Origin of the sequence: Streptomyces sp. NPDC021115 (genome assembly GCF_044333065.1) — a bacterium.
Taxonomy (GTDB): domain Bacteria; phylum Actinomycetota; class Actinomycetes; order Streptomycetales; family Streptomycetaceae; genus Streptomyces.
Genome location: NZ_JBIRQF010000001.1, coordinates 1,147,649 through 1,204,056, shown reverse-complemented (window position 1 = coordinate 1,204,056; position 56,408 = coordinate 1,147,649). Strand labels below are relative to the sequence as shown.

Genomic DNA, 56,408 nt, shown 5'->3' with positions numbered 1-56,408 from the left:
GCCGGGGTGCTGGTGTGCGCCGCTGTCGCGGCGGCGGCCCACCGCGGCGCGGCCCTCGCCCGCGCCGAAGCCGAGATCCGCGAGCTGAGGGGCCTGGCCGCCGGCGCCGAGCGCCGGGCCGCCGACGCGGAGCAGCGGTCCACCGCGTCCGAGGAGCGGGCCGCCGCCGCTGAGCAGCGGGCCGCCGCCGTCGAACGGGACCTCGACCACGCCGTCGGCACCGCGTTACCCGCTCTCGTCGAGCAGCTGCGCGGCCGGGTCCCGGCGGATCAGGCCCTGGCCGGGATCGAGCGGCCCGCCGGCGGGCCGCTGCGCACCCTGCTGGAGACCGTGGGCGGTGAGCTGTCCCGGGAGCGGGGCAGGCGCACCGAGATGGTGGCCGCGTTCCGCAGCATCGCCGGTCGCCTCCAAGCCCTGGTCGCGGGGAACCTCGCCCGGCTGCGGGAGATGCAGGACCGCTACGAGGCCGACGCCCTCGACGACCTGTTCCAGCTGGACAGCACCACCTCGCAGACCGGCCGGATGGCCGACCGCATCGCCGTCCTCACCGGCGCGCTGTCCGGCAAGCACTGGCCGAGGCCCATCGTCATCTGGCGGGTGCTGCGCGCCGCGACCTCCCGTATCGAGGGGCTGGAGCGGGTGGAGATCCGCTGCTCCAGCGAACAGGCCGTGGTCGGCGCCGCCGCCGAGAAGGTGATCACGCTCCTCGCCGAGCTGATCGACAACGCCGTGAGCTTCTCCCCGCCCTCCACCGTCGTGAACGTCTACGTCCAGGAGGTCCCGCGCGGGCTCGCCGTCGAGATCGCGGACAGCGGCCTCGCCATGCAGCCCGACATGCTCGCCCGGGCGCAGCAGGCGGTCACCGACGATCCGTCGAGCATGCTGAAGCTGTCCGGCACCCGGCAGGGGCTGCTGGTGGTGGGCATGATCGCCCGTAAGTTCGGGCTGCGCGTCAGCTATCAGTCGTCCGCGACGGGCGGTACGGCGGTCACCGTACTGATCCCTCAGCAGCTGCTCACCGAGCCCCGCGCCGACCACCACGCCCCCGAGCACCACGCCCCCGAGCACGATGCACCGGCCGATCACGCACCGGCCGCTCACAGCCCGGTCCGCCGCGCCGCCGCGCCCCCGCTGCCCACCCGCCGACCGTCGTCGCGGCCGGAGGAAGAAGGGGACGGGGGCCGTTCGCTCACCCCCGAGGGGCTGCCGAGGCGTCGGCGCAAGCAGGTCGAGACCGGCACCGGGCGCGATGCCGAGCCGGTGACGCCGCCACCTTCTCCCGTACGGAAGAAGCCCGCAGAGGCGGGGAACCGGTTCGGTTCGTTCCACACCGCCGTCAAGCAGGACCGCACTCGCACGACATCACGCTCGGAAGGCACGACCTCATGAACCCGCATGATCTCGACTGGAAGCTCGACGCCCTGCTGGCGAAGACCCCGGGGGCGCGCCATGCCCTCGCGGTGTCCAACGACGGACTCGTCATCACCCACTCCTCCGATCTGACCCGCTCGGAGGCCGAGACGCTGGCCGCCATCGCCTCCGGGATCCAGAGCCTGGCCAGAACGGTGTCCAGCAAGTTCGGCGACGGCACCGGCAGCGTGGAGCACTCCCTGGTCGCGGTCGGCGGCGGGCTGCTGATGACCGTCGAGGCGGGCGAGGGCGCCCATCTCGCGGTGCTCGCCCGGGAGGACGCCGATCCCGGGATCGTCGGCAACAGCATGTCCGTCCTGGTCGACGGCCTCCTCGCGTACCTCACCTCGCCGCAGCGCGTGCCCGGGGAGGAGGGCGGCGCGTCGGCATGATGCGCTGGGACGTCCATGAACAGCCGGACCGGCTGTTCGCCGCGACGGGGGGACGTAGCCGCGCGTATACGGAGTTCGATCTGGTGTCACTGATCGTCAGCGAGTCCGAACCGGCCCCGGGCATGGCCCCGGAGGCGGTGCAGATCCTGCGGCTGTGCCGCCATCCGATGGCGCTGGTGGAGGTCTCCGCGCGGTTGCGCATGCCCGTGGGCGTCGTCGCGATCCTGCTGTCCGATCTGCTCGCCCAGGGCCGGATCTCGGTCCGCCATCCCAGCAGCGGGGCCGGTGGCGGCGGGCGGTCGGCCCCGCGGGGCGTGGCGGCCGCCCCGGCGCGGCCCCGTCTGCCCGACACCGGCCTGGTCCGAGAGGTTCTCGTTGCACTCAAAAATCTCTGAGACGGTCGAGGCGACTGTTGACGCCGAGGTTCCCTCGGTCGATGTCGACGTCCCTTTGAGCGATGCGGCCCGGGAAGCGGTGAAGATCGTGATCTCCGGCGGCTTCGGCGTCGGCAAGACGACCTTCGTCCGGGCCGTCAGCGAGATCGACCCGCTGACGACCGAGGCCGTGATGACCGAGAAGGGCCTGGGGATCGACGACGTGGCCGGGGTGGAGGGCAAGTCGGCCACCACGGTCGCCTTCGACTTCGGCCGGATCAGCGTCACCGAGCGGATCGTGACGTATCTGTTCGGCGCCCCCGGGCAGAACCGCTTCCGGTTCCTGTGGGACAACCTGTTCCTCGGCGCCTGGGGCGCGGTGGTGCTCGTGGACACCCGGCGGCTGGCGGACTCGTTCCCCGTCATCGACCACCTGGAGCGCAAGGGGATGCCGTTCGTCGTCGCCCACAACCGCTTCGACGACAGTCCGGACCACACCTTGGACGCCATCCGCGCCGCACTCGACCTCGCGGACGGGATACCGCTGGTCGCCTGCGACGCCCGCTCCCACACCTCGGGCAGGGACGTCCTGGTGGCGCTGCTCGACCATCTCCACACCCTGTCCGCCGCCCAGGAGGCCGCTACGTGACCCAGCCGACCTCACCGTCCGAACCGTCCGAACCGTCCGACGAACCCGGCACGCCCGTCGACCCGGGCTTAAGCGGCGCACCCGGCCCTGCCGAGGAGCTGTCCGTCGTCGAACCGCCCGCCTCCCACCGGGGCGCCGTCGAGCTGTTCGGCCCGCGCTTCCAGGAGACGCCCGACGAGGTGTACCGGGAGCTGCGGAACACCTGCGGGCCGGTCGCCCCCGTGCTGCTGCCCGGCGGCGTCCCCGCCTGGCTGGTCATCGGCTACCGCGAGCTGCTGCGCGTCACCGAGAACACCAAGGTGTTCGGGCGCGCTTCGGACCGCTGGAAGCTGTGGCCGCAGATCCCGCCGGACTGGCCGCTGCGCCCCATGGTCGAGGACAACGGATCGCTGCTGTACCGGGAGGGCGACGATCACCGCAGGCGCGCCGGAGCGGTCGGGTCCGCCCTCGAAGCGGTCGATCTCAATCAGATGCAGGACGCCACCCAGTCGTTCGCGCAGGTCCTGATCGAGAAGCTGAGCGAGGGCAGCGAGGCCGATCTGATCGCCGACTACGCCCATCCGCTGCCGGTGCTCGCCCTCAGCCGCGTCCTCGGACTGTCCGACGACGAGGGCGTCGCCCTGGTGCGGTCGATCAACGACATGGTCGACGGCGGTCCCGACGCCCTGCGCGGGCAGATCGAGGTGCGCGACACCATGGAGCGGCTGGTGGCCCGCAAGCGCGTGCACCCCGGTCCGGACGCGACCTCCCGGATGCTCGCCGACCGCGCCGGTCTCACCGACCAGGAGGTGGTGGAGGACCTGATGGTCCTCACACTCGCCGGGCACCAGCCCTGTACGGACTGGATCGGCATGACCCTGTGGCTGCTGCTCACCGACCACGACTACGCGGCCGACATGGGCGGCGGCCGCCGCTCGGTCCGCCAGGCCATGCACCAGGTGCTGCGCGACCACACCCCGGTGCAGATCTTCGCGGGCCGCTTCACCACCCAGGACACCGTCCTCGGCGCGACCCGCATCCCGGCCGGGGACCTGGTGCTGCTCGGGCTCGCGGGGGCCAACACCGACCCCTATATCCGTCCGCAGGCGGGGACGGCCGGGGCGGCGGCCGGGCCGGAGGGGCACAACGCCTACATGTCGTACAGCCACGGCGAGCACCGGTGCCCCTACGCGGGCCAGTGGATCGCCGAGGTCGTCGCCCACACCGCCGTCGAGACGCTGCTGGAGCACCTGCCGGACGTGGAGCTGGCCGTGCCCGCGGACGCGCTGCGCTGGCGCCCCTCGCCGTGGCTGCGCGGTCTGACCTCGCTGCCCGTCACCTATACGCCCGCCCACTCATACACCGGAGGCTTCGGTTGGGACTGACAGAGGATCTGGGACCGACGGAGGACCGGCTCGTGCTGCTCGATCCGACGGTCCGTACGTCCGCGGAGGAGAGCGAACTCTTATACGCCGCGGGGCCCGTGGCCCGGGTGGAGCTGCCGGGCGGCGTGCGCGCCTGGGCAGTCACCCATGACGCGCCCGCCCGCGAGGTGATGCGCGACGGCCGCTTCGTGAAGGACATCAACCAGTGGGGCGCCTGGAAGCGCGGTGAGATCCCCGCGGACTGGCCGCTGATCGGCCTGGTCGACCTGGGGCCCTCCCTGGTCAGCACGGACGGCGCCGAGCACCGGCGGCTGCGCCGCCCGGTCGCCCGGGAGTTCACCCCGCAGCGGGTGGAGGCGCTGCGCGGCCGGGTCGAGGAGATCACCCGAGCCCTGCTCGACCGCACGGCGGAGGCCGCCGCGGCCGAGGGCTCAGGCGGGGTGGTGGACCTGAAGGACACGTTCGCGTTCCCGCTGCCCATCACCGTGGTCGGCGAGCTGTTCGGCATGCCGACGGAATGGCACGGGCCGCTGCGGAAGCTGTACGACAGCTTCTTCGACGACAAGGCCGCGCCCGAGACCGTCCTCGAGACCATTCAGGGGCTGTATGGCTACATCGCCGAGCTCGTCCGCCTCAAGCGCGACGAGCCCGGCGCGGACCTCACCAGCGCGCTGCTGTCGGAGCTGGGTGAGGAGCCGTCGGAGGCGGCTGTCGAGGAGCTGATCGCCACCATCCAGGTCATGATCACGGCCGGGCACGAGACCAGCGTCCACGCGATCGTGAACGCCGTGCGATCGCTGCTGGGCGACCCCGCGCAGCGCGAACTCGTCGACACCGGCCGCTACAGCTGGGACGACGTGGTCGAGGAGAGCCTGAGGCTGGATGCCCCGGCGCTGAACTTCCTGTTCCGCTTCGCCACCGAGGACATCGAGGTCGCCGGGACCCTCGTCCGCGCGGGGGAGGGCGTGGTGATCTCGTACGGCGGGATGGGCCGCGACCGTACCCAGCACGGCGCGGACGCCGACCGGTTCGACGTCACCCGCCGCCCCCGGCACACCTCGTTCGGCCACGGCCCGCACAGCTGCCCGGGCTCCGCGCTCGCCCGTCTGGAGACCACCGTCGCGCTGCGGGAACTCTTCGCCCGCTTCCCGGATCTGCGGCTCGCCGACCCGGACGCGTCGCCGGAGCGCTCCCCGTCGGTCATCGTCAACGGCCAACGGTCGCTGCCGGTGCGGCTGGTTCCGTAACGCCACGCGGCCTTACGGCCAGAGCAACTCGCGCCGCCAGCCGCCGCGTTCCTCCGGGGCGCGGCGGTAGCGGAGGCGTACGTGCCGGCGCCGCGGCTCCTCCTGGTAGAACTCCACCTCGTCCGGCTCCACGACGTACAGGGTCCAGCTGGGGCTGGTGGCGTCCGGTTCGCGTCCGGCCCGTTCGTACGCGTCCTCGAAGGCCCGCTCCAGCTCCTCCGGGGAACCGAGCACCGCGCTCTGCCGTCCCGCCCCGGCCAGCGCCGCGGCCAGCGCGGCGGGGGAGCGGCCGCGCAGATCCGCCGCGCTCTCCTCGGGCCCGGCCTCCGTGACGAGCCCGCTGATCCGGACCTGGCGTCCGGTGCGCATCCAGTGGAAGCCCAGCGACGCGTACGGGCGCATCGCCAGCTCGCGGCCCTTGCGGCTGGTGCGATGGGTGCCGAAGTGCCAGCCGTGGGCGTCGGCGTCGTGCAGCATCACCGTGCGCACGGACGGGCGGCCGTCCGCTCCGGCGGTGGCGAGCATCATCGTGTGCGGGCCCGGTTCGCCGCCCTCGGCGGCCTCGCGCAGCCACCGCCGGAACAGCGGAAGCGGCGCGTCCGGGGCGTGCGCCGGATCGAATACGGGCAGCGGGTCCGCGTGCGGCACGCGCAGGCCGCGCAGCAGCTCCCGGAAACCCTGGTCGTCGGACGCGTCATCGGCCGTGTCGTCGGCCGTGTGGCCGTGTACGTCGCTCATCGGGTCCCCATCCGATCACCCGGCGCCGGTCCGGGCAAGCGGTCGCGGGGCCGCCGGGTCAGCCGCGGCCGAGCACGACCGTGCCGGAGGAGCAGAACCAGCCGCCCGTGCCCGACGCCACGGCCAGTTCCGGCAGCCGCCCACCCGCCTTGCGCACCTGCCGTTCCCCCGCCTCGCCGCGCAGCTGCCGTACCGCCTCGACCAGCAGGAACAGCCCGCGCATCCCGGGGTGGCAGGCGGACAGGCCGCCGCCGTCGGTGTTGACCGGCAGCGCGCCGCCGAGCGTCAGCCGCCCGCCGGAGGCGAACGCGCCGCCCTCGCCCTTGGCGCAGAAGCCCAGGTCCTCCAAGGTCACCAGCGTCATATAGGTGAACGCGTCGTACAGCTCCGCCACATCGATGTCCGACGGCCGCACCCCCGCCCGCGCGAAGGCGTCGCGACCGGAGGCCGCGGCGGGGGAGACGGTGAAGTCGTCCCACTCCGACATGGCGGAGTGGGAGAGGGCGGTGCCCGAGCCCAGCACCCACACCGGGGCCTTGGCCGTGTCCGCCACCAGGTCCTCGGCCGCCAGCAGCACCGCGCAGCCGCCGTCCGAGCGGATGCAGCAGTGCAGCTTGGTGAAGGGGTCGGCGATCATCGGCCCGCTCAGCACGTCGTCGACGGTGATCGGTTCGCGGAACATCGCGTCCGGGTTGTGCGCGGCATTGGCGCGCGCCTGTACGGCGATGTCCGCGAGCTGTTCGAGTGTGGTGCCGTACTCGTGCATATGGCGGCGCGCGGCCATCGCGTACTTGGCGACGAGGGTGTGGCCGTACGCCACCTCGAACTGAAGCGGTCCGCGCGCCCCGAAGGAGAGGTTCGCGGTGCGGCGGCCCGCCCGGATGTCGGCGCGGGCGGTCGAGCCGTAGACGAGGAGGACGGCGCGGGCGTGCCCGGCGGCGATGGCGTCCGCCGCGTGCGCCGCCATGACCTCCCAGGTGGCGCCGCCGACGGCGGTCGAGTCGGTCCAGCGGGGCCGCAGCCCCAGGTACTCGGCCACCTCCACGGGCGCCAGGGTGCCGAGCCCCGCCGAGGCGAAGCCGTCCACCACCGAGCGGTCGAGACCGGAGTCGGCGAGCGCGCGGCGGGCGGCCTGGGCGTGCAGGGCGTAGGGGGTGGGGCCGTCGACGCGGCCGCAGTCGGCGAGGGCGACGCCGACGACGGCGACCTTACGAGGGGCAGGCGTCATGGATCTGACGGTACATCAGATCTGGGGTTAGTATGACTGGTCGTCAGGAACGGGAGGTGCTGGTCCGATGGATGCCGCGCTGAGCGAGGAGCAGGAGGAGATCCGGCGCACCCTGCGCGAGCTGCTGCGGGGGCGGTGCGGCGGCGACGAGGTCAAGGCCGCGGTGCGCACCGAGGCCGGATACGACGAGGCGCTGTGGGGCTCGCTCGCGCGGCGGCTGGGCCTCCCCGGTCTCGCCCTGCCCGCGGCGTACGGCGGCGTCGGCTGCGGGACGGTCGAGCTGGCGCTGGCCTGCGAGGAGGCCGGGCGCGCCCTGCTGCCCTCGCCGCTGCTGGCCACCGCCGTGCTCGCCGCGCCGCTGATCGCCGCCCTGGGGACCGACGCGCAGCGCGCCGAGCTGCTGCCGCCGATCGCGGGCGGCGAGCTGACGGCGGCGCTCGCGGTGCCGGGCCGGGCGCTGTCCCGGGCGCTGGGCCTCGACCGGGACACCGACGGGGAGGCTGACGGCCGCGACGAAGCGGACTGGGCGGGCGGCGGCCGCGCGGGCGGCGTGCAGGCCCGGGCGGGGGGAGGCGGCTGGCGGCTGTACGGGCAGGTGGAGCAGGTGCTCGACGGGCACAGCGCGCGGCTGCTGCTGGTGGCCGCCCGCACCGGGGGCTATGCGCGCGGCCGCACCCTGGTGTTCGCCGTGCGGGCGGGGGCGGCCGGGCTGGTCCGCACCCGGCTGACCGCGCTGGACGAGACCCGGTCGCAGGCCCGTATCGAGCTGCGCGACGCCCCCGCCGAGCTGCTGGGCGAGGACGGCGCGGATGTGGCGGGCGCGCTGGCCGGGCTCGGCGGCCCGGCGGCGGCCGCCCTCGCGGCCGAGGCGGTGGGCGCGGCCGACGCGGCCCTGGCCCGTACGCTCGGCCACGTACGCACGCGGGAGCAGTTCGGCCGCCCGATCGGCTCCTTCCAGGCGGTCAAGCACCGGCTGGCCGATGTGTACGTGGCGGTGCAGGCGGCCCGCTCGGCGGCGTACTACGCGGCGTGGGCGGCGGACGGGCCGCAAGGCCCGGTCGCGGGCCCGCTGGCGCTGGCGTCCGCGCTGGAGGCCCAGCGGGCGGCCGCGGGGGAGGCCGTGCAGCTGCACGGCGGTATCGGCATCACCTGGGAGCACGACGCGCATCTGTACCTCAAGCGGGCCGCCTCCGACGAGCTGCTGTTCGGCCCCGCCCACCGGCTGCGGGCGCGGGCGGCCGACCGGGACGGGCTGTTCGCCCCGGCCGCCGCCGCGGCGGTGACGGTCTGATGCCGCCGGGGGCGCGGATGACGCGGCTCGTGCAGAGGATGTCCTCGGGGCGCGCCTTCGCGCGGCTCGCCCCGCGCGTCGTCCCGGCCTTCGACCGGGCCGTCCACCGGCTGACCCGGGGCCGGGTGCTGCCGAGCGCGCGGATGCTGCCCGCGGTGGTCCTCACGGCGCGCGGCGCGAAGTCCGGGCTGCCCCGCCGTACGCCGCTGGCCTGCATGCCGGAGGAGGACGGCGGCTGGCTCCTGGTCGGCAGCAACTTCGGCCGCCCCGGCCACCCGGCCTGGACCGCCAATCTGCTGCGGCACCCGGACGCGGAGATCAGCTGGCGGGGCCGCGACATCCCGGTACGGGCCCGGCTGCTGGAGGGGGCGGAGCGGGAGCGGGCGTGGGCGGCGGTGGTGGCCTTCTGGCCGCCGTACGAGCGCTACCAGTCGCGCGTGGAACGCCGCATCCGGCTCTTCCGCCTGGAGGAGGCCCCGGGGCCGGTCGCCGATCCGGGCCGGTAAAGGGCCGCGGCCCTTAGGTCCTGTCCGGCGGATCTTCGTGGATCAGCCCGCGGTGTCTGGTGCGGTGCATCGCAAGGCGGAGGGTCGTCCTCGTACCGGGTCGTACTCGGACGATCCCGACAACGCGGCGAGGTGCCGTACCAGGCGTCGCGGGCCCGCGAAGATCCGCCGGACAGGGCCTAACGGCCGGGGCCGAGCCGCATACGCCGGGACCCCGTGCGAAAACGGCCGCGGCGGACCACTCGGGTCGAGTGGTCCGCCGTGACATGACAGGACGTGCTGGCCCGCCCACCCGGGCCCGGCCGGGGCGTCGGCGCGCTGATGTGCGCGGGGGCGCGTACGGGCGCGCGGGCGCCGGGGGTGAGCGCCGCGCGCTACTTCGGCGGCTTGCGGCCGGTGATCCCCAGGTGGACGAGCAGCGCCAGGCTCGGCTTCAGGTCGGCCTGCTTGACGCCCCAGCTCTGGAACCCCTTCTGATGGGCGGAGACCGCCGCCAGCATCGCGACGAGCGAGCCCGCCACGGCCGCCGGCTGGACGTCCTTGTCGTACCGGCCCTTGGACTGGAGTTCCTTGATGGCGTCCGTCAGCGAATTGGTGACGGAATTGAGGATCTTCATGCGGATCTTGTAGAACCGCTTGTCTCCCTCGGCCGCGCCGAGGTCGACCACGCGCAGGATGGCGTCGTGTTTGCGCCAGAAGGAGAGAAAGCCGTCGACCAGCTCGTCGGCCGCCGCGGCGCCGGACTTGCCCGCCCAGGTGCGTTCGGCGACCAGGTCGGTCAGGCCCGCGCCCTCCTTCGCCATCTCCTCGGCGATCTCGAGGACGGCGCCCTCCACATCGGGGAAGTACTGGTAGAACGTCGCCGGTGAGGTGCCTGCCTTACGGGCGACATCGATGACTTTGACGTCTCGGTACGGGGATGTGCTGAGCATCTCGCCGAGGCAGTCGAGCAGCTTCTGCCGCGTCGCCTGCCCGCGACGACCGGCCACCCGACCGTCGACGGTGCGTACTTGTCCTGTCATGCCGTCAGCTTACCGAGGGGTGATCGATGCGCGATTCGACTGCGTGCAAATGGGGTTCGTGCGGGATGAGAGGGTTTGTGCGCCCTCATCGGCGGCCTGGAATGGCTGATTCCGGCCCCATCCGATGACCTCGCGCACGTCGTCAAGGCGTCAATTACCGCTCAGCCAAGCGGGTGAATCGTGTTATCAACAGCCTGTGGATAAGAAGCGTGGATGACCCGGTCCGGACCTGGTCTTGTCGGCCAAGGATTGGCCAAATATTTCGACTTCCGGAGCGGGCACCCGGGACGATCCCCCGTTAGCGTGGCAAATGCGGTAAAGGCCGCGATCGGGAGTACGCGGGAGGACTCGGGTCATGGTCGAGTGCGCGGAAGGCGTGCCGTGCTGGGTGGACGCGATGCTGCCCGACCTCGCGGCGGGCCGCCGCTTCTACGGGGAGCTGTTCGGCTGGACCTTCACCGAGGGCACCGCGGGCTACCGCCCGTACACCTGGGCCCGGCTCGGCGGGGAGGATGTCGCGGCGCTGGTCCCCAAGTCCGACGGCCGGATGCCCACCGTCTGGAACGTCTACCTCGCCACCGCGGACGCCGCCGCGGCCACCGCCCGGATCCGCGAAGCGGGCGGCCGGGTGATCGTCGCGCCCCGGTGGATCGACGACCTGGGCGTCATGGCGACGGCCGCCGACCCGGGCGGCGCGGTCTTCGGGCTCTGGCAGACCGGCAGCCACCCCGGCTTCGCCCGCCGGGGCGAGCCCGGGAGCTACGGCTGGACCGAGGTGCACACCAGGGAGCCGCGGGTGGTGGACGCCTTCTACCGGACGGTCTTCGGGTACGGGGCGGCCCCGGCCGCGCCCGGGGAAGCCGGGGCCGCGCCCGGGCCGAAGCGCCCCGCCGAGACGCTGCTGTGGTCGCCGCGCGGCGAGCCCGCGGGCCCCGGTCACGCCGTCGCCGGGCGGGTCGTGATCGGCGAGGGGCCCCCGGCCGAACTGCCCGCGCACTTCCTGACGTACTTTGTGGTGGCGGACTGCGATCATGCGTCCCGTACGGCCCACAGGCTGGGCGGGCGGGTTCTCAAGGGGCCCGAAGATACGCCGTGCGGGCGTTTCGCGGTCCTTGCGGACAATCAGGGCGCGGTTTTCGCGGTGATCGACACCTCATCGGCGGAGTCGGGAGCAAGGGAGAACAGGGCGGGGCAGGGCTGAGAGCGGTCCGGCGGCCGGACGGTCGAACCGGATGGGCTCCGGCTCCGTATCGCCCGATGACACGACGAATTGCCCCCGGGTTCGCAACCGCCGCCTTCGCCAGAGAGAATGCAGGATGCGTGCCGCCGGTTGGTTTGTCGGTGAGACGCTGCACGGGGCTGTATTTTTTGGGGCCCCCACGGGGAGGTGGCAGGCAAGTGGTGGAGCAGCTGACGCAGCACGATCCGAGGCGGATCGGTCCCTTCGAGGTGCTGGGCCGGCTTGGCGCGGGCGGCATGGGGCTCGTCTATCTGGCACGTTCGGCGTCCGGCCGACGGGTCGCGATCAAGACGGTCCGGACCGAGCTGGCCGAGGACCAGCTGTTCCGCGTCCGTTTCACCCGCGAGGTGGAGGCGGCCCGCGCGGTCAGCGGCTTCTACACGGCCGCGGTCGTGGACGCCGATCCGCGCGCCGCGGTGCCCTGGCTCGCCACGGCCTACGTCCCCGCGCCCTCCCTTGAGGAGATCATCAACGAGTGCGGGCCGATGCCCGCCCAGGCGGTGCGCTGGCTGGCGGCCGGGGTCGCCGAGGCGCTCCAGTCGATCCACGGCGCTGGCCTGGTCCACCGGGATCTGAAGCCGTCGAACGTGCTGGTCGTCGAGGACGGCCCGCGAGTGATCGACTTCGGTATCGCCTCGGGCGTCTCCAACACCCGGCTGACGATGACCAACGTCGCTGTGGGCACGCCCGCCTACATGTCGCCCGAGCAGGCGCGCGACTCGCGCAGCGTGACCGGCGCCAGCGACATCTTCTCGCTCGGCTCCACCCTGACCTTCGCGGCCACCGGGCACGCCCCCTTCCACGGCGCGAACCCGGTCGAGACCGTGTTCATGCTGCTGCGCGAGGGCCCTGACCTGACCGGGCTGCCGGACGAGCTGCGGCCACTCATCGAGTCGTGCATGCAGATGGAAGCCGACCGGCGGCCGTCCCCGGCCGACCTCCAGTCGCAGCTCGCCCCGCATCTGTTCGCCTCCAACGCCGACGACAGCGGTACGGCCTCGGCGTGGCTGCCGGGCGGCGCGGTCGCGCTCATCGAGCGCAAGCGCAGCGGCCGCAACCACGTGGCCCGCTCCGCGCGGCCCGCGTCCGGCTCCTCCCGCCCCTCCGGGGGCGGCGGGGCCGGGGACCGGCCGTCCGTGCCGCTGCCGCCCGAGCGGCCGCCCACACCGCCCTCGTACGCCCCCGCCGGGGCCGACGGGCGCGGCGGCGGGCGGCACGGCGCGCCCGCCGGAGCGGGCGCCTGGGAGCCGGTGGGCGCTGATCCGCGCGGGGGCCTGCGGGCGCCCGACGCGGGCGGCCCGTCGAACGCGCTGAGCGCCATCGGCCCCGGGCGGCACGCCGCGCCGCCCGCGCAGCCGTCCTCGCCCGGCCCGTCCGCATCCGCCGCCCCCTCCGCGCCGCCCGCGCTGTCAGGGGGCGCCCCGGCGCCCGCGCCCGCCCCGGTGACCGGCGGGACCGACGGGCCGGTCCGGCTGCACAACTCCCAGGTGGCCATCGGCCCCGGGCTGCGCGCCGCCGACGCGCGCGACCCGCAGCAGCGGCACGACACCGGCCCGGCCACGGGCTGGGTGCGGCCGCCGACCGGGATGACCACCGGCGGGATCGGCGGGGGCGAGGCCGGTGCCGCGGGCGCCGTCGCGTCGCCCACCCACTCGCCGTCCGCCGAGGGCACCGAGCCGCCAGGAGCGGCGGGCCACGGCCGCTGGCGCCCCTGGCGGTTCCGCATGTCGAACGACGTGTGGGGTACCCCGGCCGTCGCCGGGGACCTGCTCTACGTGACGTCGTTCGAGGTGCACGCGCTGGATGTGGGCACCGGGCGGCGGCAGTTCAAGACCCGCGACGTGGCCTGGGCGATGGCCGTGGAGGCCGGCCGCATCCACGCCTCCGACGGCCCCACCCTGTACGCGCTGGACGCGTCGGACGGCTCCGAGCGGTGGCGGCTGTCCACGGACGGCTGGGTCTACTCGCTCAAGGTCGACCGCGGCACGGTCGTCACCGGCACCCGCGGCGGCGGCGTACAGGCGTGGGAGGCGGCCAACGGCGAGCTGTTGTGGGAGACGCAGGGCGTCCAGACGGACTTCGAGACGCCCGAGTCCGGTCCGGTCGTGCACGACGGCACGGTCTTCGTGTGGCAGGACGCGCGGCTGCGCGCCCTGGAGGCGCGTACGGGCGCGGAGCGCTGGTCGTACCCGGTCGGCGACACGGCCTCCTGCGGCGGTGTGCCGCTGCGGCTGCTCCCCGCGCCCGACGGCGTCGCGTACGTCTCGGCCGGTACCCGGGTGCTGGCGATCGACATCGCCCGCGGGGATGTGCGGTGGCGTTTCGAGGCGCCCGCCGTCTTCCTGAGCGCCCCGGCGTACGCGCCGGGGCCCGCGGTGACCGGCGGCGGTGTCTACATCGCCGACTACCTGGGCACGGTCTACGCCCTCGACGCCGCCAACGGCCGCGACCGCTGGCGCATCGCCACCGAGGCGCGCGGCTCGGTCGAACCGGTCCTGGTGGCCGACGGCTCCGTCCACCTGGGCAGCGGCAGCGCGCTCTACACGCTCGACGCGGTCACCGGCACCCCCAAGTGGCGCTTCGCGGCGGGCGGCGAGGTCATCGGCTCCCCGGTCGTCGCCGACGGCCGCGTCCACTTCGGCTCGGCCGACCACTGCCTCTACACGGTCGACGCGGCGGGCGGCCAGCTCCGCTGGAAGCTGGCCACGGGCGGCGAGATCACCGGCTCGCCGGTGGCGGCGGGCGGCGTGGTGTACGCGTGCAGCAAGGACCGCTGTGTGTACGCGCTGGACGCGGTGAAGGGCACCGGCCAGTCCCGCCCCGCGCCCCGCTCGTGAGCGGCCGCCTCGTCCCGCGTCCGTAACGGCTGTGTACCCAAAGGGCGCGTGGCCTGCCATGTGACTTTGGGGTAGCGGGCGGCGTTGCTAGGGTGGCGTGCACTTGTCAACCGATCGCAGGTTGGCTTGATTGCAGCTTTTCCACGGGGGTAATTCCATGCAACGCCGTTCCTTGCGCCTGCCTGCCGTCGCCCTGGTCGGACTTCTCGTGCTCACCGGATCGCTCACCGCGTGCGGAAAGAAGAAGAGCCACGGCCTGGGAGGCGGCGACAACGGATTCGTCTCCGGCGGTACCGGCGGCGGCGACGAGCCCGCGTCCGGCCCCAGCGGACTGTCCAGCGACATCCCCACCGATCTGCCGAGCGGCCCCTCGGACCTGCCGTCCTACGGCGCCCCGACGCCGTCGGACACCTACTCCTACTCCGCGCCGCCCACCTACAACCCGGACGCGACCAGCGAGACGAGCGGCACCAACTGCCGCTACGACCAGTCGACCAGCCAGTTCAAGTACGACATCACGGTCACCAACACCGACACCACCCGCAGCTTCCGCTACTCGGTCAGCACCAAGTGGAACGACTACGCGGACGAGGGGCTGCTCGGCTACGACAGCCAGGACGTGACCGTACTGCCCGGCCAGAGCGAGACGTTCACCGCCGCCGCGAGCTACACCATCACCAAGCGCACCCAGTACACCTGCCAGATCAGCCTGGCCAGCAAGTCGCCCACCAGCAGCTGACGCACGACGGCCTCAGCGGGTACGGAAGCCGGGCGTGCGGGCCGCGAACAGCGCGGCCTGGGCGTCCGGCGGCAGGTTCCCCAGGGCGATCAGCTGTGGGGCCCGGGCGAGCGCCTGCGTCAGCGCCGCCTCCTTCGCCGCCCACAGCGCCCGTACGGTGCCCTGCACCGCCTCCGTCGGGTGCGAGGCGATGACGGCGGCGGCCCGTACCGCGGCCGCCACCGCCTCGCCCCGCGGCACCACCTCGCTGACCAGCCCCGTCTCGTACGCCCGGCGCGCCGAGACCCGTTCGGCCGTCCCCATCAGCGCCATCCGCGCGACCTCTCCGGCAGGCATGCGCTGCGCCATGTAGACGGCCTCGTACGCGCTGACCATCCCGTAGGAGGTGTGCGGGTCGAAGAAGGTCGCGGTCTCGTCGGCGACGATGAACTCGGCCTCGCCCAGCAGATAGAACGCCCCGCCGCAGGCCATTCCGCCCACGGCCGCCACGACCGGCTTCCACAGGTCGTTCGCCTTGGGGCCGATGTCCCGCAGCGGATCGTCCATCGCGTACGGGGACGACGGCTGCGGGACCGTGACCGAGCGGTCGACCCCGGTGCAGAACGCCCGCTCGCCCGCCCCGGTCAGCACCACGGCCCGCACCGCGTCGTCCCCGCGCAGCCGCCGCCACACGGCGGCCAGTTCGGCGGCGGTCGCCAGATCGATGGCGTTGTGGCGCTCGGGCCGGTCCAGGGTGACGACCGCGACCCCGTCGCCCCCTGTCTCGGTGACGACCGTCCCCGCCGTCATGGCCGCTCCAGCAGCCAGCGCACCACGGTGGGCCCGTCCGGCATCCGGTGGAAGACGGCCCGCACGGGCGCCCCGATCCGTATCCGCGCCGGGTCGACGGAGTCCAGCGCGGCGTCAGCGGACTCGACCAGGTTGCCCACCAGCCGGATGCGGGGGGCCTCGGCCAGTTCCACGAGGGTCACGTTGTACGGGGCCTGCGCCGCGTAGGCGGGCAGCAGCGGCGGATGCGGTAGGACGTACGACCAGATCCGGCCACGCCCGCTGGTCTTCGCCCACAGGCTGTCGAAGGACTGGCAGTGCGGGCAGCAGGGGCGGGGCGGGAAGCGCGGCTCCTGGCAGCCGGTGCAGGTCTGGACGCGCAGCTCGCCGCGGGCGGCCCAGTCGAAGAAGGGCGCGCCGTCCTCGTCGGGCACGGGATGCAGCAGTTCCGGTTCTGGCCGCGTGGTCATCGGTCGTCAACTCCTCAGCAGCAGGGCCGATGTGGGGACCCCCTCGCCCGCCGTGACCAGGCAGGTCGCGGCGTCGGGGACCTGGGCGGTGCTGGTGCCGCGCAGCTGTCTGACGCCCTCGGTGATGAGGTTGAAGCCGTGGACGTACGCCTCGCTCAGCCCGCCGCCGCCGGTGTTGAGCGGCAGCCGCCCGCCCAGCTCCAGCGCGCCGCCCTCCGTGAACGCGGCGCCCTCGCCGCGCCCGCAGAAGCCATAGCCCTCCAGGGACAGCGGGATCAGCGGGGTGAACGCGTCGTAGATCTGCGCCACGTCCACGTCCTGCGGGCCGAAGTCGGCGGTTTTCCACAGGTGGCGGGCGGCGGTCCAGGCGGGTCCTGTGAGCGGGTCCTCGTTCCAGTAGTTGACCATCCCGTGGTGCTGTGCGGGCAGCCCCTGGGCGGCGGAGTGGACGTACACCGGCCGGCGGGCGCAGTCGCGCGCCCGCTCGGCGGAGACGATGACGCAGGCCAGCGCGCCGTCCGTCTCCAGGCAGTTGTCGAACAGGCACAGCGGTTCGCTGATCCAGCGGGCGGTCATGTACATCTCGCGGGTCAGGGGCCGTTCGTACATCATCGCGGCGGGGTTCTGGTTGGCGCGGTTGCGGCAGGCCAGCGCGACGTTGAAGAAGTGGTCGCGGGTGGCGCCGTATTCGTGCATGTAGCGCCGCGCGAGCAGCCCGATCTCGTCGGCAGGCCGCAGCAGTCCGTACGGCCGGGTCCACTGGGCGGGGGTGGGCAGCTGGACGCGGGTGTTGGTCCAGGGCCGGGGCCCGCTGCCGCGCTTGCGGGAGCGCCAGGCCACGCCGACGCCCGCCTGTCCGGTGGCGATCGCGGCGGCCAGATGCGCGACGGTCGCGCAGGAACCGCCGCCCCCGTAGCCGACCTTGCTGAAGAAGGTGACGTCGCCCGCGCCGATCGCCTTGGCGACCTCGACCTCGTCGGTCTCCTCCATGGTGTACGAGGCGAACGCGTCCACCTCGGAGGGGGCGATTCCGGCGTCGTCGAGCGCGGCCAGGATCGCCCGGCAGGCGAGGGCCTTTTCGGATTCGGGGAGGCGTTTGGCGAACGCGGTCTGGCCGATGCCGACGATCGCCGTCGCGTCCTTCAGGCCCATGGCCACCTCCGTACGTCGCGGTCACCGGTGCTGACAGCGGGGAAGGCTACCGCTAATCTGACGGTCAGTCAGCTAGTGGGATCCGCTGTGCTGGAGGCGTCTCATGGAGTGGCAGACCATCCCGGCGCTGATACGGGCCGCGGCGCGGGACTACGGTGACGCGACGGAGGCCGTCGTCGAAGGCCGCGCCCGGATCTCCTACGCCGAACTCGGCGCCCGTATCGAACGCGCCGCCGCCGCGTGCGTCGCCTCCGGCGTCGAGCGGGGCGACCGCGTCGCCATCTGGGCGCCCAACACCACCGACTGGATCGTGGCCGCCCTCGGCGCGGTCACCGCGGGCGGCGTGCTCGTCCCGGTCAACACCCGCTTCAAGGGCGCCGAAGCGGCGTACGTCCTCCGGCGCACCCGGGCCACCCACCTCTTCATCACCGGCACCTTCCTCGGCGCCTCCTACGTGGCGTCGCTGCGCCGGGCGGCGGAGCGGGGGCCGGGGCAGGGCGTGCCGCTGCCGGGGCTGCCCTATCTGCGCCAGGTGATCGTCCTCGCCGGGGACGCACCCGAGGACTTCCGCACCTGGAAGGACTTCCTGGCGGCGGGCGAGCCGGTGGCGCCGGACGCCGTACGGGCCCGGGCCGACTCCGTACGCCCGGCCGACCCCTCCGACATCACCTTCACCTCCGGCACCACGGGCGACCCCAAGGGCGCGGTCATCACCCATGCGCAGACCTTGCGGGTCTACGACACCTGGAGCGAGGTGACGGGGCTGGCGCACGGCGACCGCTATCTCATCGTCAACCCGTTCTTCCACACCTTCGGCTACAAGGCGGGCATCATCGCGTGCCTGATGCGCGGCGCGACGATGGTGCCGCAGCCGGTCTTCGACGTGGACACCGCGCTCACCCGCATCGCCGCCGAACGCATCAGCGTGCTGCCCGGCCCGCCCACCCTCCACCAGGCGATCCTGGACCACCCGGCGCGCGATGCCCACGACCTGTCCACGCTGCGCCTGGTCGTCACCGGCGCCGCCGTCGTCCCGCTGGAGCTGGTGGAGCGGCTGCGCTCCGAACTGCGCGTCGCCACCGTGCTGACGGCGTACGGCCTGACCGAGGCGTCCGGCACCGTCACCATGTGCCGCCGGGGCGATCCGCCGGAGACCATCGCCGCGACCTCGGGCCGCGCCATCCCGGACACCGAGGTCAGGGTCGTGAGTCCCCAGGGCACCCCGCGCCCACCTGGCACCCCCGGCGAGGTCTGGGTCCGCGGCCACCACGTGATGCGCGGCTACTTCGAGGACCCGGTCGCCACCGCCCGTGCCATCACCCCGGACGGCTGGCTGCGGACGGGCGACATCGGCGTCCTCGACGCGGACGGCAATCTGCGGATCACCGACCGGATCAAGGACATGTTCATCGTCGGTGGCTTCAACGCCTATCCCGCCGAGATCGAGCAACTCCTCGCCCGCCACCCCGATGTCGCCGACGTCGCCGTCGTCGGCGTCCCGGACGCCCGCCTCGGCGAGGTGGCCAAGGTCTTCGTGGTCCGCCGCCCGTCCGCCACCCTGACCGCCGACGGCCTGATCGCCTGGTCCCGCCGCGAGATGGCCAACTACAAGGTCCCGCGCCACGTGGAGTTCGTCCCCGAACTGCCGCGCAACGCGAGCGGCAAGGTGCTCAAGCGAGCCTTACGGGGGCGTACGGCCTGAAACGACGGCGTGGGGCCGAGCCGCGATGGCTCGGCCCCACGCCCGAGTGTCTCCGCGGTGGCGCTTCAGCGCCCGGCGTCGCTCGTCAGGCCGGAGGGCGCTGCGGGGGCAGGGCTGTCAGGGTAGGAGTCCTGCGTGGTGAAACCCGTGGCCACGGAATCCGTAGCTACATCCGGGTAGGAATCCGCCAGCGCCGGAGAGGCAGCTCCGGCCGCGAGGGCGGCAGCGAACGCGCAGGTGATGAGAGCCTTCTTAGAGCGGGTCATCTTAACTCCTCCATGGGGGCATGAATTCAGTACTTATACCCAGGACAGATGGCATAGGGCATATGTTCGATCCACTGGCTTGAAGCTGCCGGTGAATGGCGCGACTGCGACCGTTTCGGTCGCATCCACTGCGGGGACCGGCCGCGGCGGCTTCCCCTCCGAGCCGCCGTGGCCGGCCCCCGTCATTTCTCAGGGCCCCGATGGGACTGTGGTGACGTGTCTCTACTGCTTTGCTTCCACGGACCCGGCGTCCGCGGAAGCGGGTGACGGCGAGTCCGGGTAGTTGTCGTCCGCCGTGACCGGGGACGGGGAGTCGGGGTAGTTGTCCTGCTTCAGGACGCGCGTCGAGTCCGGGTAGTTGTCCTGTGCCGCGGCGGACGACGGAGAATCCGGGTAGTTGTCCTGCGTCAGGGTGCGCGTCGAGTCCGGGTAGTTGTCCATCGGGCGGTAGGCGTCGGAACTGGGCTTCTTGTCCTGACTCATCAGGATCGACTCCTTCAGGGCAGTTATGGCAGGGCAATGACAACCGCCCGGCGACTCCCCCGTGGGTCGCCGGACGGATGCCTCCAGAGCTCCTCACCGTATGGGCGGGGTCTGACATCGATCCGCCTGCCCCCCGCGGGGACGGATCGACTGCAATAAGAGTGCCGCCCGGCGATAAACGATTGATGAACGGTCAGCTGTAAGCCCGCTACGCTGCGGCTGCGGGCTTCAACAGGTTCCGCACCTCGTCCGCTTCCGGCAGGCCCAGCCGCTCGTGGACGGCCAGCGCCTCGCGCCAGCACGCGCGCGCCCGGTCGGTCTGGCCGAGCTGGTCCAGCGCCTTGCCCAGGGCGGTCAGTACCGTGGCGCGCCGCCATTCGCCGCCCACGAAGCGCAGCGCGAGGGCCTGCTCCGCGTGCGTGGCGGCCTCGGCCGGGCGGTGCGCCGAGAGGTGCACCTCGGCGAGCCGGGCGTGGGTGGATCCCTCCCACAGGCGCTGCCGGTTGTTGCGGAACAGCTCCAGCGCCTGGGTCAACTGGTCGATCGCTTCGGCGTACCGCTCGGCCTGGTGCAATGCCAGGCCCAGGGCGAACTTGCCATTGGCGACCCGCAGGGCGAGCCCCAGGCTGCTCAGGATCTCGGTGCCTTCCGCGGCCAGATCGACAGCGCTCTCGGAGAGACCCATGGCCGCGTGGGCCCGGGAGATGTTGCACAGGGCGCCCGCGACACCGGGCAGGTTGTCGTCGGCCCGGAAGGCTTCGAGGGCCAGGCGGAACTGCTTCTCGGCGTCCTCGTAGCGCTTCTCGTAGAGCGCGATGATCCCGCGGTCGTTCGGTGCCTCGCACCCGGGTACCGGGTCCTCGGCGGCGACGGCCAGGCGGGCGGCACGCTGCGCCTCCGCGTCGGCCTGACCGAACCTGCTGCTCATCTGGTAGCTGTGGGTCAGCGTCATGCGTGCGCGGCCCTCCGCGCGCGGGTCGTTCGCGGCCATGGCGGCGTCCCGGACGGCTTCCGCCGCCAGCTCGTACTGCCGGGAGTTGGCGCCGGACTCGCCCAGGTCCTTGGTGGCCAGCAGTAGATCGGCCGAGCGCCGCAGGGTCGTGCCCGCCGCGAGCTGCTGGATGCAGGCCAGCAGGCTGTTCGCCTCGGAGTACAGCCAGTCGAGCGCGGTCGAACGGTCGGTGAAGTCCAGCCCCGGGTACCGCGTCGGCTCCAGGTGGTCCACCAGCCGGTCCCCTGGCCGCGCCAGGGCGAAGACCCGGGCGGCGGACGCCAGGTAGAAGTCCAGCAGCCGCGACAGCGCGGCGTCGCGCTCGGCGGGCGGCATCTCGTCCCGCTCCGCGCATGCACGCGCGTAGAGGCGCACCAGGTCGTGGAAGCGGTAGCGGCCGGGGGAGGCGGACTCCAGGAGCGAGGTGTCGACCAGGCTCTCCAGCAGGTCCTCCGCGTCGTCGACATCCATGTCGAGCACGGCGGCCGCCGCGGCGAGCGAGATGTCGGGGCCGTCGGCCAGGCCCAGCAGACGGAAGGCGCGGGCCTGTTGCGGTTCGAGCTGGCCGTAGCCGAGCTCGAAGGTCGCCTTGACCGCGAGGTCACCCGCTCGCAGCTCGTCCAGCCGCCGCCGCTCGTCGCCGAGCTTGCGCGCCAGCGCGGAGACGGTCCAGGTGCGGCGGGAGGCGAGGCGGGAGGCGGCGATGCGGATGGCCAGCGGCAGGAACCCACAGGCCGCGACGACGTCCATCGCGGCGTCGCGCTCGGAGCCGACCCGCTCCTCGCCGACGATGCGAGTGAAGAGGACCAGCGCCTCGTCGGGGCTCATCACGTCGAGGTCGACCAGGTGGGCGCTCTCCAGGTCGACCATCCGGTGGCGGCTGGTGATCAGCGCCGCGCAGCCCGGGGTGCCGGGCAGCAGGGGCCGCACCTGGGCGGCGTCGCGGGCGTTGTCCAGCAGGGTCAGCACGCGGCGGCCGTCCAGCAGGGAGCGGAAGAGCGCGGCGCGCTCCTCGACGCCGTCGGGGATGGCGTTGTCGGCGGTGCCCAGGGCGCGCAGGAAGGAGCCCAGTACGGCGCCGGGGTCGGCGACCAGGGGGCCCGAGCCCTGGAGGTCGACGTAGAGCTGGCCGTCCGGGAACTGGTGGCGCGCGGCGTGCGCGACGTGCACGGCCAGGGTGGTCTTGCCGACGCCGCCGATGCCCGCGACCGCTGACACGGCCATGACACGCCCTTCGGCGGTGGCGAGTTGGTCGCTCAGCTCCTTGATGAACGGGGCCCGCCCGGTGAAGTCCGAGACCGTCGCGGGCAGCTGCGCGGGCCGTACGAAGGTCGCGGCGGCGCCGCTCGGCTCCTCGGCGGCGTGCGCGGAGACCGCCAGCTCCGCGTCGGCCTCCAGGATCTTCTGGTGCAGCGTGGACAGCTCGGGGCGCGGGTCGACGCCCAGTTCGTCGGCGAGCAGCCGCCGGGTGTCGGCGTAGACGGCCAGCGCCTCGGCCTGCCGCCCGCTGCGGTACAGCGCCAGCATCAGCAGCTCGCGCAGCCGCTCGCGCAGCGGGTACGAGGCGGTCAGCGCGGTGAGTTCGGAGACCGCCTCGGAGTGGTGGCCCAGCTCCAGGTCGAGGTCGAGCCGGGTCTCGATCAGCGAGCGGTACCACTCGTCCAGCCGGGTGCGCTGGGTCTCCGCGTACGGTCCTGGCACTCCGGCCAGCGGTTCGCCGTCCCACAGGTCGAGCACCTTGTTGAACAGGTCGCGCGCCCGGGTGCGGTCCCCGGAGTGCTGCGCCTTCTCCGCCTCGGCCGTCAACTGCTCGGCCACGTCCGTGTCCAGGGCGGCCAGGCCGATCCGGATCGCGTAGCCGCCCGATTCGCTCACCAGTATCTCGGAGTCCGGTCCGAACGCCTTGCGCAGTCGCGAGGCGTACGTGCGCAGGGCGGCGATCGCCGCCTCCGGCGGTTCGGTGCCCCACAGGCCGTCGACCAGCTCGGGGGCGGTCGCGGTGCGCCCGCCGCGCAGCAGCAGCGCGGCGAGCAGGGCCCGCTGCTGCGGCGAACCGGTGCTGATCTGCTCCTCGCCCCGCCAGGCCCGGACGGGGCCCAGCACGGTGAAGTACAAGTGCTGTCCGGGCACCCGCTCCCTTTCGCCGTCCATGGTCTCCCCCTCGCCTGTCCTCCCAGTCGCACGGGCCAGTTTGCCTTGTCAACGCCTTCCGCGTCAGTAGGGCCCCCGCGTCCTCCACAACCCCGCCATAGTTGGCCGAAGTGCTCATGGTGCGTGGCGCGACCAGTGCGGCGGAAGGGGTCATTCCACGGGCGCGGGGGAGGCCGCGGCCAACGCGCGGTGAACCCGTGGAGAAGCCGTCGTCATAACTGACACTCCGTCAGATCGGCGCTACCGTGAACGGCATGGAGAGCTTCCCGAAGATCATCTCGGTGGACGACCACACGGTTGAGCCCCCTCACGTCTGGCGGGACCGCCTCCCGTCGAAGTACCGCGACATCGGTCCGCGCATCGTCCGGGCGCCGCTGAAGGAGATGACCTTCGTCGGCGGCAAGTTCGCCCCGAAGATGGGCGCGCCGGGCGACGACGGGCCGATCGCCGACTGGTGGGTGTACGAGGATCTGCACCGGCCGCTGACCCGGCTCGACACCGCCGTCGGCTGCGCCCGCGACGAGGTCCGGCTGGAGGCCATCACGTACGAGCAGATGCGGCCCGGGTCGTACGCGGTGCCGGACCGGCTCGCCGACATGGACGTCAACCACGTCCAGTCCGCGCTGTGCTTCCCGACCTTCCCCCGCTTCTGCGGGCAGACCTTCACCGAGGCGGGCGACCGCGAGCTGGGGCTGCTCGGGGTGCGCGCGTACAACGACTGGATGGTGGAGGAGTGGTGCGGTCCCGAGGCGCGGGGGCGCCTCATTCCGCTGATCATCATCCCGCTGTGGGACGCGGAGCTGGCCGCCGCCGAGGTACGGCGCAACGCCGCGCGCGGGGTGCGCGCCGTCTGCTTCTCGGAGATCCCGCCGAACCTCGGGCTGCCGTCGGTCCACACCGACGCCTGGGACCCCTTCTTCGCGGCGTGCGACGAGACCGGCACGGTCATCGCCATGCACATCGGCTCGTCCTCCCGCATGCCGTCCACCTCCGCCGACGCGCCCCCGGCGGTCGGTTCCACCATCACCTTCGCCAACTGCTGCTTCTCGATGGTCGACTGGCTGATGAGCGGCATATTCGAACGCTTCCCGAACCTCAAGATCATGTACGCGGAGGGCCAGATCGGCTGGATCCCGTACATCCTGGAGCGCGCCGACGTGGTCTGGGAGGAGAACCGCGGCTGGGGCGGCGTCGCCGACAAGGTGCTGCGGCCGCCGTCCGAGCTGTTCGCCGGGCATGTCTATGGCTGCTTCTTCGACGACGCCTTCGGGCTGCGGAACCTCGACGCGATCGGAGTGGGCAACGTGCTGTACGAGACGGACTACCCGCACTCCGACTCGACCTGGCCGAAGTCCCGGGAGGTCGGCGAGGCGCAGATGGGCCACCTGGCGCCGGACGTGGTGGAACGGATCGTCCGCGGCAACGCGATCGAGCTGCTGGGGCTGACACCCGAGGGGCTGTGGGCTGGGCCGGGGGCCTGAGCCCCGGGCCGCGGACGGATGTGCCGTTCGGTCGGGGGCGAGTTCACTCAGGGGCAAGGAAGAGGGCACTGCTCGTCAATGACACCCGCAGGGCGATCCAGCAGAGTTGTGGGTGTGGCGCCCCGCCCGTCCGGCGAAGTGCGGGCCGGGTTCCGCGTGTGCCGGACGCTACGGGGGTGCGTCCGGTGCACGGGACCTGAGTGCCAGCTGCCGGTAGTCGCTCGGCGGCATGCCGTACGCGGCGCGGAATGCGCGGCTGAAGACGGCGGGATGGGCGAAGCCCCGGCGCGAGGCGAGTTCGTGGACCGGGGCGGCGGACATCCCGGGGTCGGCGAGGTCCCGCCGGGCGCGGTCCAGTCGCTGCTGCCGGATCCACCGGGAGACGGTGGTGTCCTGCGCCCGGAAGAGCCGGTGCAGATAGCCGACGGAGATGTGGTGCGCTGCGGCGATGGCGGCCGGGGTCAGCTCCGGGTCGTGCAGGTTCCGCCGGATGAAGTTCTGCACGCGCAGGGTCAGGGTGTGCCGGTGGGTCTCGGGCGGCAGGGCGTCCTCGGCCTCGATGGCGTGGGCGAGCAGAGTGGACGCGAGGTCGATCAGCACGGTCCCCAGGCGCGGACCGTCGGCGGGGCGGTACGCGCCGTCGTCCGAGGCCAGCCGGGTGAGGAACCCGCCCAGCAGGGCGCCGATCCCCTCGTGTCCGGGGATGGGGCGGGCGAGCAGCGGGTCGACCCGGTCGTAGGGGAGGGGGATCAGCGCCTTCGGTATCTCCAGGCCCACACCGATCGGGGGGTCGCCGTACGCCACGCAGTCGTATGGCCGTGAGGTGTCGACGACGTACAGTCCGTCGCGGCCGTACGCGGTTTCCTGGCGGGCCTGGGAGACCTGCAGGTTCCCCTGCAGGAGGAAGGAGAAGTGGTACAGCTCGGGATCCGACTGCCGGATGAGCTTCGGCGTCCGCCGGAAGCGCATCGGCCGGAACTTCGTGGGCCACACATGGGCGGGGCCGAGTTCCAGGACGCGTGCCTCGCCCTGGAAGTCACGGGTGTGGTCGCTGCTCATCTCCATGGGCGCGATGAGGTGCGTCATCTGCTCGCGCCAGTAGTCGAACCGGTCCGCCTGGGGGATCTCGTCGCACCGGAACACCGTCTCGATCATCAAGTGTCCTCATGTCTGCCCTCAGAAGGGGGAGGGGCGGGCGTGGCCTGGGGCCGACGTCGACCGTACGCTAACACCGGCCCTTGTCTGATGGGCCGTCAGGTATCACCATGGCGGTCCACCGCCTAAGGAGGCCCGGCATGCGCGTCCTGCCCCGGGGCCGGTTGAGCTACGGCATGCAGCTGCCGATCCAGTCACAGAGCACCCTCTACGCCGAGCCGTGGGAGGCGGCCGCGGGTCCCGCCGACCTCGTGGCCGTCGCCCGCGCCGCCGACCGCTCCGGCTTCGCCTACGTCGCCGTCTGCGACCACGTCGCGATCCCGCGGCGGCTGGCCGACGCGATGGGCACCGTCTGGTACGACCCGGTCGCCACCCTCGGCTACCTGGCCGCCGCCACCGAGCGGGTGCGGCTGCTCAGCCATGTCGCCGTCGCCGCGCTACGGCACCCCCTGCTCACCGCCAAGCAGTACGCGACGCTCGACCACCTCTGCGGCGGGCGGCTGATCCTCGGGGTCGGCGCCGGGCACGTACGCGAGGAGTTCGACGCGCTCGGCGTGGACTTCGACGCGCGCGGGCCGCTGCTCGACGAGACGGTCGACGCGCTGAAGGCGGCGCTGGGTCCCGAGGAGTTCGCCGACTTCCACGGTGAGCGCTTCGCGTATCGCGACCTCGGCCAGGCCCCGCGCCCCGCCCAGACGCCGCGCCCCCCGCTGTGGGTGGGCGGCTCCTCGCCCGCCGCGCTGCGCCGGGCCGCCGTACGCGGCGACGGCTGGCTGCCGCAGGGCGACCCGCGGGACCGGCTCCCCGCCCAGATCGCCCGGCTGCGCGCGCTGCGCGAGGCGGCGGGCGCCGAGGAGCCCGCCGAGATCGGCGCCATCGCCGAGCCGCTGTACGTGGGCGAGCCGTCCTGGCGCGTGGGGCGGCGCACGCTCACCGGGAAGCCGGAGCGGCTGGCCGAGTCCCTGCGCGCGTACGCGGAGATGGGCGTGGACCAGATTCAGGTGCGGTTCCGCAGCCGGAGCCGCGCCGAGCTCACCGACCAGATGGCGGCCTTCGCGGCCGATGTCGCCCCGCACTTGAACCCTTGATCCGACCCTTGAGGAGATCGCCATGGGCAAGCTGGACGGACGCGTCGTGATCGTCACGGGCGCGGCGCGCGGGCAGGGCGAGCAGGAGGCGCGGCTGTTCGCCGCCGAGGGCGCGAAGGTCGTGCTCGCTGACGTGCTGGACGACCAGGGCGGGGCCGTCGCCAAGGAGCTGGGGGAGTCCGCCGCGTACGTCCATCTCGATGTGCGCAGCGAGGACGACTGGGCGGCGGCCGTGGCGTTCGCCAAGGACGCCTTCGGCAAGGTCGACGGGCTGGTCAACAACGCGGGCATCCTCCGCTTCAACGAGCTGACCAGCACCCCGCTGGAGGAGTACCTGTCCGTCGTCCAGGTCAACCAGGTCGGCGCGTTCCTCGGCATGCGCACGGTCGCCCCGGAGCTGGCGGCGGCGGGCGGCGGCACGATCGTCAACACCGCCTCGTACGTCGCCCTCTCCGGCATGGCCCTGCTGACCTCGTACGCGGCCACCAAGGCGGCCATCGTCGGGATGACCCGGGTCGCCGCGATGGAACTGGCGGGCAAGGGCATCCGGGTCAACGCGGTGTGCCCCGGCGCGGTCGACACCCCCATGAGCAATCCCGCCCGGCTCGACCCGGCGGCGGACCCGGCGGATGTGACCGAGGCGTCGGAGGCGGTCGACGGCCTCTACCGCAAGCTGGTCCCGATGGGCCGCATCGGCCGCCCCGAGGAGGTCGCCCGCCTGGCGCTCTTCCTCACCTCGGATGACTCCTCGTACATCACCGGCCAGCCGCTCGTCGTGGACGGGGGCTGGCTGAGCGGTGTCTCGGTCTTCTGAAGCCTGGGCCTCTTCTGAAGCCTGGGCCTTGACGGTCCACCCTCCCGATGCCATGGTCGGATTCGAATCTGACGGTACGTCAGATTATTTGAACCGGAGGCGGTGACCCCCTTGGAATTCGGACTGTTCGTACAGGGATACGTGCCGGAGCGCCGACGCCGTGCCGACCCCGAGGCCGAGCACCACGCCCTCATCGAGGAGACCGAGTACGTCATCCAGGCCGACCGGTCCGGCTTCAAATACGCGTGGGCCTCCGAGCACCACTTCCTGGAGGAGTACTCCCACCTCTCGGCGAACGACGTCTTCCTCGGCTATCTCGCCCACGCCACCGAGCGCATCCACCTCGGCTCCGGCATCTTCAACCCGCTGCCGCAGGTCAACCACCCGGTGAAGGTGGCCGAGAAGGTGGCCATGCTCGACCACCTCTCCGGCGGCCGCTTCGAGTTCGGCTCGGGGCGCGGGGCTGGCAGCCACGAGATCCTGGGGTTCATCCCGGGCGTCACCGACATGAACCACACCAAGGAGATCTGGGAAGAGACCATCGGCGAGTTCGCCAAGATGTGGCTCACCGACGAGTACCCGGGCTTCCAGGGCGCGCACTGGTCGCTCCCCCCGCGCAAGGTGCTGCCCAAGCCGTACGGGCCCGGCCACCCGGCCATGTGGTACGCGGCGGGCTCCCCGTCCTCGTACGCGATGGCGGGCCGCAAGGGCCTCGGTGTCCTCGGCTTCTCCATCCAGAAGGTCTCCGACATGGAGTGGGTCCTCGACTCCTACAAGAACGCGGTCAAGGACGCCGATCCGGTCGGCGGCTTCGTCAACGACAACGTCATGGTGACCTCGACGGCGATCTGCGCCGAGACCCACGCCAAGGCGGTCGAGATCGCGCTCGGCGGCGGTCTCAACTACCTCCAGTCCCTCCTCTTCCGCTACCACGACACCTTCCCCCGCCCGGACGGCATCCCGGAGTGGCCCGAACTCCTCCCCGACTACACCGAGGAGATCATCGAACTGCTCATCGCGGAGGAGCTGATGATCTGCGGCGACCCGGACGAGGTCTTCCGGCAGTGCAAGCGGTGGGAACAGGCCGGGGCCGACCAGCTCTCCTTCGGGCTGCCGATCGGGATCGGCTACGAGGACACGATGAACACCATCAAGCTCATCGGCGAGCACGTCATCCCGAAGATCGACACCGACCCGGTGCACCGCACGACCCGCTTCCGCCGGACAGCGAACGGATGACGGCGAACGGATGACGGCGAACGGATGACGGCGAACGGATGACGGCGAACGGATGACGGCGAACGGATGACAGCTGACAGATATCAGCTGATGTCATACAGATAACGGCTGACGCCAGAAGGGACCCCACCCGTGCTCGACCACCTCATCAAGGGCGCGACCGTCGTGGACGGCACGGGCGCCCCCTCGTACGTCGCCGATGTCGGCCTGCGCGACGGCCGGATCGTCACCTTCGGCGAGCCGGACACCGTCGGCGAATCGGCCCGCACCACCGAGGACGCCACCGGGCTCGTCCTCACCCCCGGCTTCGTCGACCCCCACACCCACTACGACGCCCAGCTCTTCTGGGACCCGTACGCCACCCCCTCCATGAACCACGGCGTCACCACCATCGCGGGCGGCAACTGCGGCTTCACCCTCGCCCCGCTCAACCCAGAACGCCCCGGCGACGCCGACTACACGCGGCGGATGATGAGCCGGGTCGAGGGCATGTCGCTCGTCGCCCTGGAGGAGGGCGCGCCCTGGAACTGGCACAGCTTCGGCGACTACCTCGACGCCCTGGAGGGGCGCATCGCCGTCAACGCGGGCTTCATGGTGGGGCACTGCGCGCTGCGCCGCCATGTCATGGGTGCCGACGCGATCGGCGGCCGGCCCACGCCCGCGCAGCTGGAGCAGATGCTGCGGCTCCTCCACGAGGCGATGGACGCGGGCGCCTGGGGGCTGTCCACCACCCAGTCCTCCACCCACGCCGACGGCGACGGACAGCCCGTCGCCTCCCGGCACGCAGGGCCCGAGGAGCTGCTGGCCCTGTCCCGGGCCGTCGGCGAGCACGAGGGCACCCAGATCGAGGCCATCGTGGCGGGCTGTCTCGACCGGTTCGCGGACGAGGAGATCGACCTGCTGGTGGAGATGAGCGCCGCCGCCGGACGCCCCCTCAACTGGAACGTCCTCACCATCGACGCCGCCGTGCCCCAGCGCGTGCCGCGCCAGCTCGAAGCCAGCGAACGGGCCCGTAAGGCGGGCGGCCGCATCGTCGCCCTCACCATGCCCATCCTCACCCCCATGAACATGTCCCTGGGCACGTTCTGCGCGCTCAACCTCATCCCCGGGTGGGGAGACATCCTCGGCCTGCCCATCCCCGAGCGCATCGCGCGGCTCCGCGACCCGGCCGTACGGACGGAGATGCTGCGTCGCGCGACCAGCCCCGAGGCCGGGGTCTTCCGGCGGCTCGCCGACTTCGAGCGGTACGTCATCGGCGATACGTACAGCGACACCAACGCCGGACTCACCGGCCGCGTCGTCCGCGACATCGCCGCCGAGCGCGGCCAGGACGCCTTCCACACCCTGGTGGAGATCTGCGCCGCCGACGAGATGCGCACGGTCCTGTGGCCGATGCCGACCGACAACGACCCGGCCAGCTGGGAACTGCGGCGGCAGACCTGGGACCACGAGGACGTCATGCTGGGCGGCTCCGACGCCGGAGCCCATCTGGACCGCATGTGCGGCGCCCCGTACACCACCCGCTTCATCGGCGACTGCCTGCGCGGCCGGAAGCTGGTGGGGCTGGAGCGGGCCGTCCGGATGCTCACCGACGACCCGGCCCGGCTGTTCGGCCTGCGCGAGCGCGGCCGTATCGCCGAGGGCTACCACGCCGACCTCGTCCTCTTCGACCCCGACCGGATCGACGCGGGTCAGGCGAAGCTGGTGCACGACCTCCCCGGCGACAGCCCCCGCCTGGACTCCCGCGCGGAGGGCGTCGTGAGCGTCCGGGTCGGCGGCGTCGAGACGATCCGCGACGACGAGATCACCGGCGCGATCCCGGGCAAGGTGCTGCGCTCGGGCCGCGACACCCACAGCGTGCCGACGCGGGGCTGAGCTGGTGCGGCGCGCCGCCCTGGTCACGGGCGCCTCGCGCGGTATCGGTCTGGCGGTGGCGAAGGCGCTGGCGGCGGACGGGGCGGCGGTGTGCGTGACGGCACGGGGCGCCGCCGAACTTGCGGCCGCTGTACGTGAGCTGGGCCCTGACGCCCTCGCCTGCACCGGCGACGTAGCGGACCCGGACCACCTCGACGAGGCCGTCGCCCGCACCCTGTCGGCCTTCGGCCGCCTCGACATCCTCGTCAACAACGCCGCGACCAACGCGCCCCTCGGCCCGCTCATCGACGCCGATCCGCTCGCCTGGCGCCGGGCCTTCACCGTCAACGTGGAGGCCCCGCTGCGCCTGACCCAGGCGGCCTGGCGAGCCTGGATGCGCGACCACGGCGGCGCGGTCGTCAACATCTGCACCGAGGGCACCCACAACGTGGGCCCCGGCGTCGGCGCCTACGGGGCCAGCAAGACCGCCCTGCTCCGCCTCACCCGCCAGCTCGCCGCCGAACTGGCCCCCGGCGTCCGCGTCAACGCGGTCTCCCCGGGGCTGATCCGCACCGAGATGGCCCGCTTCATGTGGCAGCCCGACGAACCCTCCCTCGCCGCCACCTTCCCCCTGGCCCGCATCGGCGAGCCGGACGACGTGGCGAGCGCCGTCCGCTGGCTGGTCTCCGACGAGGCGTCCTGGATCACCGGCACGGACCTGGTCGTGGACGGCGGCCGCCGCGTCCGCGCGGCCTACCGCCCCCCTCCGCCCGGTGCTACCAGATGATGGCGTCGTCCAGCTCCTGCTGCCAGTACGAGACCTTGATGGAGTCGTCGATGTAGACGCCCTTGGCGGGCAGCGACGGGTGGGCGGCCGAGGAGAGGCTCCCACCGGCGCGGTCCTGGAAGTAGACCGTGAGGCTCTTCTCCGTCGTGCCGTTCGAACCGCTGCCGTCGGCGGTCGACAGGTTCACGGAGGCGTAGCCGGACTCCTTCGGGGCGAGCGTGACGACGGCCTGCGGCTTGGACGCCTCGATGACCGGCGGCTCCGACTGGGCCTCGCCGAACTGGACGGACGGGTAGCCGTAGAGGTAGCAGGGCGAGCTGCCGGTGTTGGTGACCGTGAGCAGCATGTGATTGAGGGGGCGGGCCAGGGGAGCCGCGGTCGTCTTGGTGTTGGAACCCTGGCACGTGACGGCCGCCTTGGCCGTCTTGCCCTGTGACGCCACCGCGCCCTCGGCGCGGGCGCTCGATCCATGGGCGCTGAACGCGGTCAGGGAGAAGGCGGCGACCGCGACGGTCGCGGCCGCGGTCACGACGCGGGCGCGGGACTTACCGATGCTCGACATGTGGGGGTGTCCTTTCGGTGGTGCGTTCGATGTGGTGCTTGGATGACCGGAGCTTGTGGGGTGATCCGTCCCAACCGCCAGGAAAGCCGGGCAGTTTGGGACACTGGAACGCGAAAACGGGCTGTGACCAGGGGGAAGGCAAGGGGCTTGGGACGCGGGCATGGGACGCGCCAGGCCGTACGGGTAAGGGGAGGAACGAGTGTCAGGGGCGACCGGGACCGACGCGGAGGCGTTCGCGCAGCTGCTGCGGGGGTTCAAGGAACGCGCGGGGCTGAGCTACGGCGCGCTCGCCAAGCGATTACACATGAGCACGTCCACCCTGCATCGTTACTGCAAGGGCAGCGCGGTGCCGCCCGACTACGCACCGGCCGAGCGGCTCGCCCGGGTGTGCCGGGCGACCCCCGAGGAACTGGTCGAGCTGCACCGGCGGTGGATCCTGGCGGACGCGGCGCGAGGCCGTAAGGGGCCGGTGCCCGATGAACCGCCGCGCGATGAATCGACGTCCGATGAACCGGCGCCCGGCGAACCGCCGCGCGATGAATCGACGTCCGATGAACCGGCGCCCGGCGAACCGCCGCGCGATGAACCGACGCCCGACGAACCCGCGCCCGGCCCCGCCCCGGGCCACACCCCGCCCGAGCCGTCGTCAGCCGTCGGCGAACTCCCCGAACCCCCGGCCAGCCCCGACGAACCGGCCGCCGATGGCGCCCTCCCGCCCGCGCCCGTCAAAGCCGCACGCGCGCGGCACGGTCGGCGCCGCACCGCGCTCATCGCCTCCGCCGTCACGGGCGCCGTTCTGGCAGCCCTCGCGCTCGCCACGACCCTGCCGTCCTCCGGACACCACGGCGGATACCGGAGGGCGGGCGATACCACCGCCCCGACCACCGCACCCGGAACCACCGCCCGGGGCAACGGCAAGCGCCCCTCCCCATCGACCTCCTCGCCCTCCTCCCCGGCCCCGTCCCGGAGCGCGAAGACCGGCGAACCCTCCGCCCCGGCGCGGGAGTCCGCCGCCCACGGCAGCGAGGGCCCCCGAGGAGGCGAGGGCGCCGCCGAGCGCACGGGCGGCGGCATACCGTTCAACGTCGCCACCCGCCCCTACGTCTACGACAGCCCGTGCAGCCAGCACTTCCTCGTCGACCGCGAGCCCGAAAAGGTCGGCCCGCCCGCCGCCGAACAGGACGCGCCCCGCTGGGCGGTCGCGTACGGCGCGGTCTCCTCGGGGGAGCAGCGCGTCGCCCTCACCGTGCAGGGCACCGGGAAGGACACCGTCGTCCTGGAGGCGCTGCACGTACGCGTCGTCTCGAAGGGTGCCCCGCTCGCCTGGAACGACTACTCGATGGGCGTCGGCTGCGGGGGCGGCGTGGGCACCAAGTCGTTCGACGTCGACCTCGACAACGGCAGCCCCACCGTCACCGGCAAGAACGGCCAGCGCGACTTCCCGTACAAGGTCAGTGAGTCCGACCCGGAGGTCTTCTACGTCACCGCCCGCACCACGGCGCACGACGTCCGGTGGGACCTCGCCCTGACCTGGTCCAGCGGCGACCGCCACGGCACCGTGCACATCGACAACAACGGCACCCCGTTCCGCACCAGCGCCGACACCGGCCGCCCCGGCTACGACTACCCACTGGGCAACAGCGAGTGGATCAAGCGGCCGGAGTAACCACGTGGTGGACGGCGGCCGCCTCACGGCCGACCGGTCCAGCCGCGCACGTCGGGGGACGGGTCGGCCGGTGCGCCCTTGAGTTCGTGGAAGCCGGGGGCGCCCGCCACCACCAGGGTCGCGTCCCAGAGCCGTCCGGCGTCCTCGCCCCGGGGGACCCGGGACAGCACCGGCCCGAAGAAGGCGATCCGGGCGCCGTCGTCACCGCGCGGGTCCTGGACGGCGACGACCGGGGTGCCGACATGGGGGCCGAGGGCGGCGATGCCCTCGGCGTGGGAAGCGCGCACCGCGTCGTCGTGGACGCCGCACGACCCGGCCTCGACAAGCTCCGGGGGCAGCCCGGCGTCGGCCAGCGCCACTTCGGGATCGTTGATCCACTGCCGGGCGCCGCCGTCGCCGCGATCGGCCCAGAGGGCGGCGTAGAACGCGCCCAGCGCTTTCTGACCGTACTGCCGCAGGACGGCGGCGCAGATGCGTACGGGCACCCACAGGTAGCCCTCGGGGTCCCCTTCGGGATCGTCGTCACGGCCCTCGTTGAGCACCGCCAGGCTCATGACGCGCCAACGCACGTCCAGGGGCCGGACCGTGGCCGCCTCCACCACCCACCGCGAGGTGAGCCAGGTGTAGGGGCAGGCCGGATCGAACCAGAAGTCCACGGTCACTGTCGCCGTCATGGTGTGCTCCTCACACTCGCGGATAACGATCCGATCACCCATGGGGCCGCTGTCCCTTAGGCTTCGCCAGGAAACGTCGTCCGTCGCATCGCCTTCGGCCGCCAGTACGCCGACGCGTTCGGCGCCCGGCTGTGGATCCACGAGGGCGACCTCCGCTCCCGACCCGACGCCGACTCCGTCATCCGAGGCCAAGACGGCTCCGCCTTCGAGGCGGTCTGGGAGCGAGCGGTGCCGCATGCGGAGTACGCACCCGCGTGTCGGTCCTGACGGGGGAACAGCGGTGCCGATACCCACCCTGGAGCCGGTGCCGGTGCGGGGCTGCACGATCCGCGTGGCGCTGGGCAGGCAGAGGGCCGAGTCCCGCCGAGCGGGCAATCTGCCCAAGGGCACGGACATGAAGGTCAGGCGGCGGCACCGTGCCGAAACGGGAGCCCTTCCCAATTCCTAGCGCAGGATTGCCTCCAGGAACTCGCTGCTCAGCCGGGCCACCACCCTGACGTCGAGCTGGTGGTACACATACCGGCTTCGACGCCGGGTGGTGATCAGGCCCGCCTTCTTCAGGGTGCTCACGTGGCGGGATATCTCCGGAGCGGTCATGCCGTGTGCCTGGGCCAGCTCGCTGGTGGTGAACGCGCTGCGGGCAAGGCTGCGGCACAGCTGCATGCGCACCGGGTGGGACAGCGCGGCCATCCGCAGGGCCAGCTGCTCCACCGAGGCCGGGGCGACGAGTTCCGGGGAGTTCGCCGGGTAGTGCAGCACCGGCTGCCACCCGTGGCGTCGCAGGACCATCAGGTGCGGCCAGCCCAGGCTCGTCGGTACGAGCAGCAAACCGCTGTCCGCCGAGGTCCCGGGGCCCGCGAAGAACTTGTCGACGGTGATCCGCCCGGCGGCCAATCGGGAGCCCGGGGAGTCACCTGCGCGCCACCCCTTGACAGGCCGCCGCCAGGGGGCGCAGTCTTACCGCCCAATACGCAGAGCGCAATATATTGGAGCGCCGATGAACGCACCGCCTACGCGAACCACCAGCACAAACACGGATTCCGGACCCCCACCGGGGCTTCTGCGGCGATGTCTGCGGATGCCGATCGGCGTGCAGTCGATCATCGCCGTCGGGCTGGGAGCCCTCATCGGGGCCCTGGCGCCGACCGTCGGCGAGCAGATGAAGATCCTCGGCGACATCTTCCTGAACCTGGTGCAGGTCGTCGTCCTGCCCCTGGTCTTCCCGCTCATCGTGCTGGGCATCGCCCGCATGGAGTCGGTCAAGAAGGTCGGCCGGATCGCGGGGAAGGCCATCCTCTACTTCGAGCTGGTCACCACCGTCGTCCTGCTGATCGCCGTGGGCCTCGCGAAGTTCACCGGCATCGGCAAGGGCGCCCCCGTCGGGACCGCCGACCCCAAGGACCTGGAAAGCCTGGACCAGGGGATCGACTTCCACGAGCTGATCCTGCACGCGGTTCCGAAGAACATCTTCGCCGCCTTCAGCGAGGGCAACCTGCTCGGCGCGATCGTCTTCGCCCTGCTGGTGGGCGTGGCCATGGCCGCCATCGGCGAGAAGGCGGCTCCCTTCGCCACGGTGCTGGACTCCGTCGCGACGGTGATGTTCAAGGTCGTCGGGTACGTCATCCGCGTCGCCCCCGTGGGCGTGCTCGGCTTCCTCTCGTACGACGTCGCCCACTACGGCTTCGGCAACCTGCGCAGCCTCATGGGATTCATCGCCGTCGTCTACGCGGGCCTGGTCATCGTGATCGGCGTGCTGTTCCCCCTCATCGCCGCGATCTACCGCATCCGCTACATCGCGCTGCTGAAATCGATCGCCAACCTGGCAGGCATAGCCTTCGTCACCCGCAGCTCCGAATCCGTGCTGGCTCCGCTCATGGGCAAGCTGGAGGACTTCGGCCTCAACCGGTCGACGACCTCGTTCGTCGTCCCCCTGGGCTACTCGTTCAACACCGACGGCTCCGTCCTGTACCAGGCCGCGGGCCTGGTCTTCATCGCCAACGCCTACGGCGCCGACACTTCCCTGCCCGCCCTGCTCGTCATGGTCGGTGTGCTGGTGCTCCTCTCCAAGGGGATGGCGGGCGTGGCCTCCGCCTCCGTCGTCGTCCTCATCGCGGCCGGCAACAGCATCGGACTGCCCGCCGAGGGCATCGCCCTGCTGCTCGGCGTGGACTTCATCGTCGACATGGCCCGCACCGGCGTGAACGTCATCGGCAACGCACTCGCCGCCGCCGTCGTGGACAGTTCCGAGAAGCGACGGGAGGCCAAACACGGACGGCGCGAGGCCGCCGCCGACGCCACCGGGACCGACGACACCGGCCTCGCACCGCAGTTCGCCCAGGCCCTCCGGAAGGACGGCGCACGGTGACCAACCCGGTCGGCACAACGGAGATCATCGGCATCCTCGGCGGCATGGGTCCGGCGGCCACCGCCGACTTCTACGCCAAGCTGGTGTCGATGACGCCGGGCCGCAGCGACCAGGACCACCTCAGGGCGGTCATCTGGTCCGACCCCACCATCCCGGACCGCACCGAGGCGCTCCTCGGCAACGGCCCCGACCCCACCCCCTGGCTCCTCAACGGCAGCCGCGTCCTGCGCGAGGCCGGTGCCACCGTCATCGCCATCCCCTGCAACACCGCCCACGCCTTCGTCCCCCGCATCGCCGACCACGTCGGCCTGCCGATCATCCACATGATCGGTGAGGTGGCCGACCACCTCACCACCCTGCGACCGGCCGTCCGTACGGCGGGGCTGTTGGCCACCACCGGCACCGTCCGTGCGGGCCTGTACCAGGAATGGCTCGACCGCTACGGCATCCGCCTCGTGCTGCCCGACGACGCCGACCAGGACGGCGAGGTCATGGCCGCCATCCGCGCCGTGAAAGCGGGCACCCTCGCCACCGCCACCGCGTCCCTGACCCGGGCAGCATGGCGGCTGACCGCACGGGGCGCGCAGGCGATCATCGCAGGATGCACCGAGATCCCCCTCGGCCTTCCCTCCGACGCCGTCGACGTCCCCCTCATCGACCCCGCCGCCATCCTGGCCAGAGCCCTCGTCCGCCGGACCCGCGCGGCATGAGGCAGCCGACCCGGACAGGAAGCGATGTATTGTACGCAATATGTCACTGGACAGCCCTGTCTCCCGCCGCCTCCTCAGCGACGAGGTCTTCCACCGTCTGCGCGACTCCATCGTGCGCGGCGAACTGGTCCCGGGGGAGAAGGTCAAGGACAGCGAACTCGCCGAGCGCCTCGGGCTCAGCCGCACCCCGGTGCGCGAGGCACTCGCCCGGCTCGCCGACATCGGACTGGTCGAGGCCAAACCGGGCGTCTACACCCGCATCACCACCCTCAACCGCCGCGACGTCGAAAAGACCCTCGCGGTCCTGCGCGCCCTCGACCATCTCGCCATAGAGACCGCCGTGCCGGTCATGACCGAGCAGGACCTGAAGCACATGCGCGAGGCCAACCGGGCCTTCGAACGCGCCGTCGCCGACAACGACACCGACGCCGCGCTCGCCGCCGACGACTGCTTCCACGCCGTCCCCATCACGGCCGCGGACAACCCCGTGCTCAGCCGGATCGTCGAACAGGTCCACCCCCAGATCCATCGCATCCTCTACCGCAAGTTCTCCACGCTGCTGGGCGGTCGCAACACCATCGAGCACCACGACCAGCTCATCGAGGTCTGCGCCACCGGCGACGCCCGCGCCGCCGCCGAACTCTCCGGACAGCACTGGTCCGCACTCGGCGGCCACATCAACCAGCTCTTCGACACCAATCAGTTCGCCTGAGCCCGCCAGAAACCGATTCGCCCGCGTGATCGTCTCCGGGAGTGGGCCCGGACGGATGGGAAGCGGTGGACGGTGAAGGCGGAAATGCTGCGGCGGGTGCGGCGGTGGGGGACGGGCGAGGGGCGGTCCGTCTGGACGCGGGGGCGGGTGCTCGCCGGGCTGGCCGTGCTGACGGCCGGGTTGTTGGCGTTCCACCGGGCGGTGCCCAACTCCGTGGGGCGGCTGGGCAGTCTGCTGGAGGCGTTCCTGCCGTGGCTCGGCCTGGTGGTCGTCGTGCTGCTGGGCCTGGCGCTGCTGCGTCGTTCGGCCACCGCGCTGGTGGCCCCGCTGCTGCCGGTGGCGGCGTGGACGTACCTCTTCGGCGGGCTGCTCCTGCCCGGGGAGACGGAAAGCGACCTGCTCGTGGTGCAGCACAACGTCAGCGACGAGAACGACGACCCGGCGGGTACGGCCCGCTCCCTGGCCGACGCCGGGCCCGATCTCATCGCGCTGGAGGAGCTGGTGCCCAAGGCGCTACCGGCGTACGAGAAGACCCTCGCGCCGGAGTACCCGTACCACGCCGTGCGGGGCACGGTCGGGCTGTGGTCGAAGCACCGGCTCACCGATGTGCGGCCGTTGGACATCAAGCCCCGGGAGATCACGGAGGACTGGCGACGCGGGCTGCGGGCCGGGGTCCGTACGCCGCGCGGTGAGGTCGCGGCGTACGTCGCGCACCTGCCCTCGGTGCGCGTCGGGGCGAGCGGCCTCGCGTCCTCCCGGCGCGACGAGAGCGCCGGGCTGCTGGGCGAGGCCATCGCCGCCGAGCAGCGGAAGACGGTGATCCTTATGGGCGACCTCAACGGCACGGTCGAGGACCGTGGGCTGTCCCCGCTGACCTCCCGGATGAACGTGGCGGAGCGGGGCTTCGCGTTCAGCTTCCCCGCCGGTTTCCCGCTGGCCCGGATCGACCAGGTGATGGCGCGCTCGGCGACGGTCGGCCACCTCCGCACCCTGCCCGCCACCGGCAGCGACCACCTTCCGGTCGCCGCCCGGATCATCTTGGGCGCTTAGGGACGGGGCTGTGACCTTCTCTGAACCGCTGAGGTTTCGACGTCGGCGCCCGGGTTGAGCAGTTGAAGTACACGGCGTACTGGCCAAGCCATCCGTGCGGGCCCCCGGCCCGTCCCGGCAAGGGGCTCGCACGGAGCCGGAATCAGCTCGGCTGGTCGCCGGTGTACCGGTAGATGTCGCCGGCGCTGTTGACGTGCCACACGGTGCCGTCGGCGCCCGCGCCGATGTCGGTGGCGACGCCGGGGATCTTGATCCACGGGTTGGTGCCGCTGGCGTCGTTGTTGGTGTACCGGTAGATGCTTCCGGCGGGGTCGATGCCCCACACGTTCGTCCGGGAGCCCACCGCGATGCGCTTGAGGCTGCCGGGGACGCCCTTCCACGCGGCCGAGCTGTCCTGGTCCCCGATGTATCGGTAGATCTGGTTGCCGCTGTTGACGCACCACACGGTGCCGTCGGCGCCCGCGCCGATGTCGGTGGCGACGCCAGAGATCTTGATCCACGGGTTGGCGTCGTTGTTGGTGTAGCGGTAGATGGCGCCGGCGGAGTCCACCCCCCACACGTTCGTCCGGGAGCCCGCGTCGATGCGGACCAGGCTCCCGTTGATGCCCACCCAGTTGGTGGTCCCCTGGTCTCCGATGTACCGGTAGATCTGGTTGCCGCTGTTGACCCCCCACACGGTGCCGTCTGCCGCGGCACCGATGTCGCTCAATCCCCCGGGGATGTTGATCCACGGGTTGGCGTCGTAGTTGGTGTACCGGTAGATGGCGCTTGCCGCGTTCACACCCCACACCGTCGTCCTGGACCCCACCGAGATGGCACTGAGACCGCCCGCGACCTTCACCCAGTCCGCCATGTCGAGCACACCCTTTCCCGAATCCGGTAGTAGCCGTCATCCTTCGCAATGAGATGAGCTGATAAGCCAGGAGAACGCCTGTACTGATCTCAAATAGGTCAGTAAGTGAGTGTTTCAACTCCTATCTCCTTGTGGGGCGGAGGCAGGAGCTCCTCGGGAGGCAGCACTTTGGCGCGAAGCGTTGTCCCACCCTGGGGGGATCGACACGAGCGCCGGTTCATGCCTCCCACCAGGTCGGCCCTGTCGGCCGGGGGCGGACGGGGGCGGCGGGGGAGACCGGGAGACGGCAGGAGCGAGCGTTCAGCGGTTCCGTAGGCGCGGGCGCAGGTGCCGACGGAGAGCTTGCGGCGCTCGAAGTGGCCGAGGAAGTCCTCCCACTAGGAGAGTCGGTGGGAGTGCCGCGCAGCACGATCCCTGTTCCTGTCCCTGCGGGTACTAGGGTCGGCGGTGTCTGGAGCGGGCCGACGGTGACGACGACCCTTGGGCCATGGCACACATACTCGTCACCGGCGGCACCGGCTTCCTGGCCTCCCACACGATCGCGCGGCTCTTGGTGTCCGGGCACTCGGTCACCACCACCCTGCGGTCCCTGGCGCGGCGACCCGACGTCGCCACGATGCTCGACGCGGCCGGGGCGCCGGGCCGGGATCAGGTCATCTACGTCGAGGCCGATTTGACCTCCGACGCCGGGTGGGACGAAGCGGCATCGGGTGCCGACTACGTCCTGCACATCGCCTCACCGTTTCCCGGCGCGGCCCCGAAGGACGAGAACGACCTGATCGGGCCCGCCCGCGACGGGGCGCTGCGGGTACTGCGCGCGGCCCGGGACGCCGGGGTGGGGCGGGTGGTGCTCACCTCGTCGTTCGCCGCCGTCGGCTACGGCCACGGCTCGACCCACCGCGTCTTCACCGAAGCGGACTGGACCAACCCCGACGGGCCGGGAGTCACCCCGTACGTCAAGTCCAAGACCCTCGCCGAGCGCGCGGCGTGGGACTTCATCACCGACCAGGCACCGGGGATGGAATTGACCGTGATCAACCCGGTCGGGATATTCGGGCCGGTCCTCGGCCCGGACTACTCCAGCTCGGTCCGCATCATCACCGCCATGCTCAACGGCTCCCTGCGCGCCGCCCCGCCGATCTGGACCAACACCGTCGACGTCCGGGACGTCGCCGACCTCCACATCAAGGCCATGACCGCGCCGGCGGCCGCCGGGCAGCGGTATCTGGCAGTGGCCGGAGAGCCCCTCTCCTTCCATGACATCGCCCTGGCGCTGCGCTCCCGGCTCGGCGAGTCCGCGGCGAAGGCTCCCACCCGTGCCGCACCGGCATGGCTGCTGAGACTGCTGGCCGTGGTCACCCCGCAGCTGCGCGAGACGATTCCGCAGCTGGGCGTGGTCCGGCGGGCCAGCAACGCCAAAGCACGCGAACACCTCGCCTGGACCCCGCGCTCGAACGAGCAGAGCGTCGTCGCCACCGCCGACAGCCTGATCCGGCTCGGCCTGCTCACCGGCTAACGTCGAAGGATGCAGCCCATGGCCGACACCCTCGGCGGCTTTCTGCGAGCGCGGCGGGAGCAGCTCAGCCCGGAGCAGGCCGGCCTTCCCGCGGGCGTTCGCCGCCGCGTCCCCGGGCTGCGCCGCGAGGAAGTCGCGTACCTCGCCGGTATCAGCCCCGAGTACTACCTGCGGCTGGAACAGGGGCGCAACCAGCACCCCTCGGACGAGATCCTCGACAGCCTGGCCAGCGCCCTTCAGCTCGACGACGACGCCATCGTCTACCTGCACCGCCTCGCGCACCCCGCGCCCGCGGCCCGCCGCCGGCGGCCGCGCCGACAGGGCAGCGATGCCACCCTTCAGCCCCTGCTCGACGGTTGGCCGCTCACCCCCGCCTACGCCCAGGGACCCGACGGACGGGTCGTCGCCGCGAACCCCCTCGCCGTGGCCCTCTGCCCGTTCTTCGCCGTCGGGCACAACCCGCTGCGTGCCGCGTTCCTCGAACCGGAGATGCGCAGCCTCTACCCCCAGTGGGACGACATGACCGCGAAGGCCGTCTCCGGCCTTCGCGCCGTGCTCAGCCTGGACGACGCCGATCCCGACCTGCTCGCGACCATCGGAGAACTCACCGTCGCCAGCCAACGCTTCCGCACCCTGTGGGCCAAGCGGGACGTGCGCCGCCGCGCCACCGGCCACACCCGGTTCGACCACCCGCAGGTCGGCACGCTCGACCTGCGGTACGAGAAGCTGCTCAGACCGGAAGCACAGCAGCTCCTCGTGATCTACCACGCGGACCCCGGCTCACCCAGCGCCGAAGGTCTGCAGCTCCTCGCCGGACTCACCTCCGGTCGCGATGGCGCTGTGGACTGATGCCGCGGGCTCCGCGGGCCCGCTCTACCGCTCGCCCAGCCAGATCGGGTTGGTCAGGGCGACCATCGGGCCCGGTACGCCCGACGCGCCGCCGTCCGCCGCCGGGTGGCGTATCTCGGCGCGTACGTAGGCCGCGTAGGAGGGCGTGGTCTTCCACTCCACCGTGCCGGAGCCGGAGTCGGGGAGGGCGGTGGCGTACAGCGGGCCCTGGTCGGTGATGAGGCGGACCTGGCGGCCCGGGCCCGCGCCCGTGACCTTCAGACGGACCGTCACCTCGGTGTCGGGGGCGACCGCCAGCCGGTCGGCGATTCCGGCGTGGTGGCCGCGGCCGTCCACCGCCTCGAAGGCGAGGTCGACCGTGGACGACTCGGCGATCCAGCAGCGGCCGGAGCGGATGCCGTCCTGGAGGGCGGTGCGCGACAGGTCGTCGGCGAGGACGACGGTCTGGGGGAGGCCGACGGGCGCGGGCTCGCGGTGGGAGTCGCTGTTGCCGACGGCGGGCAGCCAGCGGCCGTCCCCGCGGGCGGCGGCGACCAGGGTGTTGTCCCACTCCAGGACGGTCGCCTCGTCGTCCGGGCCGAAGTCGGCGTTCCACACCTCGACCGCGTCGGCCTCGTTGAAGCCGAACTTCCAGTTGCAGCCGACGCAGGTGCCGTGCGGATGGGCGGGGATCACCAGGCCGCCCGCCTGCCGGATTTTGCGCGCGAACTGGCCGAAGCGGTTGTCCCGGGCGCGGTAGCGCCAGTCGATGAAGGTGCCCGGGGCGATGCCGAGGGCCACCACATGACCGTTCCGGGTGGTGATCTCCTCACCGGTGATGATCAGCAGGTCGTCGCCCCACAGGCCCTCGAACGCACCGTGGGCGGAGGTGGTGTTGTGCTCGGTCGTGGTGATGAAGTCGAGCCCGGCGGCGCGGGCGGCGGCGGCCAGCTCGGCCGGGGTGCGCTTGCCGTCGGAGTGCACGGTGTGCAGATGGGAGTCGCCCCGGTACCAGGCCCGGCCGCGCCCCTTGGCCCGCTGCGGCGGGTACACCGGCTTCGGCGTCGTGCCGGGAGGGCCGAACCGCAGGGTGACGGTGACCTTGTAGTCCAGGCCTTGCGGGGCGACCGTGTACGGGCCGAGGACGACATGCCAGGTGCCCGCCCGCACCGGCCCGGCGAGGTATCCGGGGGTGGCCTCCGCGGCGCTGATCGCGAACTCCGTACGCGCGCCGCCGGACCAGCCGCGGAAGCCGCGCCCGCCCAGCTCCGTACCGCGCTCGTCGAAGATGCCGATGTCGCACGCGTTCCCCTGCGTGCCCGCGGGGACGGCCGGTTTGTCGTACGAATAAGAGACCGCGATCTCGCGGACCCCGGACGGCACCTCCACCGGCAGATAGACGAAGTCCGGGGAGCCGGTGGGCAGATGACCGGTGATCGTGCGCGCCTTCTCGTCTCTGCCGTCCCCCGCGTCGGCCTGCGCGAAGGACACCGGGTCGAGCGTGAGCATCCCCGCCGCGCCCGCGAGCGTGGAGAGTCTGAGTACGTCCCGTCGCTGCAGGCCTGCCCCCAGTTGTCCTACCTGCCGTCGTGTCACCCGCGTCACCTGGTTTCTCCGAAGATGCCCTGGCCTTCAGGCCAGGGAGGAATGGGACTCCTGCGGAGCTGGGCCGGTGTGGCCGAATCGTCGTTGCGGCCATTCGGTGTCCACCGTGCCCAGTGCCGGGGCAGGCCGCACAGGCCAGGAACTCTCAACTGTCGTACCTCCCGTTTAGATTGGCGATTGTGACTGCGGAAGTGAAGACCGGCGAGGACATCGGGTATGCCCGGTGGACCTTCCGGCTTCGCGTGTCCGCCAGCGCCCGTGTGGCGCTTGAGGCGGAGTGGGGCCGGTGCCGATGGGTGTGGAACGAGTGCGTGGCCCGCTCGAAGAGGGCCCACCAGGGCGGGGAGAAGTGCGGACCGGCCGCGCTCGACAAGATGCTGACCGAGGCCCGCCGCATCACACCCTGGCTCCGGGAGGGCTCCTCGGTTCCTCAGCAGCAGCTCATCCGAGACTTCGGCGAGTCCCGCGCGAAGGCGCTGAAGAACATCAAGGACCGGCTCCCCGTGCACCGGCGGGCGGGGATGCCCCGCTGGAAGAAGAAGCGGGACTGTGGCCCGACCCTGAACTACACCCGGCGTGGCTTCCGCTTGAAGGACGGGCGCCTGCACCTGGCGGGCGGCATCGTGCTGACGGTCGTGTGGTCGCGCGAGCTTCCGGCCGATCCGTCGAGCGTGCGCGTCTATAGGGACAGCGTTGGCCATTGGTACGCGTCGTTCGTCGTTCCCGCCCAGGTCGAGCCGCTTCCCCGGACCGGCTTGGTGCTGGGTGTGGACTGAATGGGCCGCAAGCACCAGCGGGACATCCGGCTGGTGCACCCTGCGCACACCACCATGGACTGTGCGCGGTGCGGAGCGAGAACCAAGCACGCACTACCTCTCTCGGAACGTACCTACACCTGCCTCGCGTGCGGAGCCGTGTCCCCCGGGGACAAGAACTCCGCCCATGTGATGCTCGTCCGGGCTGGTCTGAACCCGGCTGGTGTCGAGGGCGTAAGACCTCCCGGGCCGCCGGTCCGGAAGGCAGCCTGAGCCAGGGATCTCTCGCCATTTGGCGGGAGAGCAGTCAAACCGTTGTACGCGTCGATGACATCCGCGGAAAGCCCTGTGGATAACCTCGTGGCGGTGAGGGAACATACGTCCCCTCAACCCCCGGCGGCAGGAGCGGCCCCTTCATGCGCATCGCGACCACCGTCTTCCTCACCGACGAGACCGTCCGCCCCGCCTGGCTCGGGCGCGAGCTGGAGCAGCGCGGATTCGCCGGGCTGTATCTGCCCGAGCACACCCACATCCCGGTCAGCCGCGACACCCCCGCCCCCATGGGCGAGCCGCTGCCGCGCCCGTACGGCCGCACCCTCGACCCGTTCGTGGCGCTCGGCCAGGCGGCCGCCGTCACCGAGCGGCTGGCGCTCGGCACCGGCATCTGCCTCGTCGCCCAGCACGATCCGGTCGTCCTCGCGAAGAGCGTGGCCACCCTGGACTTCCTGTCCGGCGGGCGCTTCACCTTCGGCATCGGCTACGGCTGGAACGTCGAGGAGGCCGCCGACCACGGCACCGTCTGGGCGGAGCGCCGCGAGCTGGTCCGCGACCGGATGGCGCTGATGCGCGCCCTGTGGACGGAGGAGCCCACGGCCCATCAGGGCCCGTACGCGTCAGTACGGGCGAGCCTCGCGTACCCCAAACCGGTGATCCGGGAGCGCCCGTCCGGCGATCCGCTCACCGGGCCGCGCACCCTGATCGGCGGGGCGGCCGGGCCGAAGCTGTTCGCGCACATCGCCGCGTACGCGGACGGCTGGCTGCCGATCGGCGGCGGCGGTCTTACGGAGAGCCTTCCAGAACTGCGCCGCGTCTGGGCGGACGCGGGGCGCGACCCGGCGGCGCTGGAGGTCGTGCCGTACGCGGTGCGCCCCTCGCCCGGCAAGCTCGCCCACTACGCCGACCTCGGCATCGAGGAGGTCGTCGTGCAGCTCCCGCCCGGGGACGAGACGGAGATCCTGCACACCCTGGACGCCTGCGCGCGGTACCTGTAGCCGGGGTGTCTGTAGCCCGCATGGATATTCCCGGCACCGGCGCCGAATTGTCGTGATCAGACCCACAAAACCGCAGGCCCGGACGGTCTGGCGGTGACGGACCCCACTCGTATGCTCGGAGGATGACCACGAGCGCGCAGGGAAATGGACCGACGCCCCCCACGGCCAACGCGATGCGCCGTGCGCTCAAGCGCGCCCGCGAGGGCGTGGCGCTGGACACCGCCGAGGCGGCGGTGCTGCTCCAGGCGCGCGGGGACGACCTGAGCGACCTGGCCGCGTCCGCCGCGCGCGTGCGGGACGCCGGTCTGGAGGCCGCGGGCCGCCCCGGGGTCATCACGTACTCGCGGAGCGTCTTCATCCCGCTCACCCGGCTGTGTCGCGACAAGTGTCACTACTGCACGTTCGCGACCGTCCCCGGCAAGCTGCGCCGCGAGGGCCACGGGATGTTCATGTCCCCCGACGAGGTGCTGGACATCGCCCGCCGCGGCGCCGAGATGGGCTGCAAGGAAGCGCTGATCACGCTCGGCGACCGCCCCGAGGACCGCTGGCCCGAGGCGCGGGAGTGGCTGGAGGCCGAGGGGTACGACGACACCATCGCGTACGTACGGGCCATGGCGATCCGCATCCTGGAGGAGACCGGGCTGCTGCCGCACCTCAACCCCGGCGTCATGACCTGGACGGACTTCCAGCGCCTCAAGCCCGTCGCGCCCTCCATGGGCATGATGCTGGAGACCACGTCCGAGCGGCTGTGGAGCGAGCCCGGCGGCCCGCACTACGGCTCGCCGGACAAGGAACCGGCCGTCCGGCTGCGCGTTCTGGAGGACGCGGGCCGCAGCTCCGTCCCGTTCACCAGCGGGCTGCTGATCGGCATCGGGGAGACGTACGAGGAGCGCGCCGATTCGCTGTTCGCGCTGCGCCGGGTGGCCCGCTCGTACCACGGCATCCAGGAAGTCATCGTCCAGAACTTCCGCGCCAAGCCGGACACGGCGATGCGCGGCATGCCGGACGCCGAGCTGGACGACCTGGTCGCCACCGTCGCGGTCGCCCGGCACATCCTCGGCCCCTCCGGCTGCATCCAGGCGCCGCCGAACCTGGTCGACGCGGAGTACGAGCGGCTGATCGGCGCTGGTGTCGACGACTGGGGCGGCGTCTCCCCGCTCACCCCGGACCACGTCAACCCCGAGCGCCCCTGGCCCCAGGTGGACGAGCTGGCGGAACGCTCCGCGGCCGCCGGGTTCGAGCTTCGCGAACGGCTCGCCGTCTACCCCGAGTTCGTGACCCGCGGCGAGCCGTGGCTGGACCCGCGGCTGCTGCCGCACGTGCGCGCGCTGGCCGACCCGGAGACGGGCCTCGCCCGCCCGGACGCCAAGCCCGCCGGGCTGCCCTGGCAGGAGCCCGACGAGGGGTTCACCGCGACCGGGTCCGGCCGCACCGATCTGCACCGCACGATCGACACCGAGGGCCGCACCGGCGACCGGCGCGACGACTTCGACGAGGTGTACGGCGACTGGGAGGCGCTGCGCGAGGCCGCCGCCCCCGGCATGGCCCCCTCCCGTATCGACGCGGACGTGAAGGCCGCCCTGTCGCAGGCCGCCGACGACCCGACGAAGCTCACCGACCCCGAGGCGCTGGCCCTCCTGCACGCCGACGGGCCCGCGCTGGACGCCCTGTGCGGCATCGCCGACGACCTGCGGCGCGCGGCCGTCGGCGACGACGTCACGTACATCGTCACTCGCAACATCAACTTCACCAACGTCTGCTACACCGGCTGCCGCTTCTGCGCCTTCGCGCAGCGCCGCACCGACGCCGACGCGTACACCCTCTCCCTCGACCAGGTCGCCGACCGCGCCCAGCAGGCGTGGGACGTGGGCGCGGTGGAGGTGTGCATGCAGGGCGGCATCCACCCGGACCTGCCCGGTACGGCGTACTTCGACGTCGCCCGGGCCGTGAAGGAGCGCGTCCCCGGGATGCACGTCCACGCGTTCTCACCCATGGAGGTCGTCAACGGCGCCAGCCGCACGGGGATGTCCATCCGGGAATGGCTGACGGCGGCGCGCGACGCGGGCCTCGACACCATCCCGGGTACGGCGGCCGAGATCCTCGACGACGAGGTGCGCTGGATCCTCACCAAGGGCAAGCTGCCGACGGCGACCTGGGTGGAGGTCATCAAGACCGCGCACGAGCTGGGCATCCGCTCGTCCTCGACCATGATGTACGGCCATGTCGACCAGCCGCGCCACTGGCTGGGCCATCTGCGGCTGCTGGCGGAGATCCAGCAGGAGACGGGCGGCTTCACCGAGTTCGTCACCCTCCCCTTCATCCACACCAACGCCCCCGTCTACCTCGCCGGTATCGCCCGCCCCGGCCCCACCACCCGCGACAACCGCGCCGTGACGGCCATGGCGCGCGTCCTCCTCCACCCGCACATCCCCAACATCCAGACCAGCTGGGTCAAGCTCGGCACCGAGGGCGCGGCGGAGATGCTGCGCTCCGGCGCCAACGACCTGGGCGGCACGCTCATGGAGGAGACCATCTCCCGCATGGCGGGCTCCTCGTACGGCTCCTACCGCTCCATCCAGGACCTCATCGGCATCGCCGACCTGGCGGGCCGCCCGGCCCGCCCCCGGACGACGACGTACGGGGACGTCCCGGAGGAGCGGCAGACCGCCGCCCTCGCCTCGGACGGCCACCTTCCGGAGCTGCTACCGGTGCTCGGCGACTGAGCCCTTCCGCCAGGCGGATTCGCGCAGCAGCCGCAGCCCGTTGAGGCCGACCAGGACCGTGGAGCCCTCGTGTCCGGCGACCCCGAGCGGCAGCGGCAGCTGCCCGGCCAGGTCCCAGACGACCAGCGCGGTGATGCAGGCCCCGGCGATGACCAGGTTCTGGACGACCAGCCGCCGGGCGGTGCGGGAGAGCCGTACGACGGCGGGCAGGGCGGCCAGTTCGTCCCGTACGACGACCGCGTCGGCCGTCTCCAGGGCCAGGTCGGAGCCCGCCCTGCCCATCGCGACGCCGGTGTGGGCGGCGGCCAGGGCGGGGGCGTCGTTGACGCCGTCCCCGACGACCATGACGCGGCGCCCGGCGTCGGCCAGCTCCCGTACGGCGGCCACCTTGTCCTGCGGCAGCAGCCCGGCGCGTACGTCGTCGATGCCGGTCTCGGCGGCGAGACGGTCGGCGGCGCGCCGGTTGTCGCCGGTGAGCAGCGCGGGCCGGGAGCCGGTCAGCGCCGCGAGGCTGTCGACCGCTTCCGCCGCGTCCGGGCGGAGCCGGTCGGCGAGGCCGAGGATTCCGGCCGCGCGGCCGTCCACGAGGACGGCGACGGCGGTGCGCCCGTCCGCCTCCACCTCGGCGACGACGCCGCACGGGTCGGGGAGCAGCCGCGCGGGCGCCCCCACCCGCACCTCGCGCCCCTCGACGGTCGCGGAGACGCCGAGCCCGGGCGCGGAGCCGAACCCCTCGGCGTCCGGCACCCGGATCCCGCGGCCCGTCGCCGCGTCCACGACGGCCCGGCCCAGGGGGTGTTCGCTCGGCCGCTCCGCCGCGGCCGCCAGCCGCAGCAGCGCGTCCTCGTCCAGCCCCGCACCGGGCAGCGGGCGCACCTCGGTCACCCGGGGCGTGCCCTCGGTGAGCGTGCCGGTCTTGTCCAGCGCGACGGCGTCCACCTGCCCCAGCCGCTCCATGACGACCGCCGACTTCACCAGCACGCCATGGCGCCCGGCGTTGGCGATGGCGGACAGCAGCGGCGGCATGGTGGCCAGCACGACCGCGCACGGTGACGCGACGATCATGAACGTCATCGCCCGCAGCAGCGTCGGCTGAAGCGCCGCGCCGAGCGCGAGCGGGACCGCGAACAGGGCGAGCGTGGCGGCCACCATCACCAGCGAGTACCGCTGTTCGACCCGCTCGATGAACAGCTGGGTGGGCGCCTTGGTCTCCGACGCCTCCTGGACCATCCGTACGATGCGGGCGATCACCGAGTCCGACGGGTCCCGTACGACCCGTACCCGCAGCGCACCGGTGCCGTTGACGGTCCCGGCGAACACCTCGTCCCCGGCCGCCTTGGCGACCGGCAGCGGCTCGCCCGTGATGGTGGCCTGGTCGACGTCGCTCTCCCCGTCCACCACCCGCCCGTCGGCCCCGACCCGCTCCCCGGGCCGGACCAGGACGGTGTCCCCGACCGCCAGCGCGTCGACGCCCACCGTCTCCTCGCCCCCTTCGGGCAGCAGCCGGGTGGCGGTCGCGGGGGCCAGGTCCAGCAGCCCGCGCACCGAGTCGGCGGTCCGCGCGGTGGCGACGGCCTCCAGCGCGCCGGAGGTCGCGAAGATGACGATCAGCAGCGCGCCGTCCAGCACCTGCCCGATCGCCGCCGCGCCGAGCGCCGCGACGACCATCAGCAGATCCACGTCCAACGTGCGCTCCTTGAGCGCCTTCAACCCCTCCAGCCCCGGCTCCCAGCCCCCGGTGACGTACACCGCCCCGTACAGCGGCCCCCACACCCACCCGGGCGCGCCGAGCAGCTGCGCGGCCAGCGCGACCAGGAACAGCACGAGCGCCGAAAGCGCCCAGCGGGCCTCCGGCAGGGCGAGTACGCGCGTACGACGGCGGGGTACGGCGGCGGGCCGGGCCGTCGCCGGCGCGGACCGGGTGGTGAGCGTGGACGTCATGGCCGCAGACGTTACCACCAACATGTGAACAAGTATTCATGCATCGGCCGGTCCGTAGGATGAGCCCATGGGCCATGGAGCACAAACCCCCGCCGGCGACGCCGCCGCCCCGCGCGCCCGCCTCACCCCCGAGAACGCCCAGACGGTCGCCGCCACCCTCCAGGCCCTCGCCACCCCCTCACGCCTGCTGATCCTGGCCCGCCTCCGCGAGGGCCCCTGCCCGGCCACCGAACTCGCCGAAGCCGTCGGCATGCAGCAGTCCGCCTGCTCCCACCAGCTACGCCTGCTCCGCAACCTCGGCCTGGTCACCGGCACCCGCCAGGGCCGCTCCGTCGTCTACTCCCTCCACGACAACCACGTCGCGGAACTCCTCGACCAGGCCCTCCATCACGTGGAACACCTCCGCCTGGGCGTCACGGACTGACCCGGCCGCCGGCTGGGCGTGTACGACGCAGGCTGTCGATCTCCGCGAGCGGGTCCGGCGGTGCCGGAAAGCTGGAAGCGTGCGCGGGGCAGGCGTAAACGGTATGTCCGCCTCCACTCGCGCCGTGGCCTACCGCGACGACGACCGGCTCGGCGGTCGGCCGCTGGCAGCGGTGACAGACCTGAATCACCGCCGCGCCACCTCGCCCGAACCAAGCTCTGCGATGGCGGCCAGCGCCAGCGCGCCCCGCAGCATCGCGGCATCGGTGAGGTAGCGATCGGGCCCGATCGGGATGCGCCAAGCGTGCCGGGCCGGGTGGTCCGATGCGCTGGCGGCACCCCGATGAAGCTCGAAGCGTCCGCGCCCGTACCAAGCACCCGCACGCCCGGCACATCCCACCCCTCCGCCGTCCCCGGCCGCACCAGCCAGTACAACGGACCGTGCCGGTCCTGGATGACGGCACCCGACTCGTGCCCGAGCAGCCGTAAGGCGCGCTCCCCGACAGCGGCGGACGCGCGGACGGCGTCCCACCATCTGCCGGTCGGTAGGACGGTGATGTCGCTGCCGCTTGGGGGCGTCCACGGCCTGCTGCTCGTGTCCATGTGAATGTCCCTGGTTCTCTCGGTCCAATCGGCGAGTAATTCGCTGGTCATGACGCTATGAATCAACGCATTGAGCACAAAGGGACCGAGAGTACGGGATGATGGCGAGGCGACGACCCGGCTAGGGGGACTCATGGCGAAGGCTGACCCACCTTCCCTGACTCGCAGTCAGGGAAGGCGCGATCGCGCCCGCAGGGGCATCGTTTCCGGGTACGTTTTTCGCCTGATAAGGGAACAACTGAATCTCACCCAGGACGCACTCGCCGAGCGGTTCCGGGTCTCGCTCGACACGATCGCGGGGTGGGAGTGCGGGCGGCGGCCACTGACAGCGGTGCCCGTCGGACAGATGCTCGGTCACCGTCATCGGCTGATGCAGATGGGCGCGTCCCCACAGCTTCTGCTGGCCTTCGAGCGTGCCATGCAGGCAGACGTCTTGCTGGCGGGTGTACTCGACGGCGAGGCCTCCCTTCAGGAGAACCCACTTGGTGCCTGGGTCATGCAGCGCGACTTGGTGGAGGTGCTGACGTGGCCGCTCACGGGACAGGCGCCGACCTCCATCCGGGAACTCCCTGACCCGCCCCGTCAGCGCCGAGGGCCCGTTCCCTCAGGACCGGAGCTGTCCATGGGAGACCGCGAGCGCTTCTTCGCGCAGGTGCGGCGTATGGCTGAGGAGGCCCGTGGCGACGAGAGCTTCCTCCTCCGTCGCCAATCGCTCTACCTCTCTGGATACGACGACTGTTCGAACACCGGCGATTGGCTTGTGCGTCAGCAGCGCAGTACACGGCCCGCTGATTGGCTGAGCCGCTGGCTCAACGAACGTTCCGTGGCGGCCGTCGCAGCACGCCAAGGCGACCGGGAGCGTATGCGCCACTTCATCAGCGCCACATTGGGCGAGGACGATGTCAGCGAGGTGGCCAACCTGAACTATTGGGCGTACTGGATCGGCGAAACACAGCACGTCGAACTGTCCGACCACTTCATCGCCTCTCGGAGCCTCGGCAACTGGGCCGGGGTGCGGCTTCTGAGGCACCTTGCGCAAGGACTGGCGCCGCATCACGGATACGTCGACCTGAACGTCCACACCCTCTGGGCGTTGCTCACCGCGAAGCCCGGACTGGTGCGTTCGGGAAGCGCCGCGATCGCCCTCCGGGAACGGCTGCCGGTGATGTTGGATAGCCGGGAGATTTCCGTACCCGCGCGCCGAGAACTTGAGAGCATCCGGTACGCGATCCGCCTCGCCGAGGCGTGAGAGGAGATGCAGGTGGCTGACGATCTTCAGGCGGTGGCCCGCTTCCTGTTCGAGGCCGGAACGCTGAAGCAGGCCCGGCGGACCGGCTGGTGGATGGCCGGGGTGCGAGACCCGGAGAGCGTCGCCGAGCACGCGTGGCGCACCTCCCTCATCGCTTCGGTCATCGCGCAACTGGAGGGCGCCGATCCCGCCCGAGCCGCGCTGATGGCGGTATGGCACGACTCGCAGGAGACGCGGACCGGAGACGTCAACTACCTGGGCAAGAAGTACGCGGCCGCCGCCGACCCGCAGGCGGTGACAGCCGACCAGACCGCTGGCATGCCGGAAACCCTGGCGTCCGCCGTGCGGGGATGGGTCGCCGAGTACGAGGCCAAGGAGTCACCCGAAGCGATCTGCGCGCGCGACGCGGACAAGCTCGAATGCCTCCTCCAGGGGATCGAGTACCTGTCCCAGGGGTACGAGAACGCCCAGCGCTGGATCGACAACAGCCGTGCCCGACTGGTGACGGAGACCGGACGGCGCCTCGCCGACGAACTTCTGAACCAAGGCTCCCTCGACTGGCTGCGTACCGCCCTGGGAGAGAAGCCCTAGGTGGTCGATTCCAAGGGATCGGCTGTGCGCATGAGGTGAGGGAGCCCAAAGTGCGGTTATGCCGCCAGATGTGGACTCCCTCGCCACCTGGCTCACCAACCCCGGGCAGCGATCGTCTAGACCGGCGGTGCCAGGGTGCGCAGGACGTCGAACTCGTTGCCCTCAGGGTCGGCCATGACCACCCAGCTCCGGCCGGGACCCTGGCCCACGTCCACCTTGGTGGCGCCAAGGCCGAGCAGCCTGGCCACCTCGTCGTCGGTACTGCTGTCGATCGGACTGATGTCGAGGTGGAGCCGGTTCTTCACGGTCTTGCCCTCGGGCACCCGGATGAACAGCAGGGTGGGCGGCATCTGGCGCGCCCGGACCTCCTCGACGGTCGGCTCCCATGAGCCGATCTCGACCTTGCCCTCGCTCCGGTCGATCACCTTGAAGTCCAGGACCGCGCACCAGAAGGCCGCGAGGCGCTCAGGATCGTGGCAGTCGATGTTCACGTTCCAGGCCCCCGGCTTCTACGAGCGCCATGGCTATGCCGAGACCGGTAGGACTCTCGGTATCCCCGGAGGCCATGCGGATGTGCACCTGTTCAAGCGGCTGACCGGCGAACGGTAGGGCAGGACGCAACGCCCGCTGTACCGCCGGCCGTGTGTGCGTTTTCCGGACCCGATGTCGTTGGTCACGGCTACCCTGCTCATGGGGGAAGGGGAGCTGTGGGAGCGCAGCGGCCGATGATGCGGGTCTGATCCGGCAGCGACGCCGGTTCGTGGGGCGGCGCCAGGAGATGGCCGCGTACCGGGAGAACTTCGCGGTACCGCCCGAGGACGAGGCGCACCGCTTCGTCTTCCATGTGCGCGGGGACGCCGGCGTCGGCAAGACGACGCTGATGCGGCAGTTGGAGAACACCGCGCGCGAGCACCGGGCGCTCATCGCGTACGTGGACGAGTCCCTGAACACCGTCCCCGAAGTCATGGCAGCCATCAGCGCTCAGTTCGCCCGGCAGGGACATCCGCTGAAGTCGTTCGACAAGCTGTTGGCGACGTACCGACAGCGACGGCACGAGGCCGACTCGGCGGTGGAGGAGGGCGGGGCAGGCGAAGCCCCGGCCTCGGCGTCGAGCGCATTCGTCGCCCGGGCGGGGCTGGTGGGACTGGGGATGGTTCCGGGCGTCGGGGCCTTCGCCGGGGCGGCGGAGCCGGAGCGGATCGCGCAGGTGGCCGACCGGGCACGGGCCAAACTGAGCGCTCGCTTCCGCAGCCACGACGATGTGGACCTGGTGATGTCACCCCTGGACGCGCTCACCCCCGTCTTCCTGAACGACGTGGCCGAGGCGTCGGCGTCGGTGCCCTGGGTGGCATGGTTCTTCGATACGTATGAACGCACCGGCCCGTTGCTCGACACCTGGCTCTGTGACGTGATGATCGAGGGCCGCTACGGTTCGCTTCCGGCCAACACCGTGGTGACGCTGGCGGGGCAGGGGACGCTCGATCCGCACTGTTGGGCCGACTACGCCGACCTCATCGCGGACATCCCGCTGGCCCCCTTCACGGAGGCCGAGGCCCGGCAGCTCCTCTCGGCCAGGGGCGTGGTCGACGAGCAGGTGGTGGAAGTCGTGCTCCGCCTCACCGGAGGGCTGCCCGTCCTGGTGTCCATGCTGGCCGAGGCGCAGCCCGACACACCGGAGGCGGTAGGCGATCCAAGCGGTACCGCCGTCGAGCGCTTCCTGAAATGGGTGAGCGACGAAACGCACCGCTCGGCGGCGCTCGCCGCGGCCCTGCCCCGGCAGTTGGACGCGGACATCTACGCGGCCTTGGCCGAGGAAGAGGTGACCGGGCTCTACGGCTGGCTTCGTTCTCTCCCGTTCGTCAACGACCGCTCCGGCCGCTGTCGGTACCACGAAGTCGTTCGGGCAGCCATGCTGCGCCTCCAGCGCAACCAGTCACCCCAGGGATGGCGTGCCCGGCATCTCCGCCTGGCCGATGCCTTCGCCCGATTGCAGCGGGAGATCGAGGAGACGCTCCAAGACGATGAGAGGTGGGAGCACGAGCGCTGGCTGGACTACCGGCTTGAGGAGGGCTACCACCGGCTGTGCGCAGCCCCGGAGGAGACCCTGCGCGAGGAGTTGCGGGCATATTTGGGCGAATACCTGCACCACGCGTCGCGGTCTTGGGAGCGCCGCTGGACGCGGATGCTCGTGGAGGCGGGGCAGGACGCGGACAGCGACCCCGTACGCGCATGGGGCGCGCGCCTTCTCACGGAGTCCTCGAGAAGCGACGCGGTCGAGAACGTGACGCTCCTGATGGATGAGGTCGCGCCCGATGAGCAGGCCCTGGCCATGGCCTTGGCGCTGCGCGGCCTGGCCCGATCGGGATTGGGCGAGCCGGAAGAGGCTCTGGCTGACGCGGCGCGAGCGCTGGACCTGAACCCCGATTTCGAAAGTGCCCGTGCGACCCGCGGGGAAGCGTACCTCGCCATGGGGCGTTACGAGCAGGCGCTGGAAAGCCTCGACCGGGCCGTGGAACTGGTTCCCGACTTCCCCTGGGCCCTTGCCCAGCGCGGCGAGGCACATCGCCTGCTCGGACACTACGAGGAAGCCCTGGCTGACCTCACCCGCTCCCTGGACCTCGACGATGAGATCGCGTGGACGGTGGGCACCCGCGCCCAGGTCCACCACGCCATGGGCAGCTACGACAGCGCGTTGGCGGACTTCGCGCAGACGTTGGAGATGAGTCCCGACTGGGCTTGGGCTTACGCGGAGCGGGCCGACACCTACCGGATGCTGGGGGGGGGGGGGGGGGGGGGGCCGGGGGGGGCCCCCCCGAATTCCAACGGCCCAACCAAACCGTGGCCCATGACCCAGGGTGGGGGAGGGTAAAGGC

General features: G+C 72.1%; 48 protein-coding genes and 3 pseudogenes (1 of these 51 cut by a window edge). 34 read left to right on the top strand and 17 right to left on the bottom strand.

The features are described from left to right. The 6 genes from ACH4TL_RS05600 to ACH4TL_RS05575 all read left to right on the top strand — a co-directional run. Positions 1-1,389: the 3' portion of a sensor histidine kinase gene (locus ACH4TL_RS05600; protein ID WP_398311697.1), read on the top strand. 180 nt of this gene lie to the left of the window's left edge; 1,389 of the gene's 1,569 nt are visible here — the last part of the coding sequence; its start codon lies beyond the left edge, outside the window; the stop codon is at positions 1,387-1,389. Further along, entirely contained in the window at positions 1,386-1,802 is a 417-nt protein-coding gene (locus ACH4TL_RS05595) for a roadblock/LC7 domain-containing protein (protein ID WP_398311700.1), read from the top strand. The genes ACH4TL_RS05600 and ACH4TL_RS05595 overlap by 4 nt, the downstream gene beginning before the upstream one ends. Further along, the gene (locus ACH4TL_RS05590; protein WP_398311703.1) at positions 1,799-2,197 is read left to right on the top strand and encodes a DUF742 domain-containing protein; all 399 of its coding nucleotides are present in this window, start codon (positions 1,799-1,801) and stop codon (positions 2,195-2,197) included. Before ACH4TL_RS05595 ends, ACH4TL_RS05590 begins: the two co-directional genes overlap by 4 nt. Positions 2,198-2,276: 79 nt before the next feature. Further along, positions 2,277-2,825, top strand: coding sequence for a GTP-binding protein (locus ACH4TL_RS05585; RefSeq protein WP_398311706.1), 549 nt, complete (start codon positions 2,277-2,279; stop codon positions 2,823-2,825). Positions 2,826-2,923: 98 nt separating this feature from the next. Continuing rightward, positions 2,924-4,189 (top strand): cytochrome P450, encoded by a 1,266-nt coding sequence (locus ACH4TL_RS05580; RefSeq protein ID WP_398313652.1) that lies wholly within the window; start codon positions 2,924-2,926, stop codon positions 4,187-4,189. Next, positions 4,180-5,436: a cytochrome P450 gene (locus tag ACH4TL_RS05575; protein ID WP_398311709.1), complete on the top strand. Its 1,257-nt coding sequence runs from the start codon at positions 4,180-4,182 to the stop codon at positions 5,434-5,436. The genes ACH4TL_RS05580 and ACH4TL_RS05575 overlap by 10 nt, the downstream gene beginning before the upstream one ends. Before the next feature lie 12 nt (positions 5,437-5,448). Here ACH4TL_RS05575 and ACH4TL_RS05570 read toward each other — a convergent pair whose 3' ends face one another. After that, positions 5,449-6,174: a pyridoxal 5'-phosphate synthase gene (locus ACH4TL_RS05570; RefSeq protein ID WP_398311712.1), complete on the bottom strand. Its 726-nt coding sequence runs from the start codon at positions 6,172-6,174 to the stop codon at positions 5,449-5,451. Between the two features lie 58 nt (positions 6,175-6,232). Further along, positions 6,233-7,402, bottom strand: coding sequence for a thiolase C-terminal domain-containing protein (locus ACH4TL_RS05565; protein ID WP_398311715.1), 1,170 nt, complete (start codon positions 7,400-7,402; stop codon positions 6,233-6,235). Positions 7,403-7,469: 67 nt separating this feature from the next. Between ACH4TL_RS05565 and ACH4TL_RS05560 the strand changes: the two genes are divergently transcribed. Both ACH4TL_RS05560 and ACH4TL_RS05555 read left to right on the top strand, forming a co-directional pair. Then, on the top strand, positions 7,470-8,693 hold the full coding sequence (locus tag ACH4TL_RS05560; protein ID WP_398311718.1) for an acyl-CoA dehydrogenase family protein: 1,224 nt from the start codon (positions 7,470-7,472) through the stop codon (positions 8,691-8,693). Between the two features lie 17 nt (positions 8,694-8,710). Continuing rightward, positions 8,711-9,199, top strand: coding sequence for a nitroreductase family deazaflavin-dependent oxidoreductase (locus ACH4TL_RS05555; RefSeq protein WP_398311721.1), 489 nt, complete (start codon positions 8,711-8,713; stop codon positions 9,197-9,199). A 374-nt stretch (positions 9,200-9,573) separates the two neighbouring features. Here ACH4TL_RS05555 and ACH4TL_RS05550 read toward each other — a convergent pair whose 3' ends face one another. Further along, positions 9,574-10,221 (bottom strand): TetR family transcriptional regulator, encoded by a 648-nt coding sequence (locus ACH4TL_RS05550; protein ID WP_398311724.1) that lies wholly within the window; start codon positions 10,219-10,221, stop codon positions 9,574-9,576. 355 nt (positions 10,222-10,576) lie between these two features. Between ACH4TL_RS05550 and ACH4TL_RS05545 the strand changes: the two genes are divergently transcribed. From ACH4TL_RS05545 to ACH4TL_RS05535, 3 genes are all read left to right on the top strand, one after another. Then, positions 10,577-11,422, top strand: a complete 846-nt coding sequence (locus tag ACH4TL_RS05545; RefSeq protein ID WP_398311727.1) for a VOC family protein — start codon at positions 10,577-10,579, stop codon at positions 11,420-11,422. 197 nt (positions 11,423-11,619) lie between these two features. After that, a complete protein-coding gene (locus tag ACH4TL_RS05540) occupies positions 11,620-14,298 on the top strand; it encodes a serine/threonine-protein kinase (protein WP_398311730.1) in 2,679 nt (892 codons plus the stop codon). A gap of 157 nt (positions 14,299-14,455) precedes the next feature. After that, a complete protein-coding gene (locus ACH4TL_RS05535; RefSeq protein ID WP_398311733.1) occupies positions 14,456-15,037 on the top strand; it encodes a hypothetical protein in 582 nt (193 codons plus the stop codon). Positions 15,038-15,049: 12 nt separating this feature from the next. Here the strand turns inward: ACH4TL_RS05535 and ACH4TL_RS05530 are convergent, their stop codons facing one another. Genes ACH4TL_RS05530 through ACH4TL_RS05520 form a run of 3 tightly spaced genes read right to left on the bottom strand, consistent with a single transcriptional unit; the run spans position 15,050 to position 17,427 of the window. Then, the gene (locus ACH4TL_RS05530) at positions 15,050-15,826 is read right to left on the bottom strand and encodes an enoyl-CoA hydratase/isomerase family protein (RefSeq protein WP_398311736.1); all 777 of its coding nucleotides are present in this window, start codon (positions 15,824-15,826) and stop codon (positions 15,050-15,052) included. After that, positions 15,823-16,275 carry a Zn-ribbon domain-containing OB-fold protein gene (locus ACH4TL_RS05525; RefSeq protein ID WP_398311739.1) on the bottom strand — a complete coding sequence of 151 codons (453 nt, stop codon included), beginning with the start codon at positions 16,273-16,275 and terminating at the stop codon, positions 15,823-15,825. The genes ACH4TL_RS05530 and ACH4TL_RS05525 overlap by 4 nt, the downstream gene beginning before the upstream one ends. Before the next feature lie 6 nt (positions 16,276-16,281). Further along, the gene (locus ACH4TL_RS05520) at positions 16,282-17,427 is read right to left on the bottom strand and encodes a lipid-transfer protein (protein ID WP_398311742.1); all 1,146 of its coding nucleotides are present in this window, start codon (positions 17,425-17,427) and stop codon (positions 16,282-16,284) included. A 103-nt stretch (positions 17,428-17,530) separates the two neighbouring features. Here ACH4TL_RS05520 and ACH4TL_RS05515 point away from each other — a divergent pair, with 103 nt between their 5' ends. Next, positions 17,531-19,129, top strand: coding sequence for a FadD3 family acyl-CoA ligase (locus tag ACH4TL_RS05515; protein ID WP_398311745.1), 1,599 nt, complete (start codon positions 17,531-17,533; stop codon positions 19,127-19,129). A gap of 65 nt (positions 19,130-19,194) precedes the next feature. Here the strand turns inward: ACH4TL_RS05515 and ACH4TL_RS05510 are convergent, their stop codons facing one another. The 3 genes from ACH4TL_RS05510 to ACH4TL_RS05500 form a co-directional block, all read right to left on the bottom strand. Continuing rightward, positions 19,195-19,395, bottom strand: coding sequence for a hypothetical protein (locus tag ACH4TL_RS05510; RefSeq protein WP_398311748.1), 201 nt, complete (start codon positions 19,393-19,395; stop codon positions 19,195-19,197). Positions 19,396-19,617: 222 nt separating this feature from the next. Beyond that, the gene (locus tag ACH4TL_RS05505; RefSeq protein WP_398311751.1) at positions 19,618-19,878 is read right to left on the bottom strand and encodes a hypothetical protein; all 261 of its coding nucleotides are present in this window, start codon (positions 19,876-19,878) and stop codon (positions 19,618-19,620) included. A gap of 208 nt (positions 19,879-20,086) precedes the next feature. After that, positions 20,087-23,020, bottom strand: coding sequence for an AfsR/SARP family transcriptional regulator (locus tag ACH4TL_RS05500; RefSeq protein ID WP_398311754.1), 2,934 nt, complete (start codon positions 23,018-23,020; stop codon positions 20,087-20,089). Between the two features lie 254 nt (positions 23,021-23,274). On the opposite strand from ACH4TL_RS05500, the gene ACH4TL_RS05495 reads away from it, so the two are divergent. Continuing rightward, the gene (locus tag ACH4TL_RS05495; RefSeq protein WP_398311757.1) at positions 23,275-24,501 is read left to right on the top strand and encodes an amidohydrolase family protein; all 1,227 of its coding nucleotides are present in this window, start codon (positions 23,275-23,277) and stop codon (positions 24,499-24,501) included. A 168-nt stretch (positions 24,502-24,669) separates the two neighbouring features. On the opposite strand, the gene ACH4TL_RS05490 is transcribed toward ACH4TL_RS05495, so the two are convergent. Next, entirely contained in the window at positions 24,670-25,656 is a 987-nt protein-coding gene (locus ACH4TL_RS05490; RefSeq protein WP_398311760.1) for an AraC family transcriptional regulator, read from the bottom strand. 140 nt (positions 25,657-25,796) lie between these two features. Here ACH4TL_RS05490 and ACH4TL_RS05485 point away from each other — a divergent pair, with 140 nt between their 5' ends. From ACH4TL_RS05485 to ACH4TL_RS05465, 5 genes are all read left to right on the top strand, one after another. Next, the gene (locus ACH4TL_RS05485) at positions 25,797-26,744 is read left to right on the top strand and encodes a TIGR03619 family F420-dependent LLM class oxidoreductase (RefSeq protein ID WP_398311764.1); all 948 of its coding nucleotides are present in this window, start codon (positions 25,797-25,799) and stop codon (positions 26,742-26,744) included. A gap of 22 nt (positions 26,745-26,766) precedes the next feature. Next, positions 26,767-27,558 (top strand): SDR family NAD(P)-dependent oxidoreductase, encoded by a 792-nt coding sequence (locus ACH4TL_RS05480; RefSeq protein WP_398311767.1) that lies wholly within the window; start codon positions 26,767-26,769, stop codon positions 27,556-27,558. Between the two features lie 111 nt (positions 27,559-27,669). Continuing rightward, a complete protein-coding gene (locus ACH4TL_RS05475) occupies positions 27,670-28,797 on the top strand; it encodes an LLM class flavin-dependent oxidoreductase (RefSeq protein WP_398311770.1) in 1,128 nt (375 codons plus the stop codon). A gap of 132 nt (positions 28,798-28,929) precedes the next feature. Beyond that, positions 28,930-30,672: an amidohydrolase family protein gene (locus ACH4TL_RS05470; protein WP_398311773.1), complete on the top strand. Its 1,743-nt coding sequence runs from the start codon at positions 28,930-28,932 to the stop codon at positions 30,670-30,672. Positions 30,673-30,676: 4 nt separating this feature from the next. Continuing rightward, the gene (locus ACH4TL_RS05465) at positions 30,677-31,438 is read left to right on the top strand and encodes an SDR family oxidoreductase (protein ID WP_398311776.1); all 762 of its coding nucleotides are present in this window, start codon (positions 30,677-30,679) and stop codon (positions 31,436-31,438) included. On the opposite strand, the gene ACH4TL_RS05460 is transcribed toward ACH4TL_RS05465, so the two are convergent. Continuing rightward, complete coding sequence (locus ACH4TL_RS05460; protein ID WP_398311779.1) at positions 31,428-32,000, bottom strand: DUF4232 domain-containing protein; 573 nt, start codon at positions 31,998-32,000, stop codon at positions 31,428-31,430. The two genes, ACH4TL_RS05465 and ACH4TL_RS05460, sit on opposite strands and share 11 nt — an antisense overlap. Before the next feature lie 199 nt (positions 32,001-32,199). On the opposite strand from ACH4TL_RS05460, the gene ACH4TL_RS05455 reads away from it, so the two are divergent. Then, positions 32,200-33,666, top strand: a complete 1,467-nt coding sequence (locus ACH4TL_RS05455) for a helix-turn-helix domain-containing protein (RefSeq protein WP_398311782.1) — start codon at positions 32,200-32,202, stop codon at positions 33,664-33,666. 23 nt (positions 33,667-33,689) lie between these two features. On the opposite strand, the gene ACH4TL_RS05450 is transcribed toward ACH4TL_RS05455, so the two are convergent. After that, positions 33,690-34,340 (bottom strand): disulfide bond formation protein DsbA, encoded by a 651-nt coding sequence (locus ACH4TL_RS05450; protein ID WP_398311785.1) that lies wholly within the window; start codon positions 34,338-34,340, stop codon positions 33,690-33,692. Positions 34,341-34,430: 90 nt separating this feature from the next. Here ACH4TL_RS05450 and ACH4TL_RS05445 point away from each other — a divergent pair. Further along, positions 34,431-34,535, top strand: a pseudogene (locus ACH4TL_RS05445) (MBL fold metallo-hydrolase); the annotation flags it as partial. Positions 34,536-34,784: 249 nt separating this feature from the next. On the opposite strand, the pseudogene ACH4TL_RS05440 reads toward ACH4TL_RS05445, so the two are convergent. Then, positions 34,785-35,231: pseudogene (locus ACH4TL_RS05440) on the bottom strand (DUF5937 family protein); the annotation flags it as partial. A 187-nt stretch (positions 35,232-35,418) separates the two neighbouring features. On the opposite strand from ACH4TL_RS05440, the gene ACH4TL_RS05435 reads away from it, so the two are divergent. From ACH4TL_RS05435 to ACH4TL_RS05420, 4 genes are all read left to right on the top strand, one after another. After that, positions 35,419-36,705 (top strand): dicarboxylate/amino acid:cation symporter, encoded by a 1,287-nt coding sequence (locus ACH4TL_RS05435; protein ID WP_398311788.1) that lies wholly within the window; start codon positions 35,419-35,421, stop codon positions 36,703-36,705. Continuing rightward, complete coding sequence (locus ACH4TL_RS05430; RefSeq protein ID WP_398311791.1) at positions 36,702-37,415, top strand: aspartate/glutamate racemase family protein; 714 nt, start codon at positions 36,702-36,704, stop codon at positions 37,413-37,415. Before ACH4TL_RS05435 ends, ACH4TL_RS05430 begins: the two co-directional genes overlap by 4 nt. Positions 37,416-37,455: 40 nt before the next feature. Next, positions 37,456-38,127 (top strand): GntR family transcriptional regulator, encoded by a 672-nt coding sequence (locus tag ACH4TL_RS05425; protein WP_398311794.1) that lies wholly within the window; start codon positions 37,456-37,458, stop codon positions 38,125-38,127. 84 nt (positions 38,128-38,211) lie between these two features. Then, the gene (locus ACH4TL_RS05420) at positions 38,212-39,177 is read left to right on the top strand and encodes an endonuclease/exonuclease/phosphatase family protein (protein ID WP_398313654.1); all 966 of its coding nucleotides are present in this window, start codon (positions 38,212-38,214) and stop codon (positions 39,175-39,177) included. A 142-nt stretch (positions 39,178-39,319) separates the two neighbouring features. Here ACH4TL_RS05420 and ACH4TL_RS05415 read toward each other — a convergent pair whose 3' ends face one another. Continuing rightward, the gene (locus ACH4TL_RS05415) at positions 39,320-40,030 is read right to left on the bottom strand and encodes a tectonin domain-containing protein (RefSeq protein ID WP_398311797.1); all 711 of its coding nucleotides are present in this window, start codon (positions 40,028-40,030) and stop codon (positions 39,320-39,322) included. A 487-nt stretch (positions 40,031-40,517) separates the two neighbouring features. Here ACH4TL_RS05415 and ACH4TL_RS05410 point away from each other — a divergent pair, with 487 nt between their 5' ends. Further along, positions 40,518-41,546 (top strand): SDR family oxidoreductase, encoded by a 1,029-nt coding sequence (locus ACH4TL_RS05410; protein ID WP_398311800.1) that lies wholly within the window; start codon positions 40,518-40,520, stop codon positions 41,544-41,546. Between the two features lie 18 nt (positions 41,547-41,564). Next, the gene (locus ACH4TL_RS05405; protein WP_398311803.1) at positions 41,565-42,395 is read left to right on the top strand and encodes a helix-turn-helix transcriptional regulator; all 831 of its coding nucleotides are present in this window, start codon (positions 41,565-41,567) and stop codon (positions 42,393-42,395) included. 24 nt (positions 42,396-42,419) lie between these two features. Here ACH4TL_RS05405 and ACH4TL_RS05400 read toward each other — a convergent pair whose 3' ends face one another. Next, on the bottom strand, positions 42,420-43,883 hold the full coding sequence (locus ACH4TL_RS05400; protein WP_398313656.1) for a CehA/McbA family metallohydrolase: 1,464 nt from the start codon (positions 43,881-43,883) through the stop codon (positions 42,420-42,422). A 275-nt stretch (positions 43,884-44,158) separates the two neighbouring features. Between ACH4TL_RS05400 and ACH4TL_RS05395 the strand changes: the two are divergent. The 3 genes and pseudogenes from ACH4TL_RS05395 to ACH4TL_RS05385 all read left to right on the top strand — a co-directional run bounded on the left by ACH4TL_RS05395 (position 44,159) and on the right by ACH4TL_RS05385 (position 48,728). Continuing rightward, positions 44,159-45,007 (top strand): annotated as a pseudogene (locus tag ACH4TL_RS05395) (RNA-guided endonuclease InsQ/TnpB family protein). A gap of 143 nt (positions 45,008-45,150) precedes the next feature. Further along, positions 45,151-46,005, top strand: coding sequence for a TIGR03619 family F420-dependent LLM class oxidoreductase (locus ACH4TL_RS05390; RefSeq protein WP_398311806.1), 855 nt, complete (start codon positions 45,151-45,153; stop codon positions 46,003-46,005). A 122-nt stretch (positions 46,006-46,127) separates the two neighbouring features. Continuing rightward, complete coding sequence (locus tag ACH4TL_RS05385) at positions 46,128-48,728, top strand: bifunctional FO biosynthesis protein CofGH (RefSeq protein ID WP_398311809.1); 2,601 nt, start codon at positions 46,128-46,130, stop codon at positions 48,726-48,728. Here the strand turns inward: ACH4TL_RS05385 and ACH4TL_RS05380 are convergent. Continuing rightward, positions 48,708-50,669: a heavy metal translocating P-type ATPase gene (locus ACH4TL_RS05380; RefSeq protein ID WP_398311812.1), complete on the bottom strand. Its 1,962-nt coding sequence runs from the start codon at positions 50,667-50,669 to the stop codon at positions 48,708-48,710. The genes ACH4TL_RS05385 and ACH4TL_RS05380 overlap by 21 nt on opposite strands. A 67-nt stretch (positions 50,670-50,736) precedes the next feature. On the opposite strand from ACH4TL_RS05380, the gene ACH4TL_RS05375 reads away from it, so the two are divergent. From ACH4TL_RS05375 to ACH4TL_RS05365, 3 genes are all read left to right on the top strand, one after another. Beyond that, positions 50,737-51,093 (top strand): ArsR/SmtB family transcription factor, encoded by a 357-nt coding sequence (locus ACH4TL_RS05375; protein WP_398311815.1) that lies wholly within the window; start codon positions 50,737-50,739, stop codon positions 51,091-51,093. 735 nt (positions 51,094-51,828) lie between these two features. Further along, positions 51,829-52,944 (top strand): helix-turn-helix domain-containing protein, encoded by a 1,116-nt coding sequence (locus ACH4TL_RS05370; RefSeq protein WP_398311818.1) that lies wholly within the window; start codon positions 51,829-51,831, stop codon positions 52,942-52,944. Between the two features lie 12 nt (positions 52,945-52,956). Continuing rightward, positions 52,957-53,535: an HD family hydrolase gene (locus tag ACH4TL_RS05365; protein ID WP_398311821.1), complete on the top strand. Its 579-nt coding sequence runs from the start codon at positions 52,957-52,959 to the stop codon at positions 53,533-53,535. 116 nt (positions 53,536-53,651) lie between these two features. Here ACH4TL_RS05365 and ACH4TL_RS05360 read toward each other — a convergent pair whose 3' ends face one another. Further along, on the bottom strand, positions 53,652-54,026 hold the full coding sequence (locus tag ACH4TL_RS05360) for a VOC family protein (protein ID WP_398311824.1): 375 nt from the start codon (positions 54,024-54,026) through the stop codon (positions 53,652-53,654). Between ACH4TL_RS05360 and ACH4TL_RS05355 the strand changes: the two genes are divergently transcribed. Beyond that, a complete protein-coding gene (locus ACH4TL_RS05355; protein WP_398311827.1) occupies positions 54,019-54,144 on the top strand; it encodes a hypothetical protein in 126 nt (41 codons plus the stop codon). The genes ACH4TL_RS05360 and ACH4TL_RS05355 overlap by 8 nt on opposite strands. A 169-nt stretch (positions 54,145-54,313) precedes the next feature. Beyond that, positions 54,314-56,404: a tetratricopeptide repeat protein gene (locus tag ACH4TL_RS05350; RefSeq protein WP_398425151.1), complete on the top strand. Its 2,091-nt coding sequence runs from the start codon at positions 54,314-54,316 to the stop codon at positions 56,402-56,404. Positions 56,405-56,408: the final 4 nt, after the last annotated feature.

Bases quoted from the DNA above. Each gene is read 5' to 3' on its own strand.
- ACH4TL_RS05505 (WP_398311751.1), bottom strand. From the start codon at position 19,878: ATGAGTCAGGACAAGAAGCCCAGTTCCGACGCCTACCGCCCGATGGAC.
- ACH4TL_RS05555 (WP_398311721.1), top strand. From the start codon at position 8,711: ATGACGCGGCTCGTGCAGAGGATGTCCTCGGGGCGCGCCTTCGCGCGG.
- ACH4TL_RS05350 (WP_398425151.1), top strand. From the start codon at position 54,314: ATGGCCGCGTACCGGGAGAACTTCGCGGTACCGCCCGAGGACGAGGCG.
- ACH4TL_RS05460 (WP_398311779.1), bottom strand. From the start codon at position 32,000: ATGTCGAGCATCGGTAAGTCCCGCGCCCGCGTCGTGACCGCGGCCGCG.
- ACH4TL_RS05480 (WP_398311767.1), top strand. From the start codon at position 26,767: ATGGGCAAGCTGGACGGACGCGTCGTGATCGTCACGGGCGCGGCGCGC.
- ACH4TL_RS05420 (WP_398313654.1), top strand. From the start codon at position 38,212: ATGCTGCGGCGGGTGCGGCGGTGGGGGACGGGCGAGGGGCGGTCCGTC.
- ACH4TL_RS05485 (WP_398311764.1), top strand. From the start codon at position 25,797: ATGCGCGTCCTGCCCCGGGGCCGGTTGAGCTACGGCATGCAGCTGCCG.
- ACH4TL_RS05385 (WP_398311809.1), top strand. From the start codon at position 46,128: ATGACCACGAGCGCGCAGGGAAATGGACCGACGCCCCCCACGGCCAAC.
- ACH4TL_RS05390 (WP_398311806.1), top strand. From the start codon at position 45,151: ATGCGCATCGCGACCACCGTCTTCCTCACCGACGAGACCGTCCGCCCC.
- ACH4TL_RS05435 (WP_398311788.1), top strand. From the start codon at position 35,419: ATGCCGATCGGCGTGCAGTCGATCATCGCCGTCGGGCTGGGAGCCCTC.
- ACH4TL_RS05510 (WP_398311748.1), bottom strand. From the start codon at position 19,395: ATGACCCGCTCTAAGAAGGCTCTCATCACCTGCGCGTTCGCTGCCGCC.
- ACH4TL_RS05590 (WP_398311703.1), top strand. From the start codon at position 1,799: ATGATGCGCTGGGACGTCCATGAACAGCCGGACCGGCTGTTCGCCGCG.
- ACH4TL_RS05565 (WP_398311715.1), bottom strand. From the start codon at position 7,402: ATGACGCCTGCCCCTCGTAAGGTCGCCGTCGTCGGCGTCGCCCTCGCC.
- ACH4TL_RS05560 (WP_398311718.1), top strand. From the start codon at position 7,470: ATGGATGCCGCGCTGAGCGAGGAGCAGGAGGAGATCCGGCGCACCCTG.
- ACH4TL_RS05400 (WP_398313656.1), bottom strand. From the start codon at position 43,883: ATGCTCACGCTCGACCCGGTGTCCTTCGCGCAGGCCGACGCGGGGGAC.
- ACH4TL_RS05530 (WP_398311736.1), bottom strand. From the start codon at position 15,826: ATGACGGCGGGGACGGTCGTCACCGAGACAGGGGGCGACGGGGTCGCG.
- ACH4TL_RS05500 (WP_398311754.1), bottom strand. From the start codon at position 23,020: ATGGACGGCGAAAGGGAGCGGGTGCCCGGACAGCACTTGTACTTCACC.
- ACH4TL_RS05410 (WP_398311800.1), top strand. From the start codon at position 40,518: ATGGCACACATACTCGTCACCGGCGGCACCGGCTTCCTGGCCTCCCAC.
- ACH4TL_RS05525 (WP_398311739.1), bottom strand. From the start codon at position 16,275: ATGACCACGCGGCCAGAACCGGAACTGCTGCATCCCGTGCCCGACGAG.
- ACH4TL_RS05355 (WP_398311827.1), top strand. From the start codon at position 54,019: ATGTTCACGTTCCAGGCCCCCGGCTTCTACGAGCGCCATGGCTATGCC.
- ACH4TL_RS05370 (WP_398311818.1), top strand. From the start codon at position 51,829: ATGGCGAAGGCTGACCCACCTTCCCTGACTCGCAGTCAGGGAAGGCGC.
- ACH4TL_RS05490 (WP_398311760.1), bottom strand. From the start codon at position 25,656: ATGATCGAGACGGTGTTCCGGTGCGACGAGATCCCCCAGGCGGACCGG.
- ACH4TL_RS05450 (WP_398311785.1), bottom strand. From the start codon at position 34,340: ATGACGGCGACAGTGACCGTGGACTTCTGGTTCGATCCGGCCTGCCCC.
- ACH4TL_RS05515 (WP_398311745.1), top strand. From the start codon at position 17,531: ATGGAGTGGCAGACCATCCCGGCGCTGATACGGGCCGCGGCGCGGGAC.
- ACH4TL_RS05380 (WP_398311812.1), bottom strand. From the start codon at position 50,669: ATGACGTCCACGCTCACCACCCGGTCCGCGCCGGCGACGGCCCGGCCC.
- ACH4TL_RS05375 (WP_398311815.1), top strand. From the start codon at position 50,737: ATGGGCCATGGAGCACAAACCCCCGCCGGCGACGCCGCCGCCCCGCGC.
- ACH4TL_RS05535 (WP_398311733.1), top strand. From the start codon at position 14,456: ATGCAACGCCGTTCCTTGCGCCTGCCTGCCGTCGCCCTGGTCGGACTT.
- ACH4TL_RS05495 (WP_398311757.1), top strand. From the start codon at position 23,275: ATGGAGAGCTTCCCGAAGATCATCTCGGTGGACGACCACACGGTTGAG.
- ACH4TL_RS05425 (WP_398311794.1), top strand. From the start codon at position 37,456: ATGTCACTGGACAGCCCTGTCTCCCGCCGCCTCCTCAGCGACGAGGTC.
- ACH4TL_RS05595 (WP_398311700.1), top strand. From the start codon at position 1,386: ATGAACCCGCATGATCTCGACTGGAAGCTCGACGCCCTGCTGGCGAAG.
- ACH4TL_RS05405 (WP_398311803.1), top strand. From the start codon at position 41,565: ATGGCCGACACCCTCGGCGGCTTTCTGCGAGCGCGGCGGGAGCAGCTC.
- ACH4TL_RS05415 (WP_398311797.1), bottom strand. From the start codon at position 40,030: ATGGCGGACTGGGTGAAGGTCGCGGGCGGTCTCAGTGCCATCTCGGTG.
- ACH4TL_RS05520 (WP_398311742.1), bottom strand. From the start codon at position 17,427: ATGGGCCTGAAGGACGCGACGGCGATCGTCGGCATCGGCCAGACCGCG.
- ACH4TL_RS05545 (WP_398311727.1), top strand. From the start codon at position 10,577: ATGGTCGAGTGCGCGGAAGGCGTGCCGTGCTGGGTGGACGCGATGCTG.
- ACH4TL_RS05570 (WP_398311712.1), bottom strand. From the start codon at position 6,174: ATGAGCGACGTACACGGCCACACGGCCGACGACACGGCCGATGACGCG.
- ACH4TL_RS05550 (WP_398311724.1), bottom strand. From the start codon at position 10,221: ATGACAGGACAAGTACGCACCGTCGACGGTCGGGTGGCCGGTCGTCGC.